The 55,877-nt window shown below is 71.9% G+C and carries 55 protein-coding genes (2 of these 55 running past the window's edge); 32 read left to right on the plus strand and 23 right to left on the minus strand.

Annotation, left to right across the window (positions count from 1 at the left end; all coding sequences use genetic code 11):
- Window positions 1-225, plus strand: partial view of a hypothetical protein gene (locus tag ACFE7W_RS09885; RefSeq protein WP_375424594.1) — the end only. 918 nt of this gene lie to the left of the window's left edge; 225 of the gene's 1,143 nt are visible here — the last part of the coding sequence; its start codon lies off the left edge, out of view; its stop codon occupies window positions 223-225.
- Here ACFE7W_RS09885 and ACFE7W_RS09890 read toward each other — a convergent pair.
- On the minus strand, window positions 219-953 hold the full coding sequence (locus ACFE7W_RS09890) for a spermidine synthase (protein ID WP_375424595.1): 735 nt from the start codon (window positions 951-953) through the stop codon (window positions 219-221). The genes ACFE7W_RS09885 and ACFE7W_RS09890 overlap by 7 nt on opposite strands.
- Window positions 954-965: 12 nt before the next feature.
- Complete coding sequence (locus ACFE7W_RS09895) at window positions 966-2,855, minus strand: acyl-CoA dehydrogenase (protein ID WP_375424596.1); 1,890 nt, start codon at window positions 2,853-2,855, stop codon at window positions 966-968.
- Window positions 2,856-2,995: 140 nt separating this feature from the next.
- On the opposite strand from ACFE7W_RS09895, the gene ACFE7W_RS09900 reads away from it, so the two are divergent.
- Entirely contained in the window at window positions 2,996-4,684 is a 1,689-nt protein-coding gene (locus tag ACFE7W_RS09900) for a sodium:solute symporter family protein (protein ID WP_375424597.1), read from the plus strand.
- A 16-nt stretch (window positions 4,685-4,700) separates the two neighbouring features.
- A complete protein-coding gene (locus ACFE7W_RS09905) occupies window positions 4,701-4,991 on the plus strand; it encodes a hypothetical protein (RefSeq protein ID WP_375424598.1) in 291 nt (96 codons plus the stop codon).
- On the opposite strand, the gene ACFE7W_RS09910 is transcribed toward ACFE7W_RS09905, so the two are convergent.
- The gene (locus ACFE7W_RS09910; protein ID WP_375424599.1) at window positions 4,947-5,603 is read right to left on the minus strand and encodes a pentapeptide repeat-containing protein; all 657 of its coding nucleotides are present in this window, start codon (window positions 5,601-5,603) and stop codon (window positions 4,947-4,949) included. The two genes, ACFE7W_RS09905 and ACFE7W_RS09910, sit on opposite strands and share 45 nt — an antisense overlap.
- Before the next feature lie 149 nt (window positions 5,604-5,752).
- Here ACFE7W_RS09910 and ACFE7W_RS09915 point away from each other — a divergent pair, with 149 nt between their 5' ends.
- Both ACFE7W_RS09915 and treS read left to right on the plus strand, forming a co-directional pair.
- A complete protein-coding gene (locus ACFE7W_RS09915; RefSeq protein WP_375424600.1) occupies window positions 5,753-6,274 on the plus strand; it encodes a DUF664 domain-containing protein in 522 nt (173 codons plus the stop codon).
- 233 nt (window positions 6,275-6,507) lie between these two features.
- The gene (gene treS, locus ACFE7W_RS09920; RefSeq protein ID WP_375424601.1) at window positions 6,508-8,778 is read left to right on the plus strand and encodes a maltose alpha-D-glucosyltransferase; all 2,271 of its coding nucleotides are present in this window, start codon (window positions 6,508-6,510) and stop codon (window positions 8,776-8,778) included.
- Between the two features lies 1 nt (window position 8,779).
- Here the strand turns inward: treS and ACFE7W_RS09925 are convergent, their stop codons facing one another.
- On the minus strand, window positions 8,780-12,130 hold the full coding sequence (locus ACFE7W_RS09925) for a PKD domain-containing protein (protein ID WP_375424602.1): 3,351 nt from the start codon (window positions 12,128-12,130) through the stop codon (window positions 8,780-8,782).
- Window positions 12,131-12,346: 216 nt separating this feature from the next.
- On the opposite strand from ACFE7W_RS09925, the gene ACFE7W_RS09930 reads away from it, so the two are divergent.
- The 5 genes from ACFE7W_RS09930 to ACFE7W_RS09950 all read left to right on the plus strand — a co-directional run bounded on the left by ACFE7W_RS09930 (window position 12,347) and on the right by ACFE7W_RS09950 (window position 17,059).
- Window positions 12,347-13,297 (plus strand): alpha/beta hydrolase, encoded by a 951-nt coding sequence (locus ACFE7W_RS09930; protein WP_375424603.1) that lies wholly within the window; start codon window positions 12,347-12,349, stop codon window positions 13,295-13,297.
- A gap of 43 nt (window positions 13,298-13,340) precedes the next feature.
- The gene (locus tag ACFE7W_RS09935) at window positions 13,341-13,538 is read left to right on the plus strand and encodes a hypothetical protein (RefSeq protein ID WP_375424604.1); all 198 of its coding nucleotides are present in this window, start codon (window positions 13,341-13,343) and stop codon (window positions 13,536-13,538) included.
- 143 nt (window positions 13,539-13,681) lie between these two features.
- A complete protein-coding gene (locus ACFE7W_RS09940; protein ID WP_375424605.1) occupies window positions 13,682-14,725 on the plus strand; it encodes a cytochrome P450 in 1,044 nt (347 codons plus the stop codon).
- 29 nt (window positions 14,726-14,754) lie between these two features.
- On the plus strand, window positions 14,755-15,849 hold the full coding sequence (locus ACFE7W_RS09945; protein ID WP_375424606.1) for a ferredoxin reductase: 1,095 nt from the start codon (window positions 14,755-14,757) through the stop codon (window positions 15,847-15,849).
- A gap of 7 nt (window positions 15,850-15,856) precedes the next feature.
- Window positions 15,857-17,059: a fatty acid desaturase family protein gene (locus tag ACFE7W_RS09950; RefSeq protein ID WP_375424607.1), complete on the plus strand. Its 1,203-nt coding sequence runs from the start codon at window positions 15,857-15,859 to the stop codon at window positions 17,057-17,059.
- Here ACFE7W_RS09950 and ACFE7W_RS09955 read toward each other — a convergent pair.
- A complete protein-coding gene (locus ACFE7W_RS09955) occupies window positions 16,942-17,304 on the minus strand; it encodes an iron chaperone (protein WP_375424608.1) in 363 nt (120 codons plus the stop codon). The two genes, ACFE7W_RS09950 and ACFE7W_RS09955, sit on opposite strands and share 118 nt — an antisense overlap.
- Window positions 17,305-17,373: 69 nt before the next feature.
- Here ACFE7W_RS09955 and ACFE7W_RS09960 point away from each other — a divergent pair, with 69 nt between their 5' ends.
- Genes ACFE7W_RS09960 through ACFE7W_RS09970 form a run of 3 tightly spaced genes read left to right on the plus strand, consistent with a single transcriptional unit; the run spans window position 17,374 to window position 18,968 of the window.
- Window positions 17,374-18,081, plus strand: coding sequence for a ZIP family metal transporter (locus ACFE7W_RS09960; protein WP_375424609.1), 708 nt, complete (start codon window positions 17,374-17,376; stop codon window positions 18,079-18,081).
- Window positions 18,082-18,126: 45 nt separating this feature from the next.
- A complete protein-coding gene (locus ACFE7W_RS09965; protein ID WP_375424610.1) occupies window positions 18,127-18,543 on the plus strand; it encodes a hypothetical protein in 417 nt (138 codons plus the stop codon).
- Window positions 18,544-18,551: 8 nt separating this feature from the next.
- A complete protein-coding gene (locus ACFE7W_RS09970; RefSeq protein ID WP_375424611.1) occupies window positions 18,552-18,968 on the plus strand; it encodes an MmcQ/YjbR family DNA-binding protein in 417 nt (138 codons plus the stop codon).
- Here the strand turns inward: ACFE7W_RS09970 and ACFE7W_RS09975 are convergent.
- Window positions 18,946-19,836 carry an LLM class flavin-dependent oxidoreductase gene (locus tag ACFE7W_RS09975; RefSeq protein WP_375424612.1) on the minus strand — a complete coding sequence of 297 codons (891 nt, stop codon included), beginning with the start codon at window positions 19,834-19,836 and terminating at the stop codon, window positions 18,946-18,948. The two genes, ACFE7W_RS09970 and ACFE7W_RS09975, sit on opposite strands and share 23 nt — an antisense overlap.
- A 40-nt stretch (window positions 19,837-19,876) precedes the next feature.
- Between ACFE7W_RS09975 and pip the strand changes: the two genes are divergently transcribed.
- From pip to ACFE7W_RS09990, 3 genes are read left to right on the plus strand one after another with little or no spacing between them, the layout of a single operon-like run.
- Complete coding sequence (gene pip / locus ACFE7W_RS09980) at window positions 19,877-20,842, plus strand: prolyl aminopeptidase (protein ID WP_375424613.1); 966 nt, start codon at window positions 19,877-19,879, stop codon at window positions 20,840-20,842.
- Complete coding sequence (locus tag ACFE7W_RS09985; RefSeq protein WP_375424614.1) at window positions 20,839-21,150, plus strand: hypothetical protein; 312 nt, start codon at window positions 20,839-20,841, stop codon at window positions 21,148-21,150. The genes pip and ACFE7W_RS09985 overlap by 4 nt, the downstream gene beginning before the upstream one ends.
- A 30-nt stretch (window positions 21,151-21,180) precedes the next feature.
- A complete protein-coding gene (locus tag ACFE7W_RS09990; protein ID WP_375424615.1) occupies window positions 21,181-21,753 on the plus strand; it encodes a hypothetical protein in 573 nt (190 codons plus the stop codon).
- A gap of 1,472 nt (window positions 21,754-23,225) precedes the next feature.
- Here ACFE7W_RS09990 and ACFE7W_RS09995 read toward each other — a convergent pair.
- Complete coding sequence (locus ACFE7W_RS09995) at window positions 23,226-24,419, minus strand: MFS transporter (protein ID WP_375424616.1); 1,194 nt, start codon at window positions 24,417-24,419, stop codon at window positions 23,226-23,228.
- Window positions 24,420-24,606: 187 nt separating this feature from the next.
- On the opposite strand from ACFE7W_RS09995, the gene ACFE7W_RS10000 reads away from it, so the two are divergent.
- The gene (locus ACFE7W_RS10000) at window positions 24,607-24,945 is read left to right on the plus strand and encodes an HIT family protein (RefSeq protein ID WP_375424617.1); all 339 of its coding nucleotides are present in this window, start codon (window positions 24,607-24,609) and stop codon (window positions 24,943-24,945) included.
- Here ACFE7W_RS10000 and ACFE7W_RS10005 read toward each other — a convergent pair.
- A complete protein-coding gene (locus tag ACFE7W_RS10005) occupies window positions 24,942-25,514 on the minus strand; it encodes a DinB family protein (RefSeq protein WP_375424618.1) in 573 nt (190 codons plus the stop codon). The two genes, ACFE7W_RS10000 and ACFE7W_RS10005, sit on opposite strands and share 4 nt — an antisense overlap.
- Before the next feature lie 26 nt (window positions 25,515-25,540).
- Between ACFE7W_RS10005 and ACFE7W_RS10010 the strand changes: the two genes are divergently transcribed.
- The gene (locus ACFE7W_RS10010) at window positions 25,541-26,665 is read left to right on the plus strand and encodes a winged helix DNA-binding domain-containing protein (protein ID WP_375424619.1); all 1,125 of its coding nucleotides are present in this window, start codon (window positions 25,541-25,543) and stop codon (window positions 26,663-26,665) included.
- Entirely contained in the window at window positions 26,662-27,864 is a 1,203-nt protein-coding gene (locus tag ACFE7W_RS10015) for an FAD-dependent monooxygenase (protein ID WP_375424620.1), read from the plus strand. The genes ACFE7W_RS10010 and ACFE7W_RS10015 overlap by 4 nt, the downstream gene beginning before the upstream one ends.
- A gap of 3 nt (window positions 27,865-27,867) precedes the next feature.
- Here ACFE7W_RS10015 and ACFE7W_RS10020 read toward each other — a convergent pair whose 3' ends face one another.
- The gene (locus ACFE7W_RS10020) at window positions 27,868-30,291 is read right to left on the minus strand and encodes an ATP-dependent DNA ligase (protein WP_375424621.1); all 2,424 of its coding nucleotides are present in this window, start codon (window positions 30,289-30,291) and stop codon (window positions 27,868-27,870) included.
- 40 nt (window positions 30,292-30,331) lie between these two features.
- Between ACFE7W_RS10020 and ACFE7W_RS10025 the strand changes: the two genes are divergently transcribed.
- Entirely contained in the window at window positions 30,332-30,790 is a 459-nt protein-coding gene (locus ACFE7W_RS10025) for a hypothetical protein (protein WP_375424865.1), read from the plus strand.
- Here the strand turns inward: ACFE7W_RS10025 and ACFE7W_RS10030 are convergent.
- The gene (locus tag ACFE7W_RS10030) at window positions 30,727-31,386 is read right to left on the minus strand and encodes an HAD family hydrolase (RefSeq protein ID WP_375424622.1); all 660 of its coding nucleotides are present in this window, start codon (window positions 31,384-31,386) and stop codon (window positions 30,727-30,729) included. The two genes, ACFE7W_RS10025 and ACFE7W_RS10030, sit on opposite strands and share 64 nt — an antisense overlap.
- Window positions 31,387-31,455: 69 nt before the next feature.
- Between ACFE7W_RS10030 and ACFE7W_RS10035 the strand changes: the two genes are divergently transcribed.
- Window positions 31,456-32,556: a VIT1/CCC1 family protein gene (locus ACFE7W_RS10035; protein ID WP_375424623.1), complete on the plus strand. Its 1,101-nt coding sequence runs from the start codon at window positions 31,456-31,458 to the stop codon at window positions 32,554-32,556.
- Window positions 32,557-32,559: 3 nt separating this feature from the next.
- On the opposite strand, the gene ACFE7W_RS10040 is transcribed toward ACFE7W_RS10035, so the two are convergent.
- The gene (locus tag ACFE7W_RS10040; protein ID WP_375424624.1) at window positions 32,560-32,898 is read right to left on the minus strand and encodes a hypothetical protein; all 339 of its coding nucleotides are present in this window, start codon (window positions 32,896-32,898) and stop codon (window positions 32,560-32,562) included.
- 34 nt (window positions 32,899-32,932) lie between these two features.
- Here ACFE7W_RS10040 and ACFE7W_RS10045 point away from each other — a divergent pair, with 34 nt between their 5' ends.
- Complete coding sequence (locus tag ACFE7W_RS10045) at window positions 32,933-33,811, plus strand: cytochrome c oxidase assembly protein (protein WP_375424625.1); 879 nt, start codon at window positions 32,933-32,935, stop codon at window positions 33,809-33,811.
- Between the two features lie 39 nt (window positions 33,812-33,850).
- Window positions 33,851-37,099 carry a S41 family peptidase gene (locus tag ACFE7W_RS10050; protein ID WP_375424626.1) on the plus strand — a complete coding sequence of 1,083 codons (3,249 nt, stop codon included), beginning with the start codon at window positions 33,851-33,853 and terminating at the stop codon, window positions 37,097-37,099.
- Window positions 37,100-37,137: 38 nt separating this feature from the next.
- On the opposite strand, the gene ACFE7W_RS10055 is transcribed toward ACFE7W_RS10050, so the two are convergent.
- The gene (locus tag ACFE7W_RS10055) at window positions 37,138-38,976 is read right to left on the minus strand and encodes an MFS transporter (protein ID WP_375424627.1); all 1,839 of its coding nucleotides are present in this window, start codon (window positions 38,974-38,976) and stop codon (window positions 37,138-37,140) included.
- A 173-nt stretch (window positions 38,977-39,149) separates the two neighbouring features.
- Here ACFE7W_RS10055 and ACFE7W_RS10060 point away from each other — a divergent pair, with 173 nt between their 5' ends.
- Together ACFE7W_RS10060 and ACFE7W_RS10065 are read left to right on the plus strand one after the other, a co-directional pair.
- Window positions 39,150-39,368, plus strand: coding sequence for a hypothetical protein (locus ACFE7W_RS10060; RefSeq protein ID WP_375424628.1), 219 nt, complete (start codon window positions 39,150-39,152; stop codon window positions 39,366-39,368).
- 53 nt (window positions 39,369-39,421) lie between these two features.
- The gene (locus tag ACFE7W_RS10065) at window positions 39,422-40,024 is read left to right on the plus strand and encodes a dihydrofolate reductase family protein (RefSeq protein WP_375424629.1); all 603 of its coding nucleotides are present in this window, start codon (window positions 39,422-39,424) and stop codon (window positions 40,022-40,024) included.
- Between the two features lie 52 nt (window positions 40,025-40,076).
- Here ACFE7W_RS10065 and ACFE7W_RS10070 read toward each other — a convergent pair whose 3' ends face one another.
- The 7 genes from ACFE7W_RS10070 to ACFE7W_RS10100 all read right to left on the minus strand — a co-directional run bounded on the left by ACFE7W_RS10070 (window position 40,077) and on the right by ACFE7W_RS10100 (window position 46,237).
- Entirely contained in the window at window positions 40,077-40,802 is a 726-nt protein-coding gene (locus ACFE7W_RS10070; RefSeq protein WP_375424630.1) for a lysostaphin resistance A-like protein, read from the minus strand.
- Window positions 40,799-41,713, minus strand: a complete 915-nt coding sequence (locus tag ACFE7W_RS10075) for an NAD(P)H-binding protein (protein ID WP_375424631.1) — start codon at window positions 41,711-41,713, stop codon at window positions 40,799-40,801. Before ACFE7W_RS10075 ends, ACFE7W_RS10070 begins: the two co-directional genes overlap by 4 nt.
- Before the next feature lie 80 nt (window positions 41,714-41,793).
- On the minus strand, window positions 41,794-42,696 hold the full coding sequence (locus ACFE7W_RS10080; RefSeq protein ID WP_375424632.1) for a diacylglycerol/lipid kinase family protein: 903 nt from the start codon (window positions 42,694-42,696) through the stop codon (window positions 41,794-41,796).
- A 12-nt stretch (window positions 42,697-42,708) separates the two neighbouring features.
- Window positions 42,709-43,599, minus strand: a complete 891-nt coding sequence (locus ACFE7W_RS10085; protein ID WP_375424633.1) for a hypothetical protein — start codon at window positions 43,597-43,599, stop codon at window positions 42,709-42,711.
- A gap of 120 nt (window positions 43,600-43,719) precedes the next feature.
- Window positions 43,720-44,607 carry a pantoate--beta-alanine ligase gene (gene panC / locus ACFE7W_RS10090; protein ID WP_375424634.1) on the minus strand — a complete coding sequence of 296 codons (888 nt, stop codon included), beginning with the start codon at window positions 44,605-44,607 and terminating at the stop codon, window positions 43,720-43,722.
- On the minus strand, window positions 44,604-45,476 hold the full coding sequence (gene panB / locus ACFE7W_RS10095) for a 3-methyl-2-oxobutanoate hydroxymethyltransferase (RefSeq protein ID WP_375424635.1): 873 nt from the start codon (window positions 45,474-45,476) through the stop codon (window positions 44,604-44,606). The genes panC and panB overlap by 4 nt, the downstream gene beginning before the upstream one ends.
- A 311-nt stretch (window positions 45,477-45,787) precedes the next feature.
- Window positions 45,788-46,237: an Lrp/AsnC family transcriptional regulator gene (locus ACFE7W_RS10100; RefSeq protein ID WP_375424866.1), complete on the minus strand. Its 450-nt coding sequence runs from the start codon at window positions 46,235-46,237 to the stop codon at window positions 45,788-45,790.
- Between the two features lie 42 nt (window positions 46,238-46,279).
- On the opposite strand from ACFE7W_RS10100, the gene ddaH reads away from it, so the two are divergent.
- The 3 genes from ddaH to ACFE7W_RS10115 are packed head-to-tail and all read left to right on the plus strand — an operon-like array spanning window position 46,280 to window position 49,162.
- Window positions 46,280-47,161, plus strand: coding sequence for a dimethylargininase (gene ddaH, locus ACFE7W_RS10105; RefSeq protein WP_375424636.1), 882 nt, complete (start codon window positions 46,280-46,282; stop codon window positions 47,159-47,161).
- Window positions 47,155-48,381, plus strand: coding sequence for an ornithine--oxo-acid transaminase (rocD, locus tag ACFE7W_RS10110; RefSeq protein ID WP_375424637.1), 1,227 nt, complete (start codon window positions 47,155-47,157; stop codon window positions 48,379-48,381). Before ddaH ends, rocD begins: the two co-directional genes overlap by 7 nt.
- A gap of 34 nt (window positions 48,382-48,415) precedes the next feature.
- Window positions 48,416-49,162: an ANTAR domain-containing protein gene (locus ACFE7W_RS10115; protein ID WP_375424638.1), complete on the plus strand. Its 747-nt coding sequence runs from the start codon at window positions 48,416-48,418 to the stop codon at window positions 49,160-49,162.
- A 9-nt stretch (window positions 49,163-49,171) separates the two neighbouring features.
- Here ACFE7W_RS10115 and ACFE7W_RS10120 read toward each other — a convergent pair whose 3' ends face one another.
- Window positions 49,172-50,467, minus strand: a complete 1,296-nt coding sequence (locus ACFE7W_RS10120) for an MFS transporter (protein WP_375424639.1) — start codon at window positions 50,465-50,467, stop codon at window positions 49,172-49,174.
- Window positions 50,468-50,574: 107 nt separating this feature from the next.
- Here ACFE7W_RS10120 and ACFE7W_RS10125 point away from each other — a divergent pair, with 107 nt between their 5' ends.
- Window positions 50,575-50,976: an adenylyltransferase/cytidyltransferase family protein gene (locus ACFE7W_RS10125; RefSeq protein WP_375424640.1), complete on the plus strand. Its 402-nt coding sequence runs from the start codon at window positions 50,575-50,577 to the stop codon at window positions 50,974-50,976.
- Between the two features lie 65 nt (window positions 50,977-51,041).
- Here the strand turns inward: ACFE7W_RS10125 and ACFE7W_RS10130 are convergent, their stop codons facing one another.
- Window positions 51,042-51,230, minus strand: a complete 189-nt coding sequence (locus ACFE7W_RS10130; RefSeq protein ID WP_375424641.1) for a CsbD family protein — start codon at window positions 51,228-51,230, stop codon at window positions 51,042-51,044.
- A 162-nt stretch (window positions 51,231-51,392) separates the two neighbouring features.
- Here ACFE7W_RS10130 and ACFE7W_RS10135 point away from each other — a divergent pair, with 162 nt between their 5' ends.
- From ACFE7W_RS10135 to ACFE7W_RS10145, 3 genes are read left to right on the plus strand one after another with little or no spacing between them, the layout of a single operon-like run.
- The gene (locus ACFE7W_RS10135; protein ID WP_375424642.1) at window positions 51,393-52,139 is read left to right on the plus strand and encodes a TetR/AcrR family transcriptional regulator; all 747 of its coding nucleotides are present in this window, start codon (window positions 51,393-51,395) and stop codon (window positions 52,137-52,139) included.
- 18 nt (window positions 52,140-52,157) lie between these two features.
- Window positions 52,158-52,649 (plus strand): DUF6328 family protein, encoded by a 492-nt coding sequence (locus ACFE7W_RS10140; protein ID WP_375424643.1) that lies wholly within the window; start codon window positions 52,158-52,160, stop codon window positions 52,647-52,649.
- Window positions 52,646-53,374 carry a DUF72 domain-containing protein gene (locus tag ACFE7W_RS10145; RefSeq protein ID WP_375424644.1) on the plus strand — a complete coding sequence of 243 codons (729 nt, stop codon included), beginning with the start codon at window positions 52,646-52,648 and terminating at the stop codon, window positions 53,372-53,374. Before ACFE7W_RS10140 ends, ACFE7W_RS10145 begins: the two co-directional genes overlap by 4 nt.
- On the opposite strand, the gene ACFE7W_RS10150 is transcribed toward ACFE7W_RS10145, so the two are convergent.
- Window positions 53,367-54,269: a DMT family transporter gene (locus tag ACFE7W_RS10150; protein ID WP_375424645.1), complete on the minus strand. Its 903-nt coding sequence runs from the start codon at window positions 54,267-54,269 to the stop codon at window positions 53,367-53,369. The genes ACFE7W_RS10145 and ACFE7W_RS10150 overlap by 8 nt on opposite strands.
- Before the next feature lie 101 nt (window positions 54,270-54,370).
- Window positions 54,371-55,877: the 3' portion of an ArnT family glycosyltransferase gene (locus ACFE7W_RS10155; RefSeq protein ID WP_375424646.1), read on the minus strand. Its footprint extends 575 nt past the window's final position; the window shows 1,507 of its 2,082 coding nt (coding positions 576-2,082); the start codon falls outside the window, past its right edge; it ends in the stop codon at window positions 54,371-54,373.

Here is a 55,877-nt window from a genome sequence, read left to right on the forward strand (position 1 = left end):
GCGGACGCGATCAACGCCCACGGCATCATCGTAGGCGGCAGCTACAGCGCGGGTACCTGGTCGGCGGTGCTCTGGAACGCCTGCGGTACGGCGAAGCAGGTGCTCGCCGCCCACGACGACGTCACCTACGCCTCCGGCATCAACCGCTACGAGCGGGTGCTCGGCGTGGACGCCCTGGCCCCGGTCCTCTGGCGGCGCAACAACGGCCCCTGCGTACTTCAGTGAGCCGGCTCCGTGGCCAGGTAGACCGTGTTGGTGGCCTCACGGCCCTGCAACGGGTTGGGGAAGCCGACCACCTCGGCGGCGACGTCGGCGAACACGTCTCGTAGGACCTCGAGGTAGGCCTCGTCCGGCGGGTCGTTGGACCACAGCCCGTACACCCCGCCGGGCCGGAGGTGCGCGGCGAGCGTCCGCGTCCCGGCGAGGGAGTAGAAGTCCGCGCCGGAGAGCTCGGCACCGTCGGGAGCCAGCAGGTGCCGCGGCGCGTGGTCGATGTCGACGAGCACGGCGTCGAACCGGCGTCCCGGACGGTCCGGGTCGAAGCCGGGGCCGTGGCTGAGGGCGAAGAAGTCGCCGAGGACGACCCGGCAGCGGGGGTCGGCGGTGAGCCCGGCGCCCAGCGGCACCAGCCCCTCGGCATGCCAACGGGCGACCGGCTCGAGCGCCTCGACCACGAAGAGCTCGGTGACGCGGTCCTCAGCCAGCACCGTGGCCGCGGTGTGGCCGAGGCCGAGTCCCCCGACGGCCACCGCCAGGTCCGCCCCGTCGAGGCGGCCCAGACCCAGCCGGGCCAGCTCGACCTCGGCGTGGGTGAACGCGCTGGACATCAGGTACTCGTCCCCGAGCAGCACCTCGTACACCTCGAGCCCGGTCACCGGGTCGAGCCGACGCCGCAGGCTGACGTCCCCGATCGGCGTCGGAGTCCAGTCGAGCTCGGCGAAGCGTTGCGTCACGGGCTCAGCGTGTCAGAACGCGGCTTCGTCCAGCTCCATCACGGCCAGGTCGGTGCCTTCGGCGATGGCGACCTCGGCACTGATCCGGGGCAGCACGGTCCGGGCGAACCAGCGGGCCGAGGCGACCTTGCCCTCGTAGAAGGCCTGCTCGGCGGCCGGCTGCTCGTCGTTGAGGGCCGCCAAGGCGACCTCCGCACCGCGCAGCAGCAACCACGCGCAGGTGACGTCGCCCAGCGCCATCAGCAGCCGGGTGGTGTTGAGGCCGACGAGGTAGACGTTGCGGGCGTCACCCCCCGAACGCGGGTCCGCACCCATCAGGTGCTCGGTCATGGTGCCGACGAGCCGGCCGACGTCGGTCAGCCCCTGGGCGAGTAGCGCCCGCTCCACCTTGAGCTGGCCGTCGACGACGGAGGAGGCGCCCGGTCGAGCACTGCCGCCCTCGGCCTCCAGGAAGGCCGTCACCTGGCTCGACAGGTCGCCGAGCGCCTGACCGCGGTCGCGGACGATCTTGCGGAAGAAGAGGTCCTGGCCCTGGATCGCGGTGGTGCCCTCGTAGAGGGTGTCGATCTTCGCGTCGCGGACGTACTGCTCGATCGGGTAGTCGGTCAGGAAGCCGGAGCCGCCGAAGGTCTGCAGCGACTCGGTGCCCAGCAGCACCCACGACCGCTCCGAGCCATAGCCCTTCACCACCGGCAGCAGCAGGTCGTTCAGCCGGGCGGCCGCCTCGTCGGGGACGCCGTCGGCCTTGGCCAGGGCCAGCCGGTCCTGGATGCTGGCGGTGTAGAGCACCAGCGCACGCAGGCCCTCGGCGGCGGACTTCTGGGTCATCAGCGAGCGCCGGACGTCGGGGTGGTGGGTGATGGTCACCCGGGGCGCGGTCTTGTCAGCGGTCCGCATCAGGTCCGCGCCCTGCACCCGGGTCTTCGCGTACTCGAGCGCGTTCAGGTACCCGGTCGACAGGGTCGCGATGGCCTTGGTGCCCACCATCATCCGAGCGTGCTCGATCACCTGGAACATCTGCTTGATGCCGTCGTGCACCTCGCCCAGCAGCCAGCCCTGGGCCGGGACGTCGCCGTCGCCGAAGGTGAGCTCGCAGGTGGCCGAGCCCTTGATGCCCATCTTGTGCTCGAGGTTGGTGGCGTAGACGCCGTTGCGCTCGCCCAGGTCGCCCGTCTCGGGGTCGAAGTGGAACTTCGGCACCACGAACAGGGACAGCCCCTTCGTGCCCGGGCCGCCGTGGCCCTCGACCCCCACGGGCCGCGCCAGCACCAGGTGCACGATGTTCTCGGCCAGATCGTGCTCGCCGGCGGTGATGAAGCGCTTGACGCCCTCGAGGTGCCAGCTGCCGTCGGGCTGGGGGAGGGCACGGGTCCGGCCTGCGCCGACGTCGGAGCCGGCGTCCGGCTCGGTCAGCACCATGGTGGCGCCCCAGCCGCGCTCGATCATGATCTCGGCGAGCCGGCGGTCGCGGTCGGTGCCGTTGGCCCAGATCATCGAAGCGAACTTCGGACCGGCCGTGTAGAGGTGGACCGCCGGGTTGGCTCCCAGCGCCAGCTCGCTGACTGCCCACTGCACCGAGGGCGGTGTGACCTGGCCGCCCAGCTCGGCGGGTAGCTCCAGCTGCCAGGCGCCCGACTCCATCAGGGCCCGGTAGGAGGCCTTGAACTCCTCGTTCACGGTGACGGTGTGGGTAGCCGGGTCGAAGACCGGCGGGTGCTGGTCGGCCTCGGCGAACGAGGCGGCCACCACGGTCGTGGCCAGGTGGTCGATCTCGGTCAGGATCGCGTCCACGGTCTCGACGTCCAGGTCCGCGTACGGGCCCTTGCCCAGGATCTCGTCGCGGCCCAGCACCTCGAAGAGGTTGAACCGGATATCGCGGAGGTTGGACCGGTAGTGGCTCATCTGGACCCCTGGGACGGTGTGCTGATCGGGCGGGACGGCCGAAGTTACTGGCCAGTAACTTCGATTATGCTACTCGCCGGTAACATCGACAACCGGAACGCGGCCAGGGTGCGTGCGCAGATGGTGTGACCTGGGGCATAGTGACGCTCATGACCCGGCTCGACACGAACTTCTTCGACTACGGCATCCTCGCGATCTACTTCATCCTGGTGATCGCGATCGGCGTGCTGGCCCGGCGGGCGATCGCCACCAGTGAGGACTTCCTCCTCTCGGGCCGGTCCCTGCCGGCGTGGGTGACCGGCATCGCGTTCATCTCGGCCAACCTCGGAGCCATCGAGATCCTCGGGATGGCGGCCAACGGCGCCCAGTACGGGCTCTCGACGGTGCACTTCTACTGGATCGGCGCCGTGCCGGCCATGGTGTTCCTGGGCCTGGTGATGATGCCGTTCTACTACGGCTCGCGGGTCCGCAGCGTGCCCGAGTACCTGCGGCGTCGGTTCAGCCGGGCCGCGCACCTGTGGAACGCGGTGAGCTTCGCGGTGGCGGCGGTGCTCAACGCCGGCGTCAACCTCTACGCGATGTCGATCATCATCGAGGCTCTGCTCGGCTGGCCGCAGTGGCTGGCGATCGTCGTCGCCGCCGGGTTCGTGCTCGCCTACATCCTGCTGGGCGGGCTGTCCGGTGCCATCTACAACGAGGTGCTGCAGTTCTTCGTGATCATCGCCGGTCTGATCCCGCTGGTGATCATCGGCCTCAAGGACGTGGGCGGCTGGAGCGGGCTCAAGGAGAAGGTCGGCGCCACCTCGCTGGGGGACAAGGCGTTCTCCACCTGGGCCGGGACCGGCGTGGGGCACTGGACCAACCCGCTCGGGGACTGGATCGGCATCGTGATGGGCCTGGGCTTCGTGCTCTCGTTCGGCTACTGGACGACCAACTTCGCCGAGGTCCAGCGGGCCCTGAGCGCCAAGGACCTCTCGGCTGCCGAACGCACCCCCCTGATCGGCGCGTTCCCGAAGATCTTCATCCCGGCCCTGACCATCATCCCCGGCCTGATCGCCATCGCGGTGATCCCGAAGCTCGGCTCGGGCGAGCCCGGCGCGGCCACCTACAACGACGCCATCCCCGCGCTGATGAACCACTACCTGCCGAACGGCACCCTGGGGGTCGCACTCGCCGGCCTGCTCGCGGCGTTCATGGCCGGCATGGCGGCGAACGTCAGCTCGTTCAACACCGTCTTCACCTACGACATCTGGCAGACCTACATCCGCAAGAACTTCCCCGACGGCTACTACCTGAACATCGGTCGGATCGTCACGGTCGTCGGCATCGTCATCGGCATCGGGACCGCCTTCATCGCGGCCCAGTACAGCAACATCCAGGTCTACATCCAGACGCTGTTCGGCTACTTCAACGCCCCGCTCTTCGCAACCTTCATCATCGCGATGTTCTGGCGGCGGACCACCCCGTGGGCCGGCTTCTGGGGCCTGTTCGCCGGAACGCTCGGCGCTTTCGTCTTCCAGACCTTCGTCGGTCCGCACTGGACCTACATGAACGCCGGCCAGACCGCGGGCGGTGAGCCCAACGCCCAGATGATCAACTTCTACGCCGCGATCGCCGCCTTCGTGGCGGACGCCGTGGTCACGGTCGTCGTCACCATGGTGACCACCTCCAAGCCGGAGTCCGAGCTCGTCGGCCTGGTCTGGGGCCTGCCCGACCCGAACGCCGGCGACCCGTACGAGGGCCACGTCCGCCGCTGGTGGGAGTCGCCCAAGCTGCTGGGCTTCACCGCCCTGGGCATCGTCGCCGTCTTGTCCATCGTCTTCATCTAGCGAAGGGAGTCCCTCCATGACCGACTCGAGTCCGAAGGCCCCCACCTCCGCGGCGGCGAAGCTGTTCGACATCCGGCTGATGATCGGCGGGCTGTTCACGCTGTACGGGATCATCCTGACCATCTCCGGCTTCTTCACCACCGACGCCGAGCGGGCCAAGGCCGCCGGGATCAACATCAACCTGTGGCTGGGCCTCGGGATGCTGGTGCTCGGTCTGCTGTTCCTGCTCTGGCGCCGCCTCGACCCGCTGGGCGCGACGGCCTCACCCGACGCGGATGCCGAGATGAGCGGCGAGCAGCGGCGCTAGCTCGAAGAGCTGGGTCTCGCTGACCCACGCGCCGGCGAGCCCGGCCAGCCCGTCGACCACGTCCAGCGTGCTGCGGCGCAGGTCGACGTCGTGCAGGGTCGTCCCGCCCAGGTGCAGGGTGCCGATCCGGCTGCCGGTCAGAGCGACCCGCCGCAGAGTCGCCCCGCTGAGGTCGAGCTCCTCCACCGTGCAGCCGCGCAGCGTCACGTCGGTCCAGGTGCTGGCGCGGGCGTTCAGGTAGCCGAGCTTGCACTCCTCGACGAGCACGCTGCGCCAGGTGGACTCATAAGCCTCGACCGCGCCCAGCCGGGAGGCGGCGACGCCCACCGTCCGCCAGCTCGAGCGCGGCACGCTCAGCACGGCCGCCTCGACGGCCCGCAGGCCGCACTCGGCCAGGTGCAGCCGACGCAGGTCCGCGTCGTGCAGGGAGACCCGCTCGAACGCGCACTCGCTGAAGGTGGTGCCGGCCAGCCCGGCGCCCGAGAAGTCCTCGTCGGCGTAGCGCTCGCCCTCGCGACGGTCGCCCGCCCGCACCTGGTCGGCAGGGGTGTCCAGCAGCTCCGGCAGCGCGAGCCGGACCTCCTCAGGGGGCTTCGGTGCGGCAGCGGTCACCGCAGCAGCCTACGGAGCCGGGCGGGGGAGGAGTCGGTCCCACCGGCTGGGTGCTCAACCGGTGGGACCTGGGGCGCTGGTGACGCCCGGGCGACCATCGACCCCTGGTAATAGGCTACGACCACCCCTGCGGGGGTAGCGTCGGGCTCATGAGCGACACCGCTGTCCGTCATCTGCTGGTCGACTCCTTCACCCGGATCGCCGAGCTGGTGAGCGGGGTGACCGGGGGGTTGAGCCCTGAGGTCGCCACGTACCGGGTCGACGCCGAGGCCAACACTGTGGCCTGGCTGGTCTGGCACCTCAGCCGGGTCCAGGACGACCACGTGGCCGGCCTCGCCGGGACGGCGCAGGTCTGGCCGGAGTGGCGCGACCGGTTCGCGCTGCCCTTCGCCGACGACGAGACCGGCTACGGCCAGTCCGGCGACGACGTGGCGCAGGTGCGCGTCGGGGCGGAGCTGCTGGCCGGCTACCACGCGGCGGTCCACGCCGCGACCCTGAGCTACGTCGCCGGACTGACCGACGCCGAGCTCGGTCGCGTCGTCGACGAGCGCTGGGACCCACCGGTCACCGTCTCGGTCCGGCTGGTCAGCGTGATCGGCGACACGCTGCAGCACCTGGGCCAGGCGGCGTACGTGGTGGGCCTGGCGGAGCGGGCCGGCCGGCCCTCCTGAGAGGCGTCGCGCTCCGGCCGTTCGGACTCGGGAGCTGGAAGACGCCGTTGTTCCCAGCCCCCGGTCCAGGCCTCTGCTCGCCCCCGGTGAGAAATGGAGGTGCTCGAACTCTTCCTGGCTCGATCATCGACCTGGGCCGAAGGCTCCGTCAAGACCGGCGGCGACGGGCGGCAGGGCTGCGTGGACTAACGTGAGGATCCGGACGCCCGGCCACCACCCGCTACAGGAGATCGATGAGCGACAGCGCCGCTGACCAGGGTCAGGCCACCACCGAGACCCACGAGCGCAGCGAAGTCAGCTACGACGAACAGCGCTACCCGGCCCGGCCCAAGCGGCTCAGGCCGCGGGCCCGGCTGCGGGGGCTCTTCCTCCGGCCCCGGACCGAGCGCAGCGGCAAGCCCAGCGGCGACAACGCGCTCTACGTCAGCTGGCTGGCCGAGCAGTCGATGCTCGCCGACGCCATCGACTTCGCCCGCCAGTTCTCCGGCCAGGGCAGCATGTGGCAGAACCCCTTCGCCAACCCCGACCCCCGCGCCGCGATCGAGAAGGCGTCGGTGTGGTTCACCGCGTACCCGATCTCGATGATCACCAAGAAGGGGGCGTCGTTCCTGGGCACCCTGGGCGATGAGGACCTGTGGGCCGCGTTCGAGGCCATCGGCATCGACGGCGTGCACACCGGACCCGTCAAGCTGGCCGGCGGGATCAGCGGCTGGGACCCGACCCCGAGCGTCGACGGTCACTTCGACCGGATCAGCACCCAGATCGACTCGGCCTTCGGCACCGAGGAGGAGTTCCGGACCATGACGGAGGTGGCGGCCGGCCACCTCGGCATGATCATCGACGACATCGTCCCCGGCCACACCGGCAAGGGGGCGGACTTCCGGCTGGCCGAGATGAAGGTCGGGGACTACCCGGGCATCTACCACATGGTCGAGATCGACCCCAAGGACTGGCACCTGCTGCCGAAGGTGCGCCGGGGCGACTCGATCAACCTCGACGTCGAGGCCGAGGACCAGCTGGCCAAGGCCGGCTACATCATTGGCCGGCTGCAGCGCGTCATCTTCTACGAGCCCGGCCAGAAGGACACCAACTGGAGCGCGACCGCGCCGGTGCTGGGTCCGGACGGGGTCGAGCGGCGCTGGGTCTACCTGCACTACTTCAAGGAGGGTCAGCCCTCGATCAACTGGCTCGACCCCTCGTTCGCGGGGATGCGGCTGGTCATCGGGGACGCCCTGCACTCCCTCGGCGACCTGGGCAGCGGCGCGCTCCGGCTGGACGCCAACGGCTTCCTCGGCGTGGAGAAGAGCCCGGAGGACTCTCCGGCCTGGTCCGAGGGGCACCCGCTGTCCGAGGCGGCCAACCAGCTGATCGCCTCGATGGTGCGCAAGGTGGGCGGCTTCACCTTCCAGGAGCTGAACCTCACCATCGACGACATCAAGTCCTCCGCCGAGCGCGGCGCGGACCTGTCGTACGACTTCATCACCCGGCCCGCCTACCACCACGCGATGGCCACCGGGGACACCGAGTTCCTCCGGCTGACGCTGAACCTCGCCCGGGACATGGGCGTCGAGCCGGCCTCGCTGGTGCACGCGCTGCAGAACCACGACGAGATGACCTACGAGCTGGTCCACTTCGCGACCCTGCATTCGGAGGACCGGTTTCACTTCCGCGGCGCCGAGGTGCGCGGCGGCGACCTGGCCACCACCATCCGGCAGGACCTCCTGGACCACCTGACCGGTGAGGCCGGTTCGTACAACGCCACCTTCACCCAGAACGGCATCGCCTCCACGACGGCGACGATCATCGCGGCGTCGCTGGGCTATGAGTCGATCGAGAACCTCGCGCCCAGTCAGATCGACACGATCCTCGAGGCCCACCTGCTGCTGGCCATGTTCAACGCGTTCCAGCCCGGGGTCTTCGCGCTCTCGGGCTGGGACCTGTGCGGCATGCTCACCCTCGACCGCAAGGCGGTCGGCTGGCTGCTGACCGAGGGCGACACCCGCTGGATCCACCGCTCCGCCTACGACCTGATGGACTACCGGCCGGACGCGACGGAGTCGCTCTCGCGGCTACCCCGCGGGACCAGCCTGTACGGCAGCCTGCCGGACCAGCTCGCCGATCCGCGCTCCTTCGCCTGCCGGCTGCGGGACCTGCTGGCCGTCCGCAAGCGGTACGGGATCGCCACCGGCGTGCAGCTGGACGTGCCGCAGGTGTCCAACAAGGCGATGCTGGTGATGGTGCACCAGCTCAGCGACGCCGAGCAGGTGACCGTGCTCAACTTCTCCGACGCCGAGATCTCCGGCAGCGTGCGCTCGGAACACCTGGTGCCGGGCAGCGTGCTGATGGACATGTTCACCGAGGAGACCCTCGGCGAGGTGGACGACCTGAACAGCTTCGCCGTCACCCTCGCCCCGTTCCAGGGCCTCTCGCTGCTGGTCCTCTGCCCGGGGGACCACCCGGTCAGCAGCCACCGCTACTCCGACCGGCCGAGCGTCCGCTCCTGAGCTAGCCGACCGGCGCCGCCGTGATGTCCTGGAGGGACACCGCGACGGGAGCGTTGGTCGCGCTGCCCGACAGGTAGGCGTTGACCCCGACCGAGCCGGGGGTCTGCAGCCCGGCGTAGCTGTCGGCGGTGCCGGTCACCGTCCAGGCGCTGGGCTCGGCGGCCGAGCCCAGCCACAGCTTGGCCCGGACGGTCGTCGGGCTGGTGCCGCTCACCTGCGTCCGGACGTGGATCTGGCTGCCGGGGGTCACCGTGCCGGCCGCCACCACGGAGGAGGACAGGCTGACCACGGTGCTGCTGCCCTGCAGCGCCCCGACGTAGATGCTCGCAGCGCCGGTGGACTTGACCAGCACCCGCGCCCGGTAGTCCGCGGTGGAGCTGACCCGCCGGCCGTAGGTGGTCAGGTAGGTGCCGCCACCGTCGGCGAGCTTGTCGAGCGTCATCGTGGTGGTGACGTCGGCGCTGGTCCGCAGCGTCGAGCCCAGGTACGCGTCGGCACTGCCGCCGGCCGCCGGCAGGGCGAGGACGCCCGCTCCGCCGGACACCGAGGTCCGGCTGGTGGTGGCGGTCCAGGCGCCTCCGGTCGGAGCGCTGCCGAAGCCGCTGGCCACCGTCCGGTCGAACGTGTCGGCGACGAAGTTGCCGGCCGCCGGGGCGGTCACCGACACCGCCTTGCTGGTGCTCCCCGTGGCGCCGCTGTTGTCGGTCACGGTCAGGCCGACGGTGTAGCTGCCGGCCGTCGCGTAGGTGTGGGTCGGGTTGACGCCTGTCCCGGTGGTGCCGTCGCCGAACGTCCACGCGTAGCCGGCGATGGTGCCGTCGGTGTCGCTGGACGACGAGGCGTCCAGGGTCGCCGACAGCCCGGTGCTGGCGGCGGTGAACGAGGCGGTCGGTGCGACGTTGGCGGCCGTGCCCTTGCCCGTCGTGTAGTGGGTCTTGACCTGGGCCGCGGTCAGTACCCGGTCGTACACGGCGGGGTTGTCGATGTCGCCGGCCAGGTAGCCCGTCGTGGGGTTGTTCGGCCAGCCGCTGACCGCGTCGCCGCCGATCCGCCAGTACCCGTTGTAGCGCTGCGGCTGGACCCCACCGCCCTGGGCGACCGAGCCGCCCTGGGTGCCGACGAGGGCTCCGTCGAGGTAGAGCCGCAGTCCCGTGATGTCGACGGTGCCGACGACGTGGTGCCACGCGCCGTCGTTCTTGCCGGCGGCGCTGCTGACCACCTTCGGCGTGTTCGGGTTGGTGCCGAACACCACCTGGCCGGTGGGGGAGAGGTAGAGCTGACGGTCGGTGACGGTGGAGCTGCCCGTCTTGGCGTTGCCGAAGCTGAGGATCAGGCCGCCGCTGGTGCTGGTGCTGCGGAACCAGGCCTCGGTGCTGAAGGACTGCGGTCCGGTCGAGACGTTGTCGGTGGCGACGAAGCCGGAGCTGCTCCCGGGGAAGCGGTAGGCGGTCCCGGTGTCTCCACTGATCGCGCCGGCCACGCCGTTGGTCACGCCGGACTGGCGGGTGGCCTGGCCGAGCACGCCGGCGGTGTCGGTGACTCCGGTGCTGGTGGTCTTCTCGGCCAGCCGCCAGTAGGACTGGGGGCCATCGGCCAGCACCCGCTGGTCGTAGCTGCTCAACGACGCGCCCGCCGCGGCGGTGACCGAGACGTCGGAGCCCGTCACCGTGTTGCCGAAGGGGTCGGTGACCTGCAGCCGGTAGGTGTAGGTCGTCCCGACCACCGTGCTGGTGTCGAGGAACGCCATGGTCGGCCGTTGCCAGAAGGTGGAGGCCTGCTGGGTGGTGTAGACCGGGCTCGCGGTGTTGCCGTTGCGGATCAGCTTGTAGGTCAACAGCTCGTTGTCGCGGTCGTAGTTGGCCGGCCAGCGCAGTCGGACGCCCTGGGCGAAGTTCTGCGCCACCGGTACGAAGCTGCTGCCCGAGACCCGCGGGCCGTCGGTGTCGGGGGCGATCGAGGACTTGGCGAACCGCACCAGGCCCTGCTGCGCGGTCTCGTTCACCTTGGTGAACTCTCCGCCGTAGACCACGTAGTCACCGCTCCCGGTGACGTTCCAGGGGCCCTGGCTCTGGCCGGTCGCCGTCCCGGTGTTGAAGTCGGGGAACCAGGCCAGCCAGTGCGGCGCGGCCACGCCGTAGAAGTTGTTGTAGATGCCGGTTTCCTTGCCGATGGTCACCTGGGCGTTGGTGCTGAACGCGAGGCCGCGGTGGTAGCTGCGGGTGGCCGTCTCCTCGAAGCCGCCGATGTTGCCGCAGTAGTGCGGGTGGCCGGCGACGTAGACCGCGTCGCTGGTGCCGTAGACGGAGTAGCTGTCGCCGTGGCAGTCCTCGATCCAGACCAGGTTGCCGTTCCAGTCGGCCTTGAAGGTGCCCTCCAGGGTGCCGCTCGGCGGGGTGCCGTAGGCCTGGCCGACGCCGTAGACGCCGTCCGGGGTCGAGGCGAGGGCGTTGATCGCGGAGTTGTTCATGGCGTTGCGGACGCGCGTCTGGTTGGCCTGCAGAGGCAACGACGCGGCCGTGCTCGCGTCCAGCAGGGCCAGGCCGTAGCCGCCGTTGCCGGAGCCGAGGGTGCCGTAGCCGTTCACCCTGTCGAACTGGCCGCCGATCATCACCTTCGTGCGGTCGGGGGAGATGGCGATGGCCTTGACCGCGGCGGTCTGGGTCCCGGTCACTGCCGGGGCGAAGGACTGGACCGCGCCGCTCACCGGGTCGAGGGCTGCGACGCTGGTGCGGGGCACGCCCGTCGTCCCGATCGGGACGGCGATGGCCTTGAAGATGCCGCCCACGTAGACGCTGGTCGGGGTCACCGCGATCGACTGGACGGCCGCGTCCGCGCCTGGCGCCCAGGGCAGCAGAGCGCCGGTGGCTGCGTCGAAGGCGGCGAGCTTGTTGCGCAGCTTGGTGTTCACGTGGCCGAAGTCGCCGCCGACGTAGATCGTCTTCCCGTCCGGGGAGGCCGCCACCGCGCGGACCTGACCGTCCACCACGGGCGAGAACGAGGCGTCGCGGACTCCGGTCGTGAGGTCGTAGGAGACGAGGTTGGCCTGGGTGACCGTCGAGGTGCCGGCCGCCGCGCCCGCGGGCCGCACGGTCTGCCAGCTGCCGCCGGCGAAGACCTTGGTGCCCACGATGGCCTGGGACCAGACCACCCCGTCGATCTGGACCGTGGGCAGCGGGTCGCTCGAGACCGTCGCCGGGACGCCGCTCGCCGGGGCGGTGTCGGCGGCCGCGTGCGGCAGCACCGGAGCGGTCAGCGCGAAGCCGCTCAGCAGGGTGAGTGCGAGCGCGAGCAGCCCGACCCGGCGGCCGCCCGATCGCTTCGCAGTGGTCGGCAGGCCGGGAGACAGCGTCATGTGGGTCACCTAGGTCGGGGCATCGGAGCGGGGAGCACCCTCGACACCTGGGTCGTCCGGGTGCGCGGTCCATCCCTGACGGCCACCCCCGAGGTGTCGCCACGATAAGCCGCGCGGTCACGATCTTCGGCACCGCGGAAGCGATGGTGACCCATTCGTGACCATCGGGTGGAGCGCCCCGGGAGAGGATGGCGTCGTGGATCTGGAGAGCTGCTGATGGGTGTCCGTCCGGTGCTGCGACCCTTGCTCGCCTTGGCCAACGCGGCCGCACGCCGTGCGGGACCGCCCCAGGGCACCGTGGCCGAGCGCCGCGCCGCAGCCGCCCGGGGGCCGCTGCAGATGCGGGTGGTCACCGCGCGGGGCCGGACCCGGGTGGTGGCTGAGGACCATCGAGTGTCCGTCGAGGGTGGTCAGATCGGCGTCCGCCGCTACCGGCCGGCCGGTCGGTCCGGACCGCTCCCCACCCACCTCTTCCTGCACGGCGGTTCGTACTGGTTGAGCGACGTCGACGACTACGACCCCATCTGCCGGTCCTACGCCGGTGGCGCGGACTGCCAGGTCGTCTCGGTGGACTACCGGCTGGCGCCGGAGCATCCCTTCCCGACCGGCGTCGAGGACGCCTACGCGGTGCTGCTCTGGGTCGCCGCGAACGCGGGGGACCTGGACGTGGACCTGGCCCGGCTCTCGGTCGGTGGGATCTCCGCCGGCGGCGGTCTCGCCGCAGCCCTGACCCTGATGAGCCGCGACCGGGGCGGTCCTGCGCTGTGCTTCCTGGCCGTCGATATCCCGTCGTTCGACCTGACGCTCAGCCAGCCCTCCATCGCGGAGTTCGGTGAGGGCTACCTGCTCACCCGGGCCTCCCTCATGGAGGCCTGTGACTTCTACCTGCCCGATCCTGAGCTGGCCCGGCACCCCTACGCGTCGCCGCTGCTGGCCGAGGACCTGTCCGGGCTGCCGCCCGCCCACGTGTTGACCTGCGAGTGCGACCCGCTCCGCGACGAGGGCGAGGCCTACGCCGCCCGGCTTCGTGAAGCGGGGGTCGCCGTCTCGACCTACCGTGCGGCGGGGCACGTGCACGGCTCGATCTACACGACACGGTTCCTGCCCTCGGCCCGGGCGGCGGTGGCCGCCACCACCACCGCCCTGCGGACGGCCCTCCACGGTTGACCCTCCACGGTTGACCCAGGATCCGGCGGGTAGCGTCGCAGGCATGATCTCGCTGAGGAAGCACGACCGCGACGACGAGGACGCCGACGGCAAGGGCGGCGAGGTCTCCCAGGGCCCGAACAGCTTCAGCGACGCCGAGACCTCTGCGGGTGGCGCCGACTCGACCTACGGCACCCCCGACGCCACGCCGTCCGCCCGGCTCGGCGACGACGACCCGCCCGAGGCGCCGGCGGCCTCCTGAGCGCCCCGACGCTGGACCTGGCCGACCCGGCCTTCCTCGCTGACCCCTACCCGGCGCTGGCCGAGCTGCGTCGGCAGGGGCCACTGGTCTGGCACGACGGCCTCGGGTCGTACCTGGCCACCACCCACGCGGCCTGCTCGCAGGTGCTGCGCAGCCGCGACTTCGGCCGTACCTTCACCCCGCGCGAGCCGGCCGAGCCGTGGGCCGCGTTCAACGCCCTGCACGTGGACGCGCTGCTCGAGAACGAGCCGCCGCGGCACACCCGGTTGCGGCGGCTGGTCGCGGGCGCGTTCAGCCGTGGCCACGTCACCCGGCTCCAGCCGCGGATCGCTGCGCTGGCCGAGCAGCTGCTGACGGACTGCGCGGGCGTGCTGGAGCGCGAGGGCGCCGTCGACGTGATGGCGCACTACGCCGAGCCGCTGCCCGTGCTGGTGATCGCGGAGCTGCTCGGCTGGCCGGCGGAGGGCCGGCACCGGCTGCGGCCGTGGTCGCAGGCGATCGTGCGGATGTACGAGGTCGACCGCAGCGCCGCCGATGAGGCCGCCGCCCAGCAGGCCAGCCGGGAGTTCGCGGCCGCGGTCGACGCGCTGGCCTCCGAGCGGTCCCGCCGGCCGGGCGAGGACCTGCTGAGCGACCTGGTGGCGGTGCGGGAGGACGGTGACCGGCTCTCCGCCGACGAGCTGGTCGCGACCGCCGTGCTGCTGCTGAACGCCGGCCACGAGGCCAGCGTCAACGGTTTCGGCAACGGGCTCGCCTCGCTGCTGGGCAGCGGCCGGGCGGTCCCCGCCGGCGGGACGGCCCCACTGGTGGAGGAGATGCTGCGCCACGACTCCCCGCTGCAGCTCTTCGAGCGGACGGCGTCGGTCGACGTCGTGGTCGAGGGTGTCCGGGTCCGTGCCGGTGAGCGGGTCGCCGCCCTGCTGGGTGCCGCCAACCGTGACAGCAGCGTCTTCGACGAGCCGAACGAGTTCCGGCCGGACCGCCGACCCAACCCGCAGCTGGGCTTCGGGGCGGGGATCCACTTCTGCGTCGGAGCCCCGCTCGCCCGCCTGGAGCTGGCCACCAGCATCGAGACCCTGCTGCGGCGCTGGCCCCGGCTCGAGCTGGTCGAGGCGGTCCGCCGCCCGACCTTCGTGCTCCGCGGCTACGAACGGCTGGCGCTCCGACCGATACCTACGCTCACGTAAGTTACGGATCCGTAGGTTAGGCTGGGGCTATGAGCTCGTCGATCCTCGCGCCGCCGAAGCGCCTGCGGAGCGTCGTCTCGGCCCTCACCTCGCTGGCCGAGACGGTCGCCACGCCGCTGGTCCCGGCCGACTACCTGGACCTGGTGGCGCCGCTGCGCAGCGGCGCGGCCCTGCGCGGTCGCGTGGTGGCCGTGACGCCCGAGACCGCCGACGCGGTCACCGTGACCATCCGTCCCGGCCGGGCGTGGCGTCGGTACCGGGCCGGTCAGTACGTCCGGATCGGGGTCGACGTGGACGGCGTCCGGCAGTGGCGGGCCTACTCGCTCACCTCCGGACCCGGCCGGGCTGACGGCCTGATCGCCATCACCGTCAAGGCCATCCCCGACGGCCGGGTGAGCGGTCACGTCGTACGGAAGCTCCGCCCCGGCGCCATCCTGCACCTCGACCAGCCTGCCGGGGACTTCGTGCTCCCGAGCCCGCTGCCCGAGCGGGTGCTCTTCGTCACCGCCGGCAGCGGGGTGACGCCGGTGATGGGCATGCTCCGCCACCATCTCGACGCGCTGCCGGACGTGGTCCTCGTGCACTCGGCCCCGACGACGGAGGACGTCGTCTTCGGCGCCGAGCTGCGCTCGCTCGCCGCCGCGGGCCGGATCCGGCTGGTGGAACGGCACACAGCCTCCTCCGGCGTGCTGCGACCGGTCGCGCTGGACGAGCTCGTGCCCGACTGGCGCGACCGCCAGACCTGGGGCTGCGGGCCGACGGGCCTGCTGGACGCCCTCGAACGGCACTGGTCCGACGCCGATCTCGCCGACCGGCTGCACACCGAGCGCTTCCGTCCGGTCGTGATCACCACCGGCGAGGGGGGCTCGCTGAGCTTCGCCCGTCAGGACCGCGTCGTCGCCTCCGACGGCACCGCACCGATCCTGCAGACCGGCGAGGACGCCGGGGTGGCGATGCCGTCCGGCTGCCGGATGGGCATCTGCTTCGGCTGCGTCGTCGGGCTCACCGAGGGCGCCGTCCGCGACCTCCGCAACGGCGAGCTCACCACCGCGACGCGCGGGGACGGCGTCCGCATCCAGACCTGCGTCACGGCCGCGGCCGGCGCCTGCACACTCGATCTCTAGGGGAGCCATGACCACCGCCACCACCGAGCGACGCATCGTGCTGAAGCCGTCGGGCAAGCCCGACCCGACCGCCCACCTCTCGGCCGAGCAGGTCGAGGCCCTGGGTCTCGAGCTGGACGCGCTGCGACAGGAGGTGCTCGACTCCCGGGGGAGCGCCGACGCGGCTTACATCCGGAAGATGATCAAGGTCCAGCGCAGCCTGGAGCTAAGCAGCCGGCTGGTGCTGCTGTTCTCACTCTTCCCGCCCGCTTGGGTTGCGGGCACTCTCGGCCTTTCCGTGGCCAAGATCATCGAGAACATGGAGATCGGCCACAACGTCATGCACGGCCAGTGGGACTGGATGCGTGATCCCCAGATCAACTCCTCGGACTGGGAGTGGGACCACGCCTCGCCGGCGGACCTGTGGAAGCGGTCGCACAACGAGACCCACCACACCTACACGAACGTGCTCGGCCGGGACAACGACCTCGGCTACGGCATCATGCGGGTGGACGAGGACCAGCGCTGGGTGCCGATGTACCTCGGTCAGCCGCTGTGGAACTTCGTCAACGCGTGCTTCTTCCAGTACGGCATCGCGGCCTACGACCTCGAGCTGGGCAAGCATCTCGCGGGTCGGGGCACGGATGAGGACCGCGAGCAGTTCCGCCGCGACGCCAGGGCCGTGCTGGCCAAGATCGGCCGCCAGGCGCGGAAGGACTACCTGGTGCACCCGGCTCTCTCCGGCCCGTCCTTCTTCACCACCCTCGCGGCCAACGCCACCGCCAACCTGGTCCGCAACCTGTGGTCGCACGCGGTGATCATGTGCGGGCACTTCCCGGCGGGCGTGGAAACCTTCGCGCGTGAGTCCATCGAGGGTGAGACCCGCGGCGAGTGGTACCTGCGGCAGATGATCGGCTCGGCCAACATCGAGGGCAGCCCGGCCATGCACGTCATGACCGGCAACCTGTCGCACCAGATCGAGCACCACTGCTTCCCCGACCTGCCGAGCAACCGCTACGGCCAGCTCGCGCCGCGGATGCGCGAGATCTGCCGGCGTTACGGCCTCAGCTACACCACCGGTTCGCTGCCCCGCCAGGTCGCCTCGGCCTGGGGTCAGGTGGTCGCGCTGTCCCTGCCCGACGCGGCGCGGGCGGCGACCACCCGGATGATCAGGTCGACCGGGATCGTGTCCCGGTACCGGAACCGCAAGGTGTCCTTGGTCGAGCGGTAGGGCACGAGCTCCTGCTCGAGGTCGCCCACGGTGACCGGCACGGGATAGAGCCCCAGATGGGACTTCCAGGCGCCGTAGGAGATCAGCGGCCGGCCGTCCAGCAGCACCGTCGGGATCGCGTAGCTGATCTTCTCGGTGCTGGTAGGCAGGGCCTCGGCGATCCGCCGCCGGACCTCGCGCACCACCGGCTGGACGTCCTCGGGCAGGGCGGCCAGGTACTCCTCCACCGACGCAGGCTGGGCCATCAACCCAGCGTGCCACAGGTGCGGCGCGGGATAGGTTGACGGGATGCTTCCCGGGTACGAGTGCCAGTCGTGCTGAGCGCGTTGGGGTGGGGTGCACTGGCCGCCGCCTCGCTGGTGGTCGGAGCGTTGCTGGCGCTGGTCCGCCGCTGGCGGGACGGGGTCGTCGGAGCCGTCCTGGCCTTCGGCGCAGGGGCCCTGATCTCAAGCGTCGCCTTCGAGCTGGCCCAGGAAGGTCTGTCCATCGGCAGCCCGACCAGCGTGGCGATCGGGCTGGCCCTCGGGGCCGTCACCTTCTTCCTCGCCGACCGGGCGGTGGAGAGGATCGGCGGCCGCGCCGGGGGTGGTGCCGCAGGACTGCCGCTGGCGCTCGGGTCGCTGCTGGACGGCATCCCCGAGCAGGCGGTGCTCGGCATCGGGCTCGCCACGGGCAAGGGCGTCAGTGTGGCCCTGCTGGTCGCCATCTTCGTCTCCAACCTGCCCGAGGGGGTCGGTTCTGCCGCCGACATGCGCGCGTCCGGAAAGTCCCGCGCGGCGATCGTCCGGCTCTGGATCGCGGTGGCGGTCGTCTGCGCCCTCGCCACCCTCGGGGGCTACGCCGTCGCCGACCTCGCCGGCGGGGACGTGAAGGGGGGCATCGACGGCTTCGCTGCGGGTGCCCTGCTCGTGATGCTGGTCGACTCCATGGTCCCGGAGGCCAAGGAGAAGGCCGGGAACCGGGCCGGACTAGCCACCGTGCTGGGCTTCGCCGTCGCCGCGGCCCTGTCCAACCTCACCTGACGTCGGCCCGGCGTCGTAGGCTGGCGCCGACGCAAAGGAGCGAGCATGCAGGTCGGGATCAAGGACGGCGGCGACGGGGTGCGGTGCTGGAACGTCTCGTCCGTCCACGCCTACGCGGACGAGGTCAACCGTCGCGAGCAGCAGGTCGCGCAGAGCAACCCGGACGTGGCGGTGCTACCCGGGCGGCTCGTCTGCTACGGCTGCGAGGTGATGGAGTACGACTACGGCGTGAAGTGCACCGCCACCTTGACCCGGACCCGCTACGCCGTACAGGGCGAGATCGAGCCGCGGCTCGAGGACGCGAAGGGCTCGCTGCTCGACATCGCGGGCTTCCAGGGCCGGGCGCCCGCCGACATCGAGACGGCCGCCAAGGCCGAGACCGCCGCGGTGGCCGCCGCTCCCGCTCCGGCGGCTGCTTCCGACGGCCGGCGGAGTGGTCTCCGCGGGCTGTTCAACCGCTGACGACGCCGGTGGTCCGACGCCGCGCGACCGAGGCCGACGTGCACGCGCTGGCGGCCGCCATGCCCCACGTCCAGATCGTCGAGGGCAGCTCGGAGAACCCGGTCTACCAGGTGGGCGGTAAGAGCTTCGTCTACTTCCGGACGGCTCGGCCCGACGCTGCGGACCCGGAGACGGGGGAGCGCTACGACGACGTGATCATCTTCTGGGTGCCGGACGCGGAGGACAAGGACGCGCTGGTCTCCGACGACCGGCTGCCCTTCTTCACCACGCCCCACTTCGACGGCCACCCGTCGGTGCTCGTCCGGGCGTCCCGGCTGGGCGAGCTCAGCTACGCCCAGCTGACCGAGGTGGTCGAGGACGCGTGGCTCAGCCGGGCGTCGGCCCGGCGACAGCAGGTCTGGCTCAGCGAGCACCCGCGAGGCTGACCAGCGGCTTCACCTCCTCGCCCAGGAAGCGGACCAGGTCGAGCAGGTCGGGCTCGTCCTCGGTGGGCTGGAAGCAGACCGACGTCGCCCCGGCCGCGACGAGCCGGTCGACCGAGGCGGCGACGGTCTGCGCGTCGCCGGCGACGCCGATGCCGGACGCGTAGGTAGCCCCCCACCGCGGCACCTCGCGCTCGAGCCGCTCCTGGGCGCCGACCCCGGCAGCCACGAGGTGGCTGTGCACCAGTGCACGGCCCGCGCGGCCGCGCAGGGGGTCGATCCGCTGCGCGATCTCGGCGACCGCCGATTCGGAGATGCAGGCACCGAGCAGCACCCCGTCGCCCAGCTCGGCGGCCAGCGCCAGCGCTTTCGGCCCCGCTCCGCCCAGCATCAGGGGCGGCGGCGCCGTCGGCGGCCAGTCGAGAGCCACATCCGCCAAGCGGACGTAGCGGCCCTCGGTGGTGACGCGTTCGCCGGCCAGCAGCGCCCGCAGGGCCAGCGTGTGCTCGCGCAGCAGGGTGAGGGGCGAAGCCACCCTGGCACCCGTCTGCTCCATCCACGGCTGCACCCCGTGGCCGACGCCGGCGATCAACCGGCCGGGAAACATGCGTTCCAGGTTCGCCAGCTCCATGGCTGTGAGCGCGACGTTGCGCAGCGGCACCGGCAGCAGCCCGATCCCGACGGTGATCCGCTCCGTCCAGGCCAGTGCCGCGGCGGCCGAGGCGATGCCGCTCTGCTTGAAGCAGTCCTCCCAGACCCACAGCTCGTCCAGCCCGCTCGCCTCGACCGCCCGCGCCAGCTCGCGCAGCCGTTCGGGTGGCAGCGTGGGCACGTAGGCGAGGCCGAGGGTGGGGCCGAGGTCGATCGTCATGCACCCCATCCTGCCGGTCGGCCCTGACAGGATGGGAGGCGTGCGTCATCCGCCGATCGAGCCGTACGACTCGGGCCTGCTCGAGGTCGGCGACGGCAACCGGGTCTACTGGGAGACCTCGGGCAACCCGGACGGCAAGCCGGCTCTGGTGGTGCACGGCGGACCTGGGACCGGCTCGCGACCCGGGCCGCGGCGCTCCTTCGACCCGGCGCGGTACCGCATCGTTCAGTTCGACCAGCGGGGATGCGGCCAGAGCCTGCCGCCCGCCTCCGACCCGGCGACCGACATGAGCGTCAACACCACGGCACGCCTGGTCCGCGACATGGAGCGGCTGCGGGAGCACCTGGACGTGGACCGGTGGCTGCTGTTCGGCGGGTCGTGGGGGTCGACGCTCAGCCTCGTCTACGCCGAGCAGCACCCGGAGCGGGTGAGCGAGATCGTGCTGATCGGCGTCACCACCGGTCGGCAGTCCGAGCTCGACTGGCTCTACCGCGACGTCGGCCGCTTTTTCCCCGAAGCCTGGGAGCAGTTCCGGGACGCGCTGCCGACCTCCGACCGCGACGGAGACCTGGTGGCGGCCTACGCCCGGCGGATGGAGCACCCCGACCGCGCGGTCCGCGAGGCGGCGGCCGCAGCGTGGTGCGCGTGGGAGGACGCGGTGCTGTCGCAGGAGGAGTACGGCTCGGCCAGCCCCTACAGCGGCCGCGTCGACGACGCCCGCCTCACCTTCGTCCGGATCTGCAGCCACTACTTCGCGAACCGCTGCTGGCTCGAGGATGACCAGGTGTTCCGCGACGTCGGTCGGCTGGCCGCGATCCCCGGCGTGCTGCTGCACGGCCGCCTCGACCTCAGCGGGCCGGCTGGCCACGCCTGGGCCCTGCACCGGGCCTGGCCGGGCTCGGAGCTGACCATCTTCCCGGGGTCGGGCCACAAGGGCAGCGAGGCGATGGGTGACGCACTGCTCGAGGCCATCGACCGGTTCAGCGTGGGAAGGTGCAGGACATGAGCGAGGTGCTGATGGACTGGCCGAGTCCCGACCTGATCGAGCGGAGCCGGCGGCGCCGCACGGCCGTCACGTTCGTCGTGCTCGCGCTGGTGAGCCTCGTCGCCGCGACGGCCCTCGTGTACGGGTTCGACGTCCTCAGCAGCAACGCCGTGCTGGCTCAGCTGGCCAGCGAGGGGCCTCTCTACGCCGACGGCTGCGTGGACTGCGACCCAGGGTTCCGGCTGCCGCTGCCGGACTGGCGCTCGTTGTCCATCTGGGCGCTGGCCATGGCAGCAGCCGGCTGCGGCTGGCTCGCCCGTCGTGGCTGACGAGCCTGCGCTGCAGCCCATTCTGGTCTGATGAGGATCGAACCCTGGTTCGCGCAGCCCGACAGCATGAGCGGCACCGCGACCCTGCTTCCCGGTCGAAGGGGTGGCACTGACACGCCTCTGCTGCACTGGCCCGCGACGTTGCTGACGCAGGCCGGCTGGTCGGTTCTCGCGGCAGTGTGGGAGGAGGACCGCTCGAGCCTCCTCAGCGATCGTGAGGTGCAGTCTGCGGCGGAGGCGGCTCGCGCCCGAGCCGCCGAGCACCTCCCCGTCATGGTCGTCGCGAAGTCGCTGGGCACGTTGGCGATGCCCTGGGCCGTCGACACCGGCACCGCTGGGGTCTGGCTGACTCCGCTGCTGGACGAGGCCCGGCTCTCGACGGCTGTTGCCGGAGCTCGGCAGCCCACGCTGCTCGTGGGCGGCAACGCCGACCCGCACTGGGCGGTGCCGGACGCCGTTGGTTCGGGAGTGCAGATCGTCGAGGTGGCCGATGCGCACCACGGCCTCCAGCGAGCCGGCGACTGGCGCACCTCGGTCATGGAGCAGCTCTCGGTCTTCGGCGCGATCTCCCGGTTCGCGGCCGATGCGCTGAATGGCCGCTGACCTCGAAAACTGTCACTGGGCCCTCGTAGAGTCGGTCACATGTTCGAATCAGCGGGGGCGGTCTCGTCAGAGGGTGGTCTGGCGGGGCTGTCGCGTACCCGGTTGGCGGACTTGTTCGCGGCGAACCACGCGGAGCTGGTCGAGCGTGAGTGTCGGACGCTCGTGTTGGCGGCGGCGTGGGCGGACGCCCACGACATGGATGTGGAGTCGGGGGACTACCAGCCGTTGGTGGAGCGGGCGTGCCAGTGGGGTGGGGAGGGGACGCCGGAGGTGTCGGAGTTCTGCGCGACCGAGTTGGGCGCGTTGCAGGGGACCGGGGAGATGTCTGCCCGGATGGTGATCCCGGACGCGTTGGATCTGCGGCACCGGCTGCCGCGGCTGTGGGGGCAGGTGCTGGCCGGTGAGGTCCGGGCGTGGCAGGGCCGGCAGGTGGCGCAGGAGACCCGGCTGTTGTCGTGGGAGGCGGCCGTCGAGGTCGATGAGGCGGTCGCGGGCCTGCTGGGGGTGTTGCCGTGGCGCCGCTTCCAGAGGGTGCTGGCCGCCGCCATCTTGGACGTGGACCCTGATCGGGCGGCGGAACGGGCGCAGCGGACCCGGACCGACCGGGAGGTGTGGGCGGTGCAGTCCGAGGACGGGTTGAAGCTGGTGTTGGCTCGGGTGGACCACGGTGACGCGGTCTGGTTCCTGGCGACGGTGAACCGGATCGCCGATGTCCTCGCGCTCGAGGGTGATCTCGACCCGGTCGGGGTGCGGCGCTCGAAGGCGGTCGGCATCCTCGCCCGGCCGGCTGAAGCGTTGCGGCTGCTGCTGGCCCATCAGCACGACACCCCCGACCAACCTGAGCCCGACCCGGTGGCGGGGGAGCCGGCCGAGGACCACCAGTCTTTGGACCTGACCCCCCTCGCTCCCGGAGCAGATGTGAAGGCGGCGCGGCCGCGGGTGGTCCTCCACTTCCATGTGAACGCGGCCACGGTCCGGGACGGGCACGGCCTGGTCCGGCCCGTGGACGGGGAGGCTCTCACCCTGGACCAGTTCACCGGCTGGCTCACCGGCACCGGCTGCCACGTCAGCGTCCGGCCGGTGGTCGACCCCGCGCACCTGGCGCCGATCGACGGCTACGAGACCCCTGTCCGCCTGAGGGCTGCGCTCCGGTTGCGGCACCCGGCGGAGGTCTTCCCGTTCGGCGCCGGGACCAGCGCACACCTGGACCTGGACCACACCATCCCCTACCTGCCACCCTCTCGGGGTGGGCCGCCGGGCCAGACCAGCCTGGCCAATCTCGGCCCGCTGTCCCGGCGAAGTCACCGGGCCGTGACCCACGGCGGGTGGCGGCGGCGACAACCCGAGCCCGGCCGGTACGTGTTCCGGTCCCCGACCGGCTACGTCTACCTGGTCACCAACCAAGGCACCCTGCCGCTCGGCCACCACCCGTTCGCCGACCAGGTGTGGCTGGCCGCCGCCCCGGCGCGCGGTCAGGCCTCAGTAGCTGGCGCCGCTCGGGACGCCACCGCGCCCGCCACCAGGAACGCGACCGCCAGGACGGCCCACCCCGACCAGCCGTACGCGAGGACGATGGCCGTGCTGATCAACGGTCCGGCGATGGCGGCGCCTGAGAAAGCGGTGGAGTAGAGGGCCTGATAGCTGGCCGCCATCCCCGGCGGAGAGGCGTTGAAGGACATGGCCCAGCCGCTGGCCGACTGCAGCAGCTCTCCGGCCAGGCGCAGCGCTCCACCGAGCATCAGCAGGACGACGGCCGCCACCGGACCGGTCGATCCACTGGGCCCGAGGACGAGACACGCTGCCGCCAACGCCACGCCGGCCTGACGCGCGGCGCGAGCCGAGCCGCCCGGTCGGTCGGTACGCGCGCTCACCCAGACCTGCAGCGCGACCGCACCCACCATCGTCCCTGTCGTCAGGACGGCGACGGTCACCGTCGGCGCCTCGGTTCGTGTCGCGATCCACAGCGGCAGTGTCACCGTCAGCACCGCACCGTGCAGGGAGAGAAAGGCCTGCGCGCAGCTCATCCGCAGGAAGCGGGCGTCGGTCAGGACCGTACGCAAACCGGCGCCGCCAGGACTCGCTGCCGGCGAGGCAGCGGGGATGGTCGACACGACGACCGCAGCCCCCACGAAGGTGGCGGCGTCGACGACGAGCAGCGCGTCGAACAGCCCGCGCACGTCGGACGCCAACGCGGTCCCGCCGATACCTGCCCCCACCGCGGCGCCGACGTTGGTGACCGACCGGAGATAGGCGCGCGTCCGGACCCGGTCACGGCCTCCGACGACCTGGGCGATGAAGGCGTTCCGGACCCCGGCCGTACTCCGCTCGGCGGTGACCGCGACGACCGCGACGACGAGGAACGGCGGCCAGCTGCGGACCCCGACGTAGGCCGCCACCGCCCCGGCGGAGACGAGCAGCAGCGCGAGAAAGACGGCACGGACCCCCACCCTGTCGGCCAGGCGCCCCAGCGGCAGCCCGACCACCATCGCGACGCCCGCGGCGACGGCGAGCCCGGAGCCGACCTGGCTCACCGTCAGGTCGGCGAAGCGGAGGAAGTAGATCGTGCCGATGGTTGCGAAGACGCCGTTGCCCACGCTGTTGACCAGAGTCGCCACGGCCAGCCGTCGGGCTCCGCCCGCGGGCGGTAGGAGGGAAGCTGGCCGCACGGCTGCTCCCCTCGATGGTCAGGGCCTCGGTTGTCCACGGCATCGCTGTGGTGGCACGAGGTGGTGATCTCCGACTTCCGCCAGGACCGTATCGGCTCCGCCCTGCGCGGGGAGAACCCGACGGTGCTGCGCCGGCTGCCGCTGTCCTTTGCCGTGATGGGCGACGTCCAGGCTGCCCGGCTACTGCGTGTTGCTGGTCGACCGGATCGGCGTCAGTCGCCTGACCGATCTCCCTCGCCCCGAGCGGCTGGCGTTTCTCGCCAGCATGGAGCGGCTGGGCGAGGCGGTCGAGAACGCGTGCCGCCACGTGGGGACGGGGTTCCGCCGCGTCAACCTCGAGATCCTGGGCAACACCGACGACTTCCTGCACGCGCACGTCTGGCCGCGATATGACTGGGAGCCGCCCGAACGGATGACCAAGCCTGTCTGGCTGTACCCGCCGGAGAACTGGTTGCGGGAGGATCTCCGGCTCGGGCCACAGCATGACGACCTGCGCCGCAGCATCACCAAGCAGCTCGACCGCTAGTCCGACGCCGCTTCCGCCGCCTCCTCGAGCCGGCGCCGGTATGCCGCCCAGTCGTCGTCGGACTGCTCGACCAGGTTGCCGCGGTCGTCGCCCGCGGCACCGTCGATGAGCTCCCGGAGGATGTCGGCGTGGCCGGCGTGCCGGGCGGTCTCGGACAGCATGTGCACCAGGATCCGCTGCAGGGTGACCTGGCGCTGCCCGGGCGACCACCAGGGGACCTCGCCGGGCGAGTCGAGGTCGAGAGCGGCGACCGTCGCGGCGGTGTGCGCCGCCGCCCGCTGGAGCAGCGCGACGATCTGTTCGGCGCTCTCGTCCGGCCTGGCCCACATGTCGGCGTTGAGCTCCGCGTCGTCGTCCATCCAAGGCAGCGGCTCACCGGACGGCCGTCCGAAAACCTCGCCGAAGTAGCCGAGCTCGACGCTGGCCACGTGCTTCACGATGCCGAGCAGGTTGCTGCCCGTCCGGGTCATCGGCCAGCGCAGCTCGCGTTCGCCGAGCCCGTCCAGCCGGCTGAGCAGACCCGCCCTCTCGCGGCCGAGGTAGTAGAGCAGGACATCCTTGGGCTCCATCGAGCACACGCTACCGAGGAGGCGACGTGGACCGCGAGGATGCGTTGATGCGGCGGATCGCCGCGCAGCAACTGGGTCGTCCGGTGGCGCCGCGACCGCTCACCGACGCCGCCGTCTTCGACCTCGGGATCCAGGACACCGGGCGGGACGGGGCGAGCTGGGCGCTGGCCAACCGCGGGGTGCCCCTCGCGTCCCCGTCCGAGCTCGAGAGCAGTTCCGACGTCGCCCTGGTCTGGACGCTGCGGAGCTCACCGCACTACTACCGTCGCACCGACCTGCCCGAGGTCTTGGTCGCCACGTCACCGATGAGCGACCGCGACGCGGCCAAACGCGTCTTCGGGCCCGACAAGCCCTGGCGGGAGGCCGGGATCAACGCGCGCGAGGGACTGGCCGAGGTGGCCCGTCAGCTGCACGACGTGGTGACCGAACCGATGCCCAAGGGCGAGGTCTCCACTCGGGTGAGCGCGCGGCTGACCGCGCCGTACCTGCGGGACTGCGCGACCTGCGCAGCCCTTCATTCGTGGGAGGTCCCGTTCCGGATCGGCGCCCTGTACGCCGGGCTGGAGCTGGAGCCGGGCACGTCGCCGCCGGTGCTGCGGCGGATCCCCGACTGGCCCCGGGACTCCTGGGGGCCGGCGGCCGACCCGTTCGCCGCCCCGGACCGGTTGCAGGTGATCCGTGGCTACCTCCGGCTGCTCGGGCCCGCCGGACCGAAGGACGTAGCCATGTTCCTGGACGCGCCGGTCGCCGAGGTCAAGGCGCACTGGCCGGCCGAGGCGGTTCCGGTCGAGGTCGAGGGAACCGCCGCCTGGTCGCTGCCCGGCCCGGAGCCCGACGCAGCGCCTTCGGACCTGGTACGCCTGCTGGGACCGTTCGACCTGCTCCTGCAAGGTCGGGACCGGGCTCTGCTGGTCCCGGAGCCGGCCAGGCACCAGGCGCTCTGGCCGACGATCGGACGCCCGGGGGCGGTCCTGGTCGGGACCGAGGTCGTGGGCACCTGGCGACCGAAGGCGGCCGGTCGGAAGCTGACCGTGAGCGTCGAGACCTGGCGGTCTCTGACGGCGGCCGAGCGGGCGTCGACCGACGACGAGGCCGAGCGCCTCGCTGCGCACCGGGGACTGTCCCTGGTCGCGCTTAGTGTGGCCGCGTGACCTCCCGAACCGTCCTGATCTCCGGCGCCAGCATCGCGGGCCCGGCGCTGGCTCACTGGCTGAACGTTTACGGCTTCACCACCACGGTGGTCGAGCGGGCCGACGGCATCCGCCCGGGCGGCCAGACGGTCGACCTCCGCGGGGCCGGCCGTGAGGTCGCGCGGCGGATGGGGATCGAGGACGCGGTCCGAGCCGCCACCACCGGCGAGCAGGGCGTCCGCTTCGTGGATGCCACCGGCGCCACCAGGGCCGAGTTCGGGGCGGACGCCTACGACGGCGAGGGCTTCGTCGCCGAGCTCGAGATCCTGCGCGGCGAGCTCGCCACGTTGCTCCACGAGCACACCCGCGACCACACCGAGTACCTGTTCGGGGACCGGATCTCGGGCCTCGACGACCAGCCCGGACGCGTCCGGGTGACCTTCGACTCCGGGCTCGAACGGGACTTCGACCTCGTGGTCGCCGCGGACGGGATCGGCTCGCGGACCCGCCGGCTGGTCTTCGGTGACGAGCCGCAGTTCCGCTCGCTGGGCATGTACACCGCCTACCTGACGATGCCGCGCGCCGAGTCCGACGGCACCTGGGCACGTTGGTACAACGCCACCGGGGGCCGCGTCATCACGCTGCGGCCCGACAACCTGGGCACCACCCGGGCGCTGCTGACCCTGCCCGCCCGGGGCGAGGGCTACGAGCGGCAGCCCGTCGACGAGCAGCGCGCCCTGCTCAAGCGGACCTTCGTCGACGCCGGCTGGGAGGCGCCTCGCGTGGTCGCGGCGCTCGACGGAGCCGACGACCTCTACTTCGAGCTCACCGGTCAGGTGCGGACGCCCCACTGGTCGCGCGGCCGGGTCGCGTTGGTGGGCGACGCCGGCTACTGCGCGTCCCCGATCAGCGGCATGGGAACCAGCCTCGCCCTCGTCGGTGCGTACGTCCTGGCCGGTGAGCTGGCGGCCTCCGAGGACCACCGGCAGGCGTTCGCCGCGTACGAGCGGCTGCTGCGGCCCTACGTCGACAAGGCGCAGCAGCTGCCGCCCTTCACCCCGCGCATCGCCCAGCCGCGCACCCGTGCGGGGATCCAGGTGCTCAACTCCGCGCTGTGGCTGGGTTCGCGTCCCTGGGTGAGCCGGCTCGGCCGCAGCAAGCGGCTGTCGCCGCCCGCTGACGCGTTCGAGCTGCCGGACTACCTCCCCGTCCCGGTCTGAGGCTCAGGACGCGGGTGGGACTTCCCAGACCACCTCGTCGGGGCGCGTCTCGGACTTCAGGCCACGCCACACCGGGTGCCGCATCCGGCCCGGACCGGTGAGCTCGCCGTAGGTCACCTCGCCCACCAGCTGCGGCTCGACCCAGTGGGCGTCGCGCGACTCCTCCCGGGGCACGTCGGCGAAGGGGCTGGTGGGGCGGGCCAGGGGAGCCAGCGCCGCCGCGATCTGCTCCAGCCCGCGGTCGTCGAAGCCGGAGCCGACCCGGCCGACGTAGTGCAGCCCGTCCTCGGTCGGCACGCCCATCAGGAGCGAGCCGACGCCGCCGTCACGCCGCCCCTGTCCGGGCCGCCAGCCGCCCACCACCACGTCCTGGGTCTTGGTGTGCTTGATCTTGCGCCAGGAAGCGCGGCTGCCGGGCCAGTAGGGCGAGTCGTGCCGCTTGGCCACCACGCCCTCCAACCCGAGGTCGTCACTGATCTCCATGGCCGCAGCCAGGTCGCCGTCGAACACCGGCGGCACCTGCAGACGGGAACCCGGCTGCTCCGGCACGAGCTCCTCGAGCAGCCGGCGTCGTTCGTCGTAGGGACGATCGAGCAGCGACTGCCCGTCCAGCTCCAGCAGGTCGAAAAGCATCACTCGCGCCGGGTACGTCACGGCCAGCCGCTGGATGTCCGCCGGCCTGGTGAGGTTGATGCGGTTCTGCAGCAGCCCGAAGCTGGGTCGGCCCAGCTCGTCCAGCACGACGATCTCGCCGTCCAGCACGGCGCTGCCCACGCCCAGCACCGCCAGCGACGGTGTGACGTCGGGGTAGGCGTGCGTCTCGTCCCGGCCACGCCGGCTGCGCAGCTCCACCCGGTCGCCCGTGAGGTAGGCCAGCACCCGGACGCCGTCCCACTTCATCTCGAAGGCCCAGCCCTCCTGCGGCCCGAACCGGGCGGCGTCGGTGAGGGCGGCGAGCATCGGGTCGATCCGCTCGATCCGCTCGATCCGCTCCGTCCCGTTCCCTGAGCCTGCCGAAGTGCGGTCCTCGGGATCGGTCTCCATCAGGTGCATCAGCCAGTTCCTCTCCGCCCGGCCGGGGCCCCCGGTGTGGATCAGGGCGAACTTGCGGACCCCGCCCAGCCCGCCGCCCGGCCGCCCGAAGCAGGTGACGATGACCTCTTTGCCCTCGCGCCACTTGTGCAGCCGGAAGGTGCCGGCGTCCCAGATCTTCACGTTCCCGCCGCCGTACTCGCCCGCCGGGATGCCGCCCTCGAACGTGCCGTACTCCAGCGGGTGGTCCTCGGTCTGCACGGCCAGGCGGTTGATCTTCGGCTCGGTCGGCGGGGCCTTGGGCACGGCCCAGCTGACCAGGACGCCGTCGTGCTCGAGCCGGAAGTCGTAGTGCAGGGCGCGGGCGTGGTGCTCCTGGATGACGAAGGTCTGGCCCGGCTCGGCCACCGCCGGCGGTGCGGCGGGGACGGGCTCGGGCGTCTTCGCCGCGTCCCGCATGCTCCGGTACGTGGTCAGCCGGTCGGGAGCACCGGTCACGGCCGCGCCGGCCAGCGCCGTCAGCAGGTCGCCGTCCGCCTCGATCCGGGCCAGCACCTCCTCGTACTCCAGCTGGCGCAGGTCGGCGGACTCAAGCTCGACCCAGGTCCGCGGCGCGGCGACGGTCGGCCGCGACCGACCGCGCATCGAGTACGGCGAGATGGTGGTCTTGTTGCCGTTGTTCTGGCTCCAGTCCAGGAACACCTTGCCGCCGCGGTCGGCGCGCTTCATCGAGCTGATCACCCGGTCGGGCTGCTCGGCCTCGAGCGCCAGGGCCAGCTCGCGGGCCAGGGCGGTGGCCTGCTCGGGGGTCACCGACCCGTCCAGCGCGGCGTAGAGGTGGATGCCCTTGCTGCCGCTGGTCACCGGGTACGGGTCGTGTCCGATGCCCCGCAGCACCTCGCGGGCCTGTCGGGCGATCTCGGCACATTCGGCCAGCGTCACCCCGTCGCCCGGGTCGAGGTCCAGCACCAGCCGGTCCGGGTTCTGCGGGGTCCCGTCGGCGGCGAACCGCCACTGCGGCACGTGCAGCTCGAGCGCGGCGAGCTGGCCGAGCCAGGTCAGGGTGGCGAGGTCGTTGACCACCGGGTAGTGGTTGTCGTGGTCCCGGTGGGCGATCGCGTACCGCTGCACCCACTCCGGCGTGCCCGCGGCCAGGTCCTTGGCGAAGAAGACGCTGCCGGGCTTGGCCCCGGAGCCCACCCCGTCCGGCCAGCGCTTACGGGTGGCCGGCCGCTGCCGCAGGTGCGGCAGCATGACCGCCGCGACCGCCGCGTAGTAGTGCAGGACGTCGCCCTTGGTGGTGCCGGTGTCGGGATAGAGCACCTTGGTGAGGTTCGTGAGCTTGACCGACCGGCCGTCGACGTCGACGACCTGCTCGGACGAGGATCGGGCCATGGCGTCAGTATCGCGGCACTACCCTCGGCGCGTGCCGAGGATGTCGAGGGCGACCGTGCTGGTCGTGGCGACGGCGGTGCACGCCGGCTTCCAGCTGACGGTCACCGGACTCGTCTACCCGGCGCTGGCCGAGGTGCCCGAGGCCCGCTGGGCCCAGGCTCACGCCCGGCACTCGCGGCGGATCGTGCCCCTGGTCGCGGTCGTCTACGGCGGAGTGGTGGTCAGCGCGGCCGGCTCGCTGGCCGCCCGTGCCTCGGCCCCGGTGATCGTGTCGGCGGTCGCCTCAGCCACCTCGCTCGGCACCACGGCACTCCTCGCCGCGCCCCTGCACGGCCGGCTCGGTGCCGGCCGCGACGCCGTGCTGCTCGGAGCGCTGCTCCGCGCGGACCGGCTGCGCTGCGCGGGCGCGGTCGTGGCGTTGGTCGCCGCCCTGGTTCAGGCCGGCCGGGCCAGTCCCGTCGCGTCGAGGTCGTGCCGCAGGTCGACCAGGGAGTCATAGACCTTGACGGCCCCGGCCTCGGTGAGCTCCTCGACCGAGAAGCCGCCGGTCCGCACCGCCAGCGTCGCGACGTCGAGCTTGCCGGCCGCGATCGCGTCGTAGGTGGAGTCACCGACCATCACCGCCGAGGAGCCCCCGACCTTGGCCAGCGCGGACTTGACCAGGTCGGGCTCCGGCTTGCTGTGCTCGGCGTCCTCTGACGTCGTCCAGGCGTCGGCCAGCGGGAGGCCGTCGATCAGGTCGAGGAAGTGCTCGACGTGCTTGCTCTTGCCCGAGCTGGCCAGCACCAGCCGGAAGCCGCGCTCCTTGACCTCGGCCAGCAGCTCGTGGGCACCCTCGAACGGCTGCACCTCATCGATCAGCTGGTCGAACTCCTCCACCCAGGCGTCGCGGAGGTCATCACCGTGCGCCTCCTCGACCTCGCGGCCGGCGATCTCGGGTACGAAGATGTCGCCACCCATCCCGATCCCGCGGTGGATCCGCCACAGCGGCTGGACGATGTCGTAGCGCGCGAAGGCGCGGGACCAGGCGAGGGCGTGCTGGTAGTTCGAGTCCACCAGGGTGCCGTCGACGTCGAAGATCGCGGTGTCAACCATGCTGACCTCCTTACCCGCCTCACGCGCGACTACGCTGCTGCCTCACGAAGCCGACGGGGAGGTGCCGACGTGGTTCAGCTCGACCGCCCGGCACCCAGCGCGGCCTCGATCCGCCGTTGGCGTCAGTACCTCGCCGACGAGCGCGCGGAGGCCTCGGTCTACCGCGACCTGGCCAGCCACCGCACGGGTGAGGAACGCGAGATTCTGCTGGCTCTGGCTGAGGCCGAGGGTCGGCACGAGCAGCACTGGCTCGCGCTGCTCGGCGAGAACGCCGGCCGGTCCCGCCGGCCCGACCTGCAGACCCGCGCCCTCGGGCTGCTGGCCCGGCGCTTCGGCTCGGTGTTCGTCCTCGCCCTGGCCCAGCGGGCGGAGGCGCGTTCGCCGTACGAGTCCGACCGCGACGCCACGGAAGCCATGGCCGCCGACGAGCGGATCCACGAGGAGGTCGTCCGCGGGCTGGCCGCGCGCGGCCGCGCCCGGCTCTCGGGCACGTTCCGGGCCGCGGTCTTCGGAGCCAACGACGGTCTGGTCAGCAACCTCTCGCTGGTGCTCGGGATCAGCGCCAGCGGTGTCTCGAACCACGTCGTGCTCCTGACCGGGCTCGCCGGCCTGCTGGCCGGGGCCATGTCGATGGGCGCCGGGGAGTACGTCTCGGTCCGCTCCCAGCGCGAGCTGCTCGAGGCGGCCACCCCCGCCACCGACACCCACATCGTGCTGCCGCAGCTCGACCTCGACGCGAACGAGCTGGCCCTGGTCTACCGGGCGCGGGGGATGGAGGTGGCCGAAGCCGAGGCACACGCCGCGGAGGTCCTCGGCCGACCCGACCCCGACCTCGGCGACGCACCCGCGCTGGCCGAGTCGGACGAGTCGGACGACGGGGTCGACGAGCACGAGGCGATCGGCACCGGCCTCGGCGCAGCGGTCTCGAGCTTCTGCTTCTTCGGCTCGGGCGCGGTGATCCCGGTGCTGCCCTACCTCGTCGGGCTGTCCGGCCTGACGGCGGTCGTCGTCGCCGCGGTGCTCGTCGGTCTCAGCCTGCTCGCCACCGGCGCGACGGTGGGGCTGCTCTCCGGAGCGTCACCGCTGCGGCGAGGCCTCCGCCAGCTCGTCATCGGCTACGCCGCCGCGGCCGTGACCTACCTGTTGGGGCTGCTGCTCGGGACCGGCTGATCCTCACGCCGGCGTGACCGTGGCGGCGAGCAGCCGGCGGGCGCGCCGGCCGAGGTCGCTCAGGTCCACCCGGCCGGCGTCGGCCGCCGCGGCGAGGCGAGCGGCGAGGTCGAGCGCCTCCTCCACCAGCGGGGCGTCCGCGGCGGCCTCCTGACCCATGTCGCGCAGGATGGTGCCCTCGGTGCGCGAGGCGATCACGGCGTCCGGGATGCCCTCGACCCAGACCTTCGTCCGACGTCCGTCGCCGCGCTGGTCCCCGACCAGCGGCTCGAGGGCGTAGATATTGTCGGCACGGGCGAACTTGCCGAAGCCGAGGGAGACCATCCGCGGTTCTGAGGGCACGCAGCGATCTTCGCGCAGACCTACGCTGGGCGCCATGCCCCCCTGGGCCACGTTCTTCGACACCTGGCGCGTCGACCCGGTCGCGGCCGGGGTCGTCGCCGTGACGCTGGTCGGCTGGCTGCTGGCCGTGCTCCGGCTCCGCCGCTCCGGCACCGGCTGGCCGGTACGGGCCTCCCTGGGTCTGCTGGTCGCTCTGGGTGGCTACGCCGCGATCTCCTTCGGGTTCCTCGGCGTCGAGAGCCGGGACCTCCGCTGGGCCTTCACGACCCGGATCGCGTTGCTGCTGCTCGTGGTCCCCTCGCTCGCCCTGCTGGGTCGTCCCCTCGAGCTGGCGACCCGCGCCCTGCCGCCGGGTCCGTCCGCGGCGCTCGGCCGGATCATCGGCTCGTGGCCGGCCCGGCTGCTGGGGAACGCCCTCGTCGCCCCCGTCGTGGCGTGCGCGGTGTTCGTGGTGTTCCTGACGCCGGTCGGCGGCGCCTGGCGCACCAGCGGGGTGGCGGAGGGGACCAGCGACGTGCTGGCGCCGCTCGTCGGCCTGCTGTTCGTGATCGGGATCGCCGCCCACGGCGACCTGCGCAGCGACGTCTTCCTGGCGGCGGAGTTCGGCTTCAGCTTCCTCGAGCTCGTCCTCGACGCGATCCCCGGCCTGGTGCTGCGGCTCACCGACCACGTGCTGGACGGCGTCGGCGCCGTGGTCGGCCCGCGGCCCGTCTGGTGGCCGTCGCCGCTGAGCGACCAGCACTGGTCGGGGGACTTCCTGTGGGTCATCGCCGAGGTCTCCGACGTGCCCATCCTCATCGCCCTCTTCGTCCGCTGGGCCCGCACCGACGCCCGCCGCGCCCGCGTGGCCGACGAGCTGAGCGAGGCCGAGCACGAGGACCTCGTGCGCGCGCACCTGCGCCGCGACCTCTGAGGCGGTTCTGTCAGCAACGCCCGATAGCCTGCGAAAACCATGAGCAGCTACCTGCGCTACCCGCACCTGCACGGCGACCTGGTCACCTTCGTCGCCGCCGACGACGTCTGGCTCGCCCCGGTCACCGGCGGCCGAGCCTGGCGGCTCACCGACGACCGCACTCCGACGGCGAACCCCCGCTTCTCACCCGATGGCACCCGGGTGGCCTGGACGTCGACCCGCGACGGCCACCGGGAGGCCTACGTGGTCGACGTCGAGGGTGGCGAGCCCCGCCGGCTGACCTGGTGGGGGAGCAGCACGACCTCGGTCCTCGGCTGGACCGCGGACGGCCGGGTGCTGGTCGCCTCCGCCGCTCGCGAGGCGAACCTGCGCCGCCAGGTGGTGCACGCGGTCAGCCTGGACGGCTCGGTCGAGCGGCTGCCGTACGGCCCGGCCTGGGGCGTGGCCACCCGTGCGGACGGGGCCCTCGCGCTCGTGACCGTGGGCAGTCGGCCACCGGCGCTGTGGAAGCGCTACCGCGGTGGCACCGCGCCGCACCTCTGGCTGGACCGCAGCGGCACCGGGCACGAGTGGGAGCGGTTGCTGGCCGGTGAGGAGGCGTCGCTGGTCGACCCGATGTGGGTCGGCGACACGCTGGTCTTCACCAGCGACCTCGCCGCCACCTTCCCCGACCACGCCGACGAGGTCGCCAACCTCTACGCCCTCGACGTGGACACGGCCGGCGTCCTCCCGCGCCGGCTGACTTCCCACACCGCGGCCGAGGGTTACGTCCGCGACGCCACCACCGACGGCGCGCGGGTGGTCTACGCCGCGCTCGGCACGCTCTACCTGCTGCCCGCCCTCGACGGCACCCCCGCGCCGTTGGCCATCACCCTGCCGGGCAGCCTGGCCGGCCGGCAGACCCGTCAGCTGGACCCGACCAAGCAGCTGACCGAGCTGCGCCCCGACCACCGCGGCGACGCCAGTCTGGTCGAGTGGCGCGGCAAGGCGTTCTGGCTCAGCCACCGGCAGGGGCCGGCGCGGGCGCTGGTCGCGGAGTCCGGCGTCCGGGCCCGGCTGGTCCGCCCGCTCGGGCGCACCGGGTCGTCGGTCCTGGTCAGCGACGCAGACGGCGAGGACGCGCTGCACGTGCACCCGGCCGCCGGTACGGGTGAGGTGCGCCGGCTGGCTCAGGGCGAGCTCGGCCGGGTGCTGCACCTGGAGAGCGACCCCGCGGGGGCCCGGGTGGCGACGTCCTCTCACGACGGCGCCGTCCGGCTGGTCGACCTCGAGACGGGCGCCGTCCAGCGGCTGGGCACCTCGACCGAGGGCGAGGCCGAAGGGCTCACCTTCTCCCCGGACGGCCGCTGGCTGGTCTGGTCGGAGCCCCTCCGCTCCGAGGCCCAGCACCGCCTGGTGCTGGCCGACGTCGAGCAGCCCGGCGAGCCCCTCCCCCTGACCAGCGGACGCTTCGACGACACCTCACCCGCCTTCACCGCGGACGGGACCTACCTCGCCTTCCTCTCCGCCCGGACCTTCGACCCCAGCTACGACAGCCACGTCTTCGGGCTCGGGTTCAGCGCCGCCGTCCGCCCGTACCTGGTGCCGCTGACGGCGACCGCGGCCGCACCCTTCGGTCCGAGCGCGGACGGCTGGCGGCTGAGCGCGAGCCCCGACGAGCCGGCCACCGGCCGGTCGGACGCCGAGCAGCAGGACGTCGCCCCGGTCGCCGTCGAGCCCGAGAACTTCGAGCAGCGGATCGTCGCCTTTCCCGTGCCCTCGGGCAGCTACCGCGACCTGCAGGCGGCGGCCGGCGGGGTGCTGTGGATCCGCGAGCCGGGCGAGGAGACTCCGCTCGGGGCCGGTCGGGCCGGCGTCGAGGGTGACGCGCCCGGCAACGCGGTTGAGTTCTACTCCTTCGCCGACCGGGCCGTGAAGGTCCTCCTCGACCGCGCCGACAGCGCCCGGGTGAGCGGGGACGGCGAGCGGGTGGTCGTCCGGTCCAAGGACGAGGTGACCGTCCGACCGACCTCCCGGCCGGTCAAGCCGGAGGGCGGGGAGCCGGTCACGGTGGAGCTGGACCGACTGCGGTTCGAGCTGGACCCGGTGGCGGAGTGGCGCCAGATGTTCGACGAGAACGGCCGGATCATGCGCGACCACTACTGGCGTGCCGACCTGAACGGCGTCGACTGGGACGGTGTCCTCGCGCGGTACCGGCCGCTGGTGGACCGGTTGGCCAGCCACGACGACCTCGTCGACGTGCTCTGGGAGGTCGGGGCCGAGCTCAACACCTCCCACGCCTACGTCAGCCCCGTCGACCCACCCGGCGACGCGGAACGGCGGCTGGGGCTGCTCGGTGCCGACCTGAGCCCGGCGGAGGGCGGCTGGCGGATCGACCGCATCCTGCCGGGGGAGAGCAGCGACCCGCTGGCCCGCTCCCCGCTCCGGGCTGCCGGCGTCGGAGCCCAGCCCGGTGACCTGGTCGTCGCCGTCGGCGGGCGTCCGGTCGACCCCGCCGTCGGGCCGGCCGCCGGCCTGATCGGCACCGCCGACAAGCCGGTCGAGCTGACCCTGCGGTCCCCGGGCTCGACCGACGGCGACCGACGGGTGGTCGTCGTGCCGCTCGCCGACGAGGAGCCGCTGCGCTACCAGGCCTGGGTGCTCGGCCGGGCGGCGTACATCCGTGAGCACAGCGGCGGCCGGCTGGGCTACGTCCACGTCCCGGACATGATGAGCGCGGGCTGGGCCCAGCTGCACCGCGACCTGCACCTGGCCGCCGAGGCCGAGGGTCTGGTCGTCGACGTCCGCTACAACCGCGGCGGTCACACCAGCCAGCTGGTGCTGGAGCGGCTGGCCCGCCGGGTGGTGGGCTGGACGGTCGCACGACACGTCGGGGTGGCGTCGCCGTACCCGACGATGGCCCCCCGCGGCCCGGTGATCTTCGTGGCGAACGAGTTCTCCGGCTCCGACGGCGACATCGTCAACGCCGGCGCGCAGGCGATGGGGCTGGGACCGGTGGTCGGCGTCCGGACCTGGGGTGGCGTCGTCGGCATCGACGGCCGCTTCGACCTGGTCGACGGCACCGGCATCACCCAGCCGCGGTACGCCTTCTGGCTGCAGGGCTACGACTGGTCGGTGGAGAACCACGGGGTCGCCCCCGACATCGAGGTGCCGCACACCCCGGCCGACCACGACGCGGAAGCCCACGCCGACCCGCAGCTGGACCGGGCGATCGTCGAGGCGTTCGCCCGGCTGGACCAGCTGCCGGCTGCCGCGGCGCCGGTGATACCGCCTCCGCGGGTGCGCTGAGGTCAGCCACACCCGCGGGGGCCGCGCGGCGCGCCGGCCTACCGGCGGTTTCTCGGCACCCGGTCGCGGGTGCCCTGGACGATGAGGACGTCGCAGACGGCGTCCTTCACCACCGCAGCGGGCACCGTCCCGAGCATCTGACCCTCTTCGGCGCCCAGTCCTCGGTTGCCCACCACGATCAGGTTGTGGGGGTTGCCCTCGGCCGCTGACAGCAGGGCCTGGGCCGGGTCACCGGCCACCACGCGTTGCTCGATGCGGCGTACCCGGTCGGAGGTGAGGTGGCGGACGGTGACCTCGAGGGCCTGGAACGCGGCCTCCCGACCGTGCAGCTCCTTGCGGGCGCCCTCGTCCGTCGCGTCGGCCGGGCTGTAGGCGGACACCACGACGACCTGGGCGTCCGCTTCGGCTGCCACCGCATGCGCCCGGTCCACCGCGTAGAGCGAGGACGGGGTGCCGTCGGAGCCGACGACCACCTTGTCGTAGATGGTGATGGCGCGGGCGGCCCCGAGCGGCATCAGGGCCGACTCCTCGTCGTCCGGCGGCGGGTTGATCCAGAGCATGGCGATGGCCGCGCAGAGCAGCAGCGCTCCGGAGAGCATGATCGCGTTCGCGCCGCTGCCCCCGAGCAGGTGCTCGAAGATCCAGCCGAAGGTCACGTTCTGGATGAGCATCGGCACGACGATCATCATGTTCACGATGCCCATGTAGACCCCGGAGCGCTCCTTGGGGACCATGCTCGCGACCATGATGTAGGGGATGCCCAGCATGGAGGCCCAGGCGATGCCGACTCCGATCTCGGGCACCAGCAGCGCGTACTGGTTGTTGAGGTTCGCAAAGACCAGCAGCCCTACCCCGCCGAACACCAGGGCGACCGCTCCGACCCGTTTCGCTCCGAACTTCTGGGCGATGGGAATCAGGGCGAGGGCGGCGAAGATCGTGATCAGGTTGTACATGCCGTTCACCGCGCCGACCCAACCGGAGGCGGCCTCGGACACGGGTTTGGCCGGATCGGTCGAGGCGAAGGCCGGGATTTTCTCGGTCATGCTCACCGCGACGAACTGCCAGTAGACGGCCATGGCGAACCACTGGAAGAGGAAGACCAGGCCGATCTTGTGCATGCCGACGGGCATTTCGCGGACCGCACTGGAGATCTCGGCGAAGAACCCGGCCGGACCGCCCTTCTTGGCGCGCATCTCCGCCAGCTCTTCCTCGGTCGGCGGGATCTCCTTGGTGGTGAGCACCGACACGAGGACCGAGCCGATGGAGCACACCGCTCCGATCCAGAAGCAGACGTACACCCAGAACGGGATGCCGTGGTCGGTGATCCCCGTGATGAGCTTCTGGAAGATCAGCAGGGACAGGTTGGCCGACACCGCGCCGAGGCCGACGAACATCGACTGGACGAGGAAGCCGCGCGCCAGCTGGTTCTTCGGGAGCCGGTCGGAGATGAAGGCCCGATAGGGCTCCATCGCGGTGTTGTTGCTGGCGTCGAGCAGCCACATGAACAGGAACGCCGTCCAGATCGCCCCGACGAAGGGGAACAGGAACAGCATCACCATGCAGCCGAGGGCACCGATGATGAAGTACGGCTTGCGACGGCCGAACCGGCCCCAGGTCCGGTCGCTGGCGGCCCCGATCAGCGGCTGGATGACCAGTCCCGTCACCGGTCCGGCCAGGTTCAGCAGGGGTAGTTCCTCGGGCTTGGCCCCGATGAAGGTGAAGATCGGGTTCACCGCGGACTGCTGCAGCCCGAAGCTGAACTGGATGCCGAAGAACCCGAAGTTCATGAGCAGGATGGCGAGCGGCGTCATCGGTGGTTTGCGGGTGTCGCTGTCGACTTTTTGCGCCGCGATCGGGGCCTGTTCGGATACCGCCATCGGATCTCGATTCTCGGGAGTGCAGGCCTCGAGGGGCCAGTTGCCTGGCAATCTAGTGTGACCTGAGTCGCAGGCACAAGAGCCCCTCGGTGGGCGCGCTTTACGCTGTAAGCGCGGTGGACCCGGCGGGTGCGGCCTACGATGAGGCCTAGGGTCTGAGGAGAGGTGTGGGCATGGGTATCGGAACGGGCATCGTCTTGATCGTGATCGGGGCGATCCTGCTGTTCGCCCTGGACGTGAACATCCCGTTCGTCTCCGACGACACGCTCGGGATCATCCTCATCGTCGCCGGCGTCGTCACCGTCATCCTGGCGCTGGTGATGAACGCCCAGCGCGGACGGACGAGGCACATCCAGGAGAACCGCTACTCCGGTCCGCCGCCGGCCGCCTGATCCGGGCCGCGCAGGACCGATGACTTGCCGGCGGAGGCCGGGTCAGTGGTGGCATGACCGCGACCTACACGTTTGACGTCTTCACCAGCCTGGACGGCCTCGCTTCCTACGGACCCCCCGCGGACTGGGGCGGCTACTGGGGCAAGCAGGGGCCTGAGTTCCTGGCCCACCGGCTCGCGGTCTACGACGGCGACCAGCGGATGGTCTTCGGCGCCACGACCTTCGGGATGTTCCTCCAGATGCTGCCCCTGATGACCGAGGAGCGCGACGCCTGGATGGACCAGATGATCGACTGCCCCACGACGGTCATCTCCTCGACGCTGCAGGGTCCCGTGGACTGGCCCGATGCGACCGTGCTGGGCGGTGACGGCGTGGAGATCGTCCGGCGGATGAAGGAGGAGTCGGACGTACCGATCCGCTCTCACGGCAGTCTCTCGCTGAACCGCGCGCTGATGGCGGCCGGCCTCGTCGACCGGATCCAGCTGACCGTCTTTCCGGTGGTCGCGGCCCAGACCGGGGACGAGCCCGTCTTCGCGGGTGCCGGCGACTTCGACCTCGATCTGCTGGAGACCCGCACCTTCGACGGCCGCACCCAGGAGCTCATCTACCGGCCCACCCTGCGCACCTGGCCGGTTGGGCCTGATCACCGTTCCTGAGCCGTGATCGGTCTTCCTGCACGCCAGGGACAGCCGCAGCGGGCAGCGTGGTTCAGCCCTGGAAGAGCCTCGGTAGCACCAGCAGCATGATCATCGACCAGGTGATGTGGGTCAGGATCGGGGCCAGGACTCCACCGCCGGCCCGCCGCTGGAGCCCGACGACGACCCCGAGGACAGCGGCGGCGAAGACCAGCATCGGGTTGCCCCCGGCGATGGTGGCGACCGCGTAGACGATGGTCGAGATCAGCACCGGGCGCTTGCGGCCGATGGCGGCGAAGAGGGCGCCGCGGAAGAACAGCTCCTCGGCGATCCCGTTGACCAGGGTGATCACCATCAGCAGGTAGAGGTTGCCGGCCTTGGCGTAACCGAGCACGTCCTCGACGTAGGCGGCCACGGGCGGGATCTCCCGGGCCACCAGGCCACCCGCCACGAAGACGGCCCCGAGCGCCAGCCCGACCAGGACCGGGGTGATGATCGGCCGGCGTCGGGCGCCGAGGATCTGGATGTGCCCGAGGTGCAATGGCCCGGAGACCAGGCTGCCGAGCGCCCAGGTGGCCGCGAGCCCGAAGGTCAGCGGGTAGAAGGCGGGATCACCCTGCTCGGTGGCGAAGGAGAGGCCCAGCAGGGTGGCGCCGACCACCAGCGTCACCCCCACCACGATCCGGCGGTAGCGGAACGCGCGGTCGCTCTGCGCGTGGTCGCGCTCCACCTTGTCGATCAGGATCGGCCGGACGACACCCAGCGCCCGACCCAGCAGGCGGCCCCGGGTCTCGGTCACGCGTGAGCCCGCGTCTTCAGGGCCTCGGCCCGCTGGGCGTACGCCTCTTGCACCGCCTCGGTGTAGTCCATCGACTCGCCGGGCACGACCTCGTTGATCGAGTGCTCGTGCACCACGACCTCGTTGCTCATCGAGTCGATCAGGTTGCGGGCGGTCTCGGTGTCCACGTCGGTGACGAAGGCCAGCCAGTGTGAGGAGAGCCGCGGGGTCAGCAGCGGCACGGTGACCATCGGCAGCGTCCGGTTGTGGTGCAGCTTGGCCACCCGCTGCATCATCTCCGCGTAGGTCAGCACCTCGGTGCCGCCGATCTCGAAGACCCGACCGCGCGCGGCCTCCGGCTCGAGCACCCCGACGAGGTAGCGGACCACGTCGGCGAGGGCGATCGGCTGGGTCTTGGTGGTGGCCCAGCGCGGCACCACCATGGCGGGCAGGTGTGCGACCAGCTGCCGCGTGATCTCCCAGGAGATGCCACCGTGCCCGATCACGATCGCCGCCCTCAGCACCGTGACGGGGACGCCGTCGGAGGCCAGCAGCTGCTCCACCTCGCGGCGCGACTTGAGGTGGTCGGACAGGTCGGCGTCCTCGTCGCCGAGACCGCCGAGGTAGATGATCCGCTCCACCCCTGCCCGGGCGGCGGCGGCGCTGAAGTACCGGGCCGCCTCCGCGTCCTTGGCGACGAAGTCGGCGCGGTCGAGGGAGTGCACCAGGTAGTAGGCCGCGTCGACCCCGACCATCGCGCGGTCCAGACTGGCGCGGTCGCTGACGTCGGCCTCGACCGGTTCGCCGGCGCCGGCGTAGTCGTCGGGGTGCCGGGTCATGGCGCGGACGGTGTGGCCGGCGTCGACCAAGGCTGAGGCGAGGTGGGACCCGACGAACCCGGAGGCGCCGGTGACGAGCACGGTCAAAGGCATGGGGGCCTCCTGGGCCGGTGGACGGTCGCCGCGAGCCTAGCCTGAGCACCCCGGACTCCCAGACTTCTCCGTCGGGTCGGTCAGGGGATGCAGACGCGCAGCACTCCCGGCCTGATGACGGCCTCCAGGGTCCGGCACTCACCGACGACGTCGCCGTCCAGCTGGTACGGCTCGGGTTCGGCCAGCTCCACCAGCACCCGTTGGGCCTGCCAGGTGTTGACGGTGTCGCCACGCTGCTCGCGACGGGTGACCACCCGCCGCAGCAGCCGCAGCCAGTGCCGCGGCTGGTGCGGGGAGGCGACGTAGACGTCGAGGTGGCCGTCGTCGGCTTCGGCGTCCGGGATCAGGACGACGCCGCCGGGCAGGGTGCCCACGTTGCCGATCAGGCAGATCATCGCCCGCCGGCGACGAGGAGGGTCATGGTCGACCGAGATGTCCACCGGCATCGGCAGCCGGCCGAGCGCCTTGCCGGCCGCGAGGAAGTACGCCGCCGGGCCGACCTTGGACTTCAGCTTCGGATCGACCTCGTCCATGATCATCGCGTCGACTCCCACCCCGGCCATCACGGCGAAGTGCTCGCTCCGTCCGCCGTCGACGGTCAGTTCGATCAGGTCGATGTCGCGGGTACGCCCGGCGAAGGCGACGTCCAACGAGCCGGCCTCGCTCAGCGGGAGCCGGAGGTTGCGGGCCAGCAGGTTGCCGGTGCCGGCCGGGACCACGGCCATGGTCACCTCGCTGTTCGCGAGGGCGTCGGCCACGGCCCGGATGGTCCCGTCGCCGCCGGCGGCGATGACGAGATCCACACCGGCGTCGATCGCCTGCTGAGCCATCCCGTGACCGGGGTCGTCCTCGCGCGTCTCCAGCCACAGCGGCTCCAGCCAACCCGCGTCGGCCACCCGCTTCCGCACCAGGTCCGCGAACGCGTCGGAAACCTTGACCGGGTTGGCGATCACGGCGAGCTGACGGCTGGACGACTCCTGCACCTGCCGATTTTCTCAGAAGCGCTCGGTCGCCGCTGCACCCCTGGGTGTGATGTCTGCCGATCCGGACCTGGCTGAAACCACGGCTTGCTCAGCCTCGGTAGCGGCCTGGCGTGCCTCCAGCAGCTGCCGCCGGGCCGCCCGGGCCGCCTCGCGGGCCTCGCGCTCCTCGCCCTCCGCGGCGGCCAGCTCGCCGCGCAGCTCCTCGATCCGGTCCGCCAGCTCATCCGCCCGAGCTGTCGCCTCCTCCGCCTGCCGCTGCGCCTCGGCCTCGGCTCGCTGGGCGGCCTCGGCCAGCTCGCCGAGCCGGTCCCTCTGCTCCTGGAGCTCGTTCTCCCGTTCCTTCAGCTTGTCGACGGGCGGTTCTTTCGGCGCTGCCTCCACCGGCGCTGCCTCCACCGGCGGCGGCTCTGGCGCGGCTTCCGGCATGGTGAAGGGCCCGAACCCGCCGTAGCTGACGGCGGTGGTCAGCCGGCCGGCGCGTAGCTGCTCACGGGTGTCGTCGTCACCCAGAGCGGCCTGCAAGGTCTGGCTCACCTCCTGCAACGCCGCGTCCGGGGCGGTGTAGCCGTGCGCCGCCCCGAGCGTGACGGCCTGCCGGGCCAGCCGGTCGACCAACCGCCGCCGGTCCGCGGAGAGCCGTCGAAGATCTGCACCCGACCCGCGCCGCTGGGCGTCGGCCAGCGCCTCGCCCAGCTCGAGCAGCTCACCGACCTCCGACGACGCCTCCCGAGCCAGCACGTTCACCAGCCAGGCCGTCCGGGTCGGCCGCCGCAGCGCCCCGATCCGGAGGACCAGCTCGCGTTCGCGCGCCTTCCGCGCCGCCACCACCAGCGCCGTCCGCCGCTCGACGAAGTCGTCGGGTGAGCCGCCGTACAGCTCCTCGGCCGCCGCGTTCAGGTCCACGGCACCATTCTGGCCCGTCGTTGCGCCCCTTCTGCATCGTTGCGCCTCGTACACAGGGCGCAACGGTCGCTAACGGGAGCAAGGGTGTGAGCGTTGAATCGCGTGCACGTGGCCCACCGCTCAGGCGTGCAGCCCGACTGACTCCTGAGGCGCGGCGACCTCGGCGAAGTCCAGGGACATGTTGTCGATCAACCGGGTGCTGCCCACCTTGGCGGCGACGACGAAGAGGGCCGGACCGGTGTGGTCGTCAGGGACCTCGGCGAAGGTGGCCGGGTTGACCATCACGGCGTAGTCGAGCTCGAAGGCCGGCTCGAACTGGACCCGGTCGAGGATCTCGTCGGCCGCGATCCGGGCGGCGGGGACGCTGTCGGCGGTGGCGGCCTTCTCGAGGGCGGCCGCCAGGCTGCAGGCCATCGTCCGCTCGGCCGGGGTGAGGAAGACGTTGCGGCTGGACAGGGCCAGGCCGTCAGCCTCGCGGACCGTCGGCTCGCTCACCACGTCGACGCTCAGGTTGAGGTCGGTCACCATCCGCTGCACGCAGGCCACCTGCTGCGCGTCCTTCTGGCCGAACAGCGCGACGGAAGGCCGGACGAGGTGGAGCAGCTTGAGCACGATCGTGAGCACGCCGTCGAAGTGCCCCGGACGGGACGCGCCCTCCAGCACCGACCCCATCGCTCCGGCGTTGACGCTGACCTGACGACCGGCGGGGTAGAGCTCGGCGACGGTCGGGACCAGCACCAGGTCGACCCCCTCCGCGTCGCAGATGTCGAGGTCGTCCGACAGTGGACGTGGGTAGCGGGCGTAGTCCTCGTTCGGCCCGAACTGCAGCGGGTTGACGAAGATGCTCACCACCACGGCGTCGCCGTGCGCGCGCGCCGACCGGATCAGGGTGCGGTGGCCCTCGTGCAGCGCCCCCATGGTGGCGACGAAGGCGATCCGCCGGCGGCCGGCGGCCTCCAGTGCGCGGCGGGCCTCGACGAAGTCGGCGAGGGTCTGGGACACGATCACGGGGTTGCTCCTGGGGCGGCGAGAGTGCCCGGCACGGGGGAGCCAGCGGCTTTCTGGACGGGTGCTGTGGTGGTGGGGGTCGTCGTCGAGTCGAAGGTGTGCTCGGGTCCCGGGAAGGAACCCTCGCCGACGTCAGCCACGTAGGCGGCGGCCGCGTCGGAGATGGTCTGGGCCAGGTTGGCGTACTGCTTGACGAAGCGCGTCACCTTGCCCTGGCGCAGGCCCAGCATGTCCTGCCAGACCAGCACCTGGGCGTCGCAGCCCGCACCCGCCCCGATGCCGACCGTGGGGATGGCCAGCTCGGCTGTCACCTGGGCGGCGAGGTCGCCGGGCACCATCTCCAGCACCACCCCGAACGCCCCGGCCTCGGCCACGGCGTGCGCGTCCTCCAGCAGCTGGGCGGCGCCCGCACCGCGGCCCTGGACGCGGTAGCCGCCGATCCGGTGCTCGCTCTGCGGCGTGAAGCCGATGTGGCCCATCACCGGGATGCCGGCGTCGCTCACCAGCCGGATCTGCTCGGCCACCCGGACGCCGCCCTCGAACTTCACCGCGTGGCAGCCGCCCTCCTTCATGAAGCGGATGGCGGTCTGCAGGGCCTGCTGCGGGCTGACCTCGTAGGAGCCGAACGGCAGGTCGCCGATCACGAAGGCCCGCCGGGTGGAGCGGACGACGGCCCGCACCAGGGGCAGCAGCTCCTCCACCGTCACCGGCAGGGTCGAGTCGTAGCCGTACACGTTGTTCGCCGCCGAGTCGCCCACGAGCAGGCTCCAGACCCCCGCCTCGTCGAACAGGGCCGCCGTGTACTGGTCGTAGCTGGTCAGCATCGCCCAGCGCCGGCCCTCACGCTTGGCGTTGACGAAATCGGTCACGCGGATCCGACGCGGCGCTGCCGCCGACTCAGGCATGACTGGACCCATCTACTCGTTCCCCACCATCAACTCATCCGCTCGCGGATCTCCTCCGCGCGTCGCTGAACGCGCGCGCCGACCAGCAAGCCTGCTACGTATCACCAAAAATTTGGCAACTCGGGTGAACTTCCTCCCAGAGCGTTATACCCACGCCGAGCGTGGTGACCCTGGTCGGCCCTGCGGGGGATGGGGCCGGGTTGATCATTCCACTTGAACCACTGGCGTGGGCAGTGCCCCAGGCGTTGTGAAGCGCGTCACATCACGTCGTCCGACTACAGGTGAGAAAGCACCACGGCCGAGCGGGTCCGGCTGACGCCGGGGTGGTTGCGGATGACGCCGAGCACCTTCTCGAAGTGCGCGGCGTCGGCGGCCCGGACCATCAGGATGCCGTCCGCCTCGCCGGTGACGGTGTAGGCCGCACTGACCTCGGGGATGGTGCGCGCCATGTCGGCCATCCGGTCCGGTGGCACCCGACCCTCGCAGTACAGCTCGACGAACGCCTCGATCGTCCAGCCCAGCGCAGCCGGCTCGATCTCGGCTGTGAAGCGCCGGATCACGCCCTCGGCCCGCAGTCGGTCCACCCGGCGCTTGGTCGCCGCGGTCGACAGGCCGATCTGATGACCGAGTCCGGCGAAGCTCTCCCGTCCGTTCTCCATCAGTCGAGCAATGATCTTGCGATCGAGGTCATCAAGACGCAACGGAAGCACCGAATCTTCGTACACCAGCGCCCAGGCGTTGCGCAAGATCTGTCCTACGCTGACAAGATGACGTCGAGCGTGCTGGCCCGCCCCACCGCGGTGGTCCGACGGCCCTCGCCGCGGCACTACCTGATGTGTCCGCCGACGTTCTTCGACGTCAGCTACGCCATCAACCCCTGGATGCGGCCCGGCCCCGGCGTGGAGCGCGAGCTGGCGCTGGCCCAGTGGTCGGGTCTGGCCCAGAGCTACCGCGCGGCGGGGCACCGGGTGGACCTGCTGTCGCCGGTACCGGGGCTGCCGGACATGGTCTACGCCGCCAACGGCGCCACCGTCGTCGACGGATACGTGCTGCAGGCCCGCTTCGCCACAGTCCAGCGCGCGGCCGAGGCGGCGCACCACGGCGACTGGCACGCAGCCGGTGGTCGGCGGGTGACCATGCCCGAGGCGGTGAACGAGGCCGAGGGTGACTTCGCCGTCCTGGCCGACCGGCTACTCGCCGGCTACGGCTTCCGGACCAGCCCGGACGCGCACGCCGAGCTCGCCCGGCTGACCGGCCGGCCGGTCGTCAGCCTGCAGCTGGTGGACCCGTACTTCTACCACCTGGACGTCGCCCTGACCGTCCTCGACGACGCGCGCGACCACGTGGCCTACTACCCCTCGGCCTTCAGCCCCGCCAGCCAGGCCGTGCTCGCCGAGCTGTTCCCGGACGCCCTGGTCGCCGACGCCGGCGACGCCGCCTGCCTCGGGCTGAACTGCGTCAGCGACGGCCGCAACGTCTGGGTGCCGGCCGGCGCCGACCACCTCACGGGGCTGCTGGCCGAGGCCGGCTACGAGCCGCACCCGGTCGACCTCAGCGAGCTGCTGCGGGGCGGCGGCAGCGTCAAGTGCTGCACCCAGGAGATCCGACCGCGCCGTACCCACCACCCGAAAGGTCCCGCACCATGCTGACCGTCGACAGCCCCACCCGCGCCGACGCCCTGCTGCAGGCAGAAGAGCAGCACGTCGCGCACAACTACCACCCGCTCGACGTCGTGGTGAGGTCCGGTACCGGCGCGGTGCTCACCGACGTGTCCGGTCGGGAGTACCTCGACTTCCTGGCCGCCTATTCCGCGACCAACTTCGGCCACGGCCACCCGGCGCTGCTGGCGGCGGCCCGCGAGCAGCTGGAACGGGTCACGCTGACCTCGCGCGCCTTCCACCACGACCAGCTCGCGCCGTTCGCCGAGAGCCTCGCCGCCCTCGTGGGCAAGGAGATGGTGCTGCCGATGAACACCGGCGCCGAGGCGGTGGAGTCGGCGGTCAAGGTGGCCCGCAAGTGGGGGTACGAGGTCAAGGGCGTCCCCGACGGGCGGGCCGAGATCATCGTCGCCGGTGGCAACTTCCACGGCCGGACCACCACGATCGTCAGCTTCTCCGACGACCCGGACGCCCGTGACCACTTCGGTCCGTACACGCCCGGCTTCCTCACCGTCCCCTACGGCGACCTGGCCGCGCTGGAGGCGGCCGTCACCGAGCACACGGTGGCGGTGCTGCTGGAGCCGATCCAGGGCGAGGCCGGCGTCCGGATCCCGCCGCCCGGCTACCTGGCGGGAGTCCGCGAGCTGACGACCCGGCACCGGGTGCTCTTCGTCGCCGACGAGATCCAGTCCGGGCTCGGCCGTACCGGGCGCACCCTGGCTTGTGAGCACGAAGGCGTGGTGCCCGACGTCTACCTGCTGGGCAAGGCGCTGGGCGGGGGCATCGTGCCGGTCTCGGCGGTGGTGGCCGACTCCGACGTGCTCGGCGTGCTGCAGCCCGGTCAGCACGGCAGCACCTTCGGCGGCAACCCGATGGCCTGCGCCGTCGGCCGCGCCGTCGTCGGGCTGCTGGAGACGGGGGAGTACCAGGACCGCGCCACCCGGCTGGGGGTGCGGCTGCGCGACCGCCTCGAGGGCATGCTCGGCCGGGGCGTGGTCGGCGTCCGGGTCCGGGGTCTGTGGGCCGGCGTGGACATCGACCCGGCCCTCGGGAGCGGTCGAGACGTGTGCGAGGCCCTCGCCCGCCGGTTCGTGCTGGCGAAGGACACCCACGGCTCGACCATCCGGCTCGCGCCGCCGCTGGTGGTCGCCGAGGACCAGCTCGACGCCGGCCTCGACGCCCTCGACGCGGTGCTCGCCGACCTGTCGTGAGGCCGTGGGGTCCGGGCCTGTCTATCCTGAGCCCGTGACCAGAGCCGGACGGGATGCCGAGCCCAGTGACGCCGGTCCCGCCGCGCACGCCGTCGTGCCGCTGCTGGAGGACTACCTGGCCTCGGTCGCCCGACAGACGGCCGAACAGCTGGGCGAAGTCGGCGGGGTGGCGGTGACCTTCGGCTTGGGCGCGGATCCCGTCACCATCGGCGCCAGCAGCCAGCTCGCGCTCGAGGTCGACCTGATCCAGTACGAGATCGGGATCGGTCCCTGTCTGCACGCGTTGCACACCAACGAGGCGCTCTACGTCCCCGACCTCGCGGCGGACGATCGCTGGGGCGAGTACGGCCCGCGGGCCGCTGCTCGCGGGGCTGCTTCCTGCTGCTCGGTCCCGGTGCGGGTGGACGGCCAGCCGCAGGCGGTGTTGAAGGTCTACGCGCGTGAGGTCGACGGGCTGGACGCCGAGCAGCAACGGATCGCCGCGGAGGTGGCGCTCACCATCTCCGGCGGCGTCGCGTTGGCCATGCACCTCACCCGGCACGCCCGCGAGCTCGACGACCGGGCCGCGGCCATGGACCGGCGCCGGACCATCGACCTGGCGCTGGGGATGCTGATGGAGCGCAACCACACGGGAGCCGACGCGGCGTTCGACCTGCTCCGGCGCTACTCCCAGCACTACAACGTCCGGCTGCACGAAGCGGCGGCGACGGTCGTCAAGACCCACGACGAGTCGGCCAGCACCTCGACCGCCCCGTTCCTGCCCGGCCGCGGCACCTCCTGAGGGCGGCGCTCAGGCGGTCGGGTGGGCCGCGTCGTAGCGCAGGAACCGCCGCTGGACCCCCACCACCACGCTGAGCAGCACCATGCAGGTCAGGCCACCGACCAGGGCGGCCCACCCCTCGCCGAACCAGCTCGACTCCGAGCCGAGGACGAGGTCGCCGAGCCGCGGCCCGCCCGCCACCACGACGATGAAGACGCCCTGCAGGCGGCCGCGCATCTGGTCCGGGGTCGCAGACTGCAGGATCGTCTGGCGGAAGACCGAGCTGACCGAGTCCGAGGCGCCGGCCAGGGCCAGGAAGACCATCGCCAGCACCAGCGCGGTCAGCAGCGCGGTGGCCGGACGGGTGTCGCCGACCACCACCAGCACCACCCCGAACGCGGAGACGGACGCACCGAAGGCGAGGATCGCGCCGACGATGACCTTGGCCTGCGCCCGGATCCGCACCAGCCCGCCGGAGAAGACCAGACTCAGCACCGCGCCGGCCGCGTACGCCGCGCTGAGCAGACCGGTGGTGGTGGCCCCGCCGCCCAGGAACAGCACGCCGACGGCCGGGAAGAGCACCCGCGGCATGGCGAAGATCATCGCGATCAGGTCGACGACGAAGGTCATCCGCACGTTCGGCCGGGTGGCGAGATAGTGCAGACCTTCGACGATGGAGGCGAACCCGCGCTTGGCCGGTGGGCCGTCGCCGCCGTCGGAGGCGGCCGTGACCGGCGGTAGGTCAGGCAGCCGCCACAGGGCCCAGAGGGCGAACGTGAAGAGCAGCGCGTCGATGCTGTACGCGGGCCCGAAGTCGGCGACAGCCACCAGTACCGCCCCGATCAGCGGCCCCACGGTGAGCGCGATGTTGGTCTCGATGGTGGTCAGCACGTTCGCCGACGGCAGCAGCCGCGGCTCCACGAGCCGCGGGATGATCGAGCTGCGGGCCGGGTTGTTGATGGCGAAGCCGGCCGACTGCACCGCCACCAGGGCGTAGAGCAGCAGCACGGAGTCGACGTGCAGCCAGGCCTGGACCGCCAGCCCGATCGTCACCAGCCACAGCCCGAACGAGGAGTACAGCGCGACGCGCCGCCGGTCGTACGCATCGACCAGGGCGCCCCCGTACAGCCCCAGCAGCACCAGCGGGACGAGCGCGCAGATGCCCAGGACGCCGACCGACAGCGTGGAGGCGGTGATCCGGTACACCTGCAGGCCCACCGCGACGACGGTCAGCTGGGAACCGAGGTTGGAGATGCCCAGCCCGATCAGCAACCGCCGGAACGGGGGGCTGGCGCGGAGGGGGGAGAGGTCGAGGAGCAAGGCCATGCTGACGCCCAACCTACGTCGGACGGTCCGGGGGAAGCCGGTGGGGTGGAGGAGCCCCGTTAGGGTGTCGGCGTACCCGATCCCCGCTCGCTTGAGGAGAACCACCCGTGACGACCGTCATCACCTTCGGCACCTTCGACGTGCTGCACGTCGGGCACGTCCGCGTGCTGAACCGGGCCGCGGCCCTGGGTGACCGGCTGGTGGTCGGGGTTTCCTCCGACGCGCTGAACTTCGCCAAGAAGGGTCGCAACCCGGTCTTCGACCAGGACGAGCGGACCGAGATCGTCTCCAACCTCAAGGTCGTGGACGCCGTCTTCGTCGAGGAGAGCCTGGAGCAGAAGCGGGAGTACGTGCTCGAGCACCGAGCCGACATCCTCGTCATGGGCGACGACTGGGCCGGCAAGTTCGACTTCCTGAACGACGCCTGCCGGGTGATCTACCTGCCGCGGACCCCCTCGGTCTCGACCACCGCCATCATCGAGCACATCTCGAGCACAGCCGGCGGCTGAAGCACCGACCTGTCAGCCTCGATGGTCCCCGGAGCGACCACCGACGCTGACAAGTCGGTCAGAGATCAGCGACCGAGGAGGTCGTCCGCGGCGTCCTTGACCTCGCCGACGGCCTGCTTGCCGTGGCCGCCGACCTGGTCGGCCTGGCCCTCGGCCTGCAGGTCCGCGTTGTCGGTCGCGTCGCCCGCCTTCTCCTTGGCGGCGCCCTTCAGCTCGTCGAGCTTGCCCTCGATCTTGTCGCCCAAGCCACTCATGTGGTGCTCCTTCCGCTGACGACGCGACGGGTTCGCGTCGACCTGGACGCCCTCCCGGGCGCCAGAAGCCAACTATGCTCCAGGGATGCCAAGGCGGTGCGCCACCCTGCCCACGGTAGAGCCTCGGGGTTTACGTAGTAAATGCCCGGGGAGGTGTCGAGGATGACCGGAGACCCAGGCGACACGTCGGGACCGACGACAGCCTCACCGCGCAGGAAACCGGCCGGACCGGAGCGGGTCAACACCCCCGGCGGTCGCCGGGCCCTCGACCAGGTAGTGATCCTCAAGGCGGCGGTGGACTTCATCGACCAGCACGGGCGCGAACGGCTGACCATGCGTCGGCTCGGGGCCACGCTGGGCGTCGAGGCGATGGCCCTCTACCGCTACGTCCCCGGCCGCGACGAGCTCTTGGACGGGGTCGTCGAGGTGGTGATGGACGAGCTCTACACGATGACCATCGGCCGCGGCCGGCCGGCGACCTGGCAGGAGTTCCTGCAGCAGCTGGCCCACGGGGTCCGGGCGATCTCCATGGAGCACCCGAAGATCTTTCCGCTGGTGGCCAGCCGACCTCCGGCCGCGCCCTGGCTGCGACCGCCGCTGCGCAGCCTGCGCTGGGTCGAGGGGTTCCTGGAGGGCCTCGAGCACTACGGCTTCGGCGGGACGGAGAGCGTCCGGATCTACCGCTCGTTCTCGACCTTCCTGCTCGGCCACCTGCTGCTGGAGTCGGCCGTCTACGCCGTCGAACCACGCACGCTGCCGGCGGCGGACCTCGAGTTCGTCGAGAGCAGCGACCTCGCGCTCTACCCGCGGCTGATGGCCCTGTCGCCCCAGCTGTCCCTGGACAACTTCGACAACGAGTTCGAGGACTCGTTGGAGGAGATGATCCAGCGGGTCTCCGTCGCCGACTGAGCCCTCTAGAGTTGCCGGGTGAACGAGGAGCCCGACGCCGATCCGGGCGACGGCCGCGACGAGTCGATGAACGAGCGGCTGGACCGCAACTGGGGCGAGATCCTGCAGGAGCTGCGCGTCACCCAGACGGGGACCCAGATCTTCACGGGCTTCCTGCTGTCGGTCGCGTTCCAACAGCGCTTCGGCTCGCTGTCACCGTTCCAGCGGCACACCTACCTGGTGCTGGTGCTGATCGCCGTGCTGACCACCGCGATCGGCCTCGCGCCCGTCAACCTGCACCGCAGCGTGTTCCGGCGGCACGCCAAGCTGATGGTGGTCACGGTCGGCCACCGGGTGCTGCGGACGATGCTGTTCGGGGTCGGCCTCCTGCTCGTCGGCTCGGTGCTGTTGATCTTCGACGTCGTCGCGAGCCGGACCGCCGCGGTCGTGGCGGCAGCGGCCGTCGCCGTCGTCATCGGCGCGATCGCCGTGCTGCCCCGGCTGCTGCGCGCGCAGGTCGCCGTTCGGTGACCGAGGTCCGGGTCGGCACCTCGGGCTGGAGCTACGACCACTGGGAGCACGTCCTCTACCCACCCGGGCTCCCGGCCCGCGACCGGCTGGGCCGCTACGTCGGAGCGTTCGACACCGTCGAGCTCAACGCCAGCTTCTACCGCTGGCCACGGGAGGCGACCTTCGCGTCCTGGCGCCGGCGGTTGCCCGAGGGCTTCCGGCTGAGCGTCAAGGCCCCGCGCGGACTGACCCACGCCAAGCGGCTGTACGCCCCGGAGGCCTGGGCCGAGCGGATCGCGGCCTGCTGGCACGAGCTGGGCGAGCGGCGCGGCGCGCTGCTGGTGCAGCTGCACCCCGGCCACGAGCGCGACGACGCCCGCCTGGGCTACTTCCTCGGCCGGCTGCCGTCCTGGATCCGGGTGGCGGTGGAGTTCCGGCACCCGAGCTGGGTGGACGAGCGGGCCTTCGACCTGCTGGCCGAGCGCGGCGCGGCGTACTGCGTGATGAGTGGCGCCCGGCTGCCCTGCGTGCTGCGGACGACCACCTCGTGGGCGTACGTACGCCTCCACGGCCCCGACCACGACCGCCTCTACGCCGGCAGCTACGCCGAGGACGACCTGGCCTGGTGGGCGGCGCGGATCGGGGAGTGGCGCGCGGCCGGGCAGGACGTCTACGCCTACCTCAACAACGACGGCCACGGCCACGCCGTCCGCAACGCCTCCCGGCTGGGGGAGCTGCTCAGCTGACCGGCGCCTCGGGCGGAGCCGTGGCGGACCCGGCGACGGCCAGCAGGATCAGGGCCGCCCCGATCACGCCCAGCACGCCGGGGCGCTCGCCGAGCACGATCGCTGCGAGCACGGCCGCGGTCACCGGCTCGAGCAGGGTGGCCACGACAGCCGCGCTGCCCGCGACGGTCCGCAGCCCGGCGTAGAGCAGGCCGTACGCGACCGCGAGGGTCATCACCCCGAGGTAGCCCAGCAGGCCGACCACGACCGGATCGCTGCTGACGTACGGGGCACCCGCGAGCAGACCCAGCGGAAGCAGCCCCAGCGCTCCCGCCGACGAGGTCACCGCGGTCAGCGCCAGCGGGCTGGTGGTGCCGGCCAGCGGTCGGCCCAGCGCGGTGGCCAGGGCGTAGGTCGCCCCGGACGCGACGGCCAGCCCGACGCCGAGGAGCGGCCGAGGCCCGGTGACCGACAACCCGGCCGCCGCGCTGACCAGCACCAGTCCGCCGAGGGCCGCGACCAGGATGAGCAGCTGGGTCCGGTCCGGCCTCCGCCCGGTCGTCACGCTCTCGGCGAGGGTCAGCAGCACCGGGGCCAGCCCCAGGGCGACCACGGTCGAGACGGTCACGCCGACTGCGACCACCGCCCCGAAGTAGAGGGCCTGGTACGCGCCGGTGCACAGCCCCACGGTGACTGCGGTCCACGGGCGCTGCCGCAGCAGTCGGCGCAGCTCGGGTAGTCGCCGCAGCGCGAGCAGCATCACCAGCAGGACCACGGCCGCGAGGAGCATCCGCCAAGCGCTGATCGTGAGCACCGACATCGGGGTGCGCTCACGGATCAGCTGGACCGCGAGCCCGCCGGTGCCCCACAGGACGCCGGCGAGGGAGATCTGGGCCAGCCCGCGACGGCTGGTCACGGGCAGCAGCCTAGAGCGAACGAGACAAGGTGTAGACCTGGGTCCTGAGTACAGGACCTGGGTCTACACCTTGTTGTGGGAGAGGTTGTCGTGGAGCCGGATCAGCCCGTCGTCAGGTCGTAGACGGTGACCCCGCCGACCGTGCTGGCGGTATAGTTCGCCTCGACCCAGGCGGTGATCTGGCTGCCCGAGGAGGTACTGTCCCCGCCCTGACCGCCGCCGCCGGCCCCGCCACCGCTGGCGATGAAGTAGCTGATGTCCCCGCTGGCGACGTAGGCCTGGAACTCGGCCAGGGTGGGCGAGTTGTCGCCGCCGCCGAAGCCGCCGATCGCCATCACGGCCGTGTCGGTGGAGAGGATGTAACCCGCGGCGGACTGGCTGCCCACCGTCGCGGCCGACCAGCGGGTGCTGGTGGCGTTGAGCAGGTCGACCATCGCGGTGCTGGTGGTGGTGCTGCCGCCACCGCCGCCCTGGCCGAAGCCGCCCGTCGGGGCCTGGCCCTGCGTCGTCGTCCCGCCCTGCGTCCCGGTCTGGCTCGGGGCGCCGGCCGGACGGGTGCCGCCCTGGCCGCCGCGCATCCCGCCGCCCATACCGGTGCTGGAGGTCGAGGCCGGCCCGGCCGTCGGGGTGGAGCCGGTGTGCGCCGTGCTGACGGTCTGGACGGTGAAGGACGCCGCCCCCAGCGAGGCCGACAGCGCGCCGACGATCAGCCCGGCGGCGGCGAGCTTCTTGAGCCGACCGGCCGAGAGGGCCAGCACCACCGCGCCGAGCACGCCGCCGACCAACATCGTCCAGGCGAGTCCGGTGGCCCAGCCGCTGGCGTCGCGGTTCATCAGGTACCAGCCCCAGACAGCGGTGCCGGCCAGCACCACGGCGAGCGTGCCGCGAGCCACGTGATGGTCGCGGGCCAGCCACAGCTGACGGCCGCCGACCGCGATCAGGCCGGCGATGGCCGGGGCCAGGGCCACCGAGTAGTACGGGTGGATGGTGCCGGACATGAAGGAGAAGACCAGCGCCGAGACCACCAGCCACGCGCCCCACAGGATCAGGGCCGCACGGGTCCTGTTCGTCCGGGCAGCCCGCCGGGTGAGCACCAGACCGGCGACCAGTGCCACCAGGGCGGCCGGCAGGAACCAGGAGATCTGGGTACCGAAGACCGAGCTGAACATCCTGGTGATGCCGGTGGCGCCGCCGAAGCCGGCGCCGCCGAAGCCGCCGCCGCCGTTACCGCCGTTGCCGGTGCCGCCCAGCAGTCGGCCGAGGCCGTTGTAGCCGATCGCCAGCTCCCAGAGGGAGTTGTCGGTCGAGCCGCCGATGTAGGGCCGTGAGCCGGCCGGCCACAGCGCGACCAGGGCGACGAACCAGCCGGCGGAGACCACCAGGGCGCCGGTGGCGGCGAGCAGATGGGTGATCCGGGCGCGCAGCCGGAGCGGCGAGGCGACCAGGTAGACCAGGCCGAACGCGGGCAGCACCAGCAGGCCCTGGGCCATCTTGGTCGAGAACGCGAAGCCGATCGCCGTACCCGCCAGCAGCATCCAGCGCAGCGCCGCGCGACGGGTCGTGGCACCGGCGTCGATGGCCCGCACGACGGCGTAGGCGGCGAGTGTC

The organism is uncultured Friedmanniella sp. (assembly GCF_964244285.1).
In the GTDB taxonomy this organism is placed as follows: Bacteria; Actinomycetota; Actinomycetes; order Propionibacteriales; family Propionibacteriaceae; genus Microlunatus.

Bases quoted from the DNA above. Each gene is read 5' to 3' on its own strand.
- ACFE7W_RS09895 (WP_375424596.1), bottom strand. From the start codon at position 2,855: ATGAGCCACTACCGGTCCAACCTCCGCGATATCCGGTTCAACCTCTTC.
- ACFE7W_RS09905 (WP_375424598.1), top strand. From the start codon at position 4,701: ATGACCGACTCGAGTCCGAAGGCCCCCACCTCCGCGGCGGCGAAGCTG.
- ACFE7W_RS09915 (WP_375424600.1), top strand. From the start codon at position 5,753: ATGAGCGACACCGCTGTCCGTCATCTGCTGGTCGACTCCTTCACCCGG.
- treS (WP_375424601.1), top strand. From the start codon at position 6,508: ATGAGCGACAGCGCCGCTGACCAGGGTCAGGCCACCACCGAGACCCAC.
- ACFE7W_RS09925 (WP_375424602.1), bottom strand. From the start codon at position 12,130: ATGACGCTGTCTCCCGGCCTGCCGACCACTGCGAAGCGATCGGGCGGC.
- ACFE7W_RS09930 (WP_375424603.1), top strand. From the start codon at position 12,347: ATGGGTGTCCGTCCGGTGCTGCGACCCTTGCTCGCCTTGGCCAACGCG.
- ACFE7W_RS09935 (WP_375424604.1), top strand. From the start codon at position 13,341: ATGATCTCGCTGAGGAAGCACGACCGCGACGACGAGGACGCCGACGGC.
- ACFE7W_RS09945 (WP_375424606.1), top strand. From the start codon at position 14,755: ATGAGCTCGTCGATCCTCGCGCCGCCGAAGCGCCTGCGGAGCGTCGTC.
- ACFE7W_RS09950 (WP_375424607.1), top strand. From the start codon at position 15,857: ATGACCACCGCCACCACCGAGCGACGCATCGTGCTGAAGCCGTCGGGC.
- ACFE7W_RS09955 (WP_375424608.1), bottom strand. From the start codon at position 17,304: ATGGCCCAGCCTGCGTCGGTGGAGGAGTACCTGGCCGCCCTGCCCGAG.
- ACFE7W_RS09965 (WP_375424610.1), top strand. From the start codon at position 18,127: ATGCAGGTCGGGATCAAGGACGGCGGCGACGGGGTGCGGTGCTGGAAC.
- ACFE7W_RS09975 (WP_375424612.1), bottom strand. From the start codon at position 19,836: ATGACGATCGACCTCGGCCCCACCCTCGGCCTCGCCTACGTGCCCACG.
- ACFE7W_RS09985 (WP_375424614.1), top strand. From the start codon at position 20,839: ATGAGCGAGGTGCTGATGGACTGGCCGAGTCCCGACCTGATCGAGCGG.
- ACFE7W_RS09990 (WP_375424615.1), top strand. From the start codon at position 21,181: ATGAGGATCGAACCCTGGTTCGCGCAGCCCGACAGCATGAGCGGCACC.
- ACFE7W_RS10005 (WP_375424618.1), bottom strand. From the start codon at position 25,514: ATGGAGCCCAAGGATGTCCTGCTCTACTACCTCGGCCGCGAGAGGGCG.
- ACFE7W_RS10020 (WP_375424621.1), bottom strand. From the start codon at position 30,291: ATGGCCCGATCCTCGTCCGAGCAGGTCGTCGACGTCGACGGCCGGTCG.
- ACFE7W_RS10025 (WP_375424865.1), top strand. From the start codon at position 30,332: ATGTCGAGGGCGACCGTGCTGGTCGTGGCGACGGCGGTGCACGCCGGC.
- ACFE7W_RS10030 (WP_375424622.1), bottom strand. From the start codon at position 31,386: ATGGTTGACACCGCGATCTTCGACGTCGACGGCACCCTGGTGGACTCG.
- ACFE7W_RS10045 (WP_375424625.1), top strand. From the start codon at position 32,933: ATGCCCCCCTGGGCCACGTTCTTCGACACCTGGCGCGTCGACCCGGTC.
- ACFE7W_RS10050 (WP_375424626.1), top strand. From the start codon at position 33,851: ATGAGCAGCTACCTGCGCTACCCGCACCTGCACGGCGACCTGGTCACC.
- ACFE7W_RS10055 (WP_375424627.1), bottom strand. From the start codon at position 38,976: ATGGCGGTATCCGAACAGGCCCCGATCGCGGCGCAAAAAGTCGACAGC.
- ACFE7W_RS10060 (WP_375424628.1), top strand. From the start codon at position 39,150: ATGGGTATCGGAACGGGCATCGTCTTGATCGTGATCGGGGCGATCCTG.
- ACFE7W_RS10065 (WP_375424629.1), top strand. From the start codon at position 39,422: ATGACCGCGACCTACACGTTTGACGTCTTCACCAGCCTGGACGGCCTC.
- ACFE7W_RS10075 (WP_375424631.1), bottom strand. From the start codon at position 41,713: ATGCCTTTGACCGTGCTCGTCACCGGCGCCTCCGGGTTCGTCGGGTCC.
- ddaH (WP_375424636.1), top strand. From the start codon at position 46,280: ATGACGTCGAGCGTGCTGGCCCGCCCCACCGCGGTGGTCCGACGGCCC.
- rocD (WP_375424637.1), top strand. From the start codon at position 47,155: ATGCTGACCGTCGACAGCCCCACCCGCGCCGACGCCCTGCTGCAGGCA.
- ACFE7W_RS10120 (WP_375424639.1), bottom strand. From the start codon at position 50,467: ATGGCCTTGCTCCTCGACCTCTCCCCCCTCCGCGCCAGCCCCCCGTTC.
- ACFE7W_RS10130 (WP_375424641.1), bottom strand. From the start codon at position 51,230: ATGAGTGGCTTGGGCGACAAGATCGAGGGCAAGCTCGACGAGCTGAAG.
- ACFE7W_RS10135 (WP_375424642.1), top strand. From the start codon at position 51,393: ATGACCGGAGACCCAGGCGACACGTCGGGACCGACGACAGCCTCACCG.